Origin of the sequence: Kitasatospora sp. NPDC057692 (genome assembly GCF_042799475.1) — a bacterium.
In the GTDB taxonomy this organism is placed as follows: domain Bacteria; phylum Actinomycetota; class Actinomycetes; order Streptomycetales; family Streptomycetaceae; genus Kitasatospora.
In genome coordinates, this window is the sequence record NZ_JBHVIV010000059.1 from 1 (window position 1) to 57,273 (window position 57,273).

The following is a 57,273-nucleotide window of genomic DNA, read 5'->3' on the forward strand; positions in this document are numbered from 1 at the left end:
CCATCAGAGCCCGCCCCATCGCCGTGGGCGTGCGGATCACCCTCGGGGGCCCCGGCCGGCCGACGCCGTCCCGGTTCCGGGCTCAGGCGGACAGCGCCTCGCCCTCGTCCTCGCCCGGCGCCGCACAGGCGGTGGCCAGCTCGTCCAGGGAGAGCCCCAGCGCGTATGCCAGTGCCGCGACGGTGAAGAAGGACGGCGTCGGCGCCCGCCCGGTCTCGATCTTGCGCAGCGTCTCGGCCGACACCCCGGCTGCCGCCGCCACCTCGACCATGCTGCGTCCGCCCCGCGCCTCGCGCAGCAGCACACCGAAGCGCTCGCCGCGCTCGCGTTCCCCTGGGGTCAGCGGAGTCCTCACCATGCCCCCGATGGTAGGCCACGCCGCCCGCCGCCGACACCACTTCGACCGTGATACAAATACCGGTATAAGAATTGGATCGGTCGGTCGGAGGACCTCATGGTGGAGCTCAAGTCGGAGGCGGCACTGGCCGCGATGCGGGAGGCCGGGCGGGTCGTCGCCACGGCGCTGGCCGCGGTGGAACGGGCGGCCGGCGTCGGCGTGAGCCTGCTGGAACTCGACGAGGCGGCCCACGAGGTGCTGCGCGAGGCGGGCGCGACCTCCCCCTTCCTCGGCTACCGTCCGTCCTTCGCCCCGGTGCCCTTCCCGGCCGTCATCTGCGCCTCCGTCAACGACGCCGTGGTGCACGGCATCCCCACCCGCTACCGGCTGCGCGACGGCGACCTGGTGAGCATCGACTGCGGCGCCGTCCTCGACGGCTGGGCGGGCGACGCCGCCGTGAGCTTCACCGTCGGCGCCGCCCGCCCCGAGGACGTCCGCCTCATCGACACCACCCGCCGCGCCCTGGAGGCGGGTATCGCCGCCGCCGTGGCCGGCCACCGCACCGGCGACATCGCCCACGCCGTCGGCACCGTCGCCCGCACCGCCCGCTACGGCCTCCTGGGCGGCTACGGCGGCCACGGCATCGGCCGCCGCATGCACGAGGACCCTCATCTCCCCAACGAGGGCCGCCCCGGCCGCGGCTACCCCCTCAAGCCCGGCCTGGTCCTCGCCATCGAACCCATGCTCATCGCCGGCGGCACCGACACCCACACCACCGACCCCGACGGCTGGACCCTCCGCACCACCGACGGCACGCGAGCCGCCCACATCGAACACACCGTCGCCATCACTCCCGACGGCCCCCGCATCCTCACCCTGCCGTGAGGTGGCTGGCTCGTTCCTGATCGTGCACGTTTGATCGACTTTGATGCGTGATCTTGATCGCAAGATGATGACAGTCAGATATACCTGCGCACGCTCTGTTTGCGTTCCCTTGACTGTCTGGTGGGTTCCGCGTGCTGTACCGATCGCCGCGTACACCACCACGTACGATTACGACGTCCTCGCGCGCGCCACCACCGTCACCTCGCCGCCGGTGTCGGCGGAGAGCGGTGGCGGTGCCGCGGCGAACGTCCGGCCGATCACCACGACCGGCTACAACGCCTTCGGCGAGGCGGTCTCCGCGAAGGACCCGCTGGGCCGCGTCGCCCGCACCACCGTCGACCGGCTCGGCCGTGCCGTCGCGGCCACCCTGCCCGCCTACACACCGCCCGGAGCCGGTACCCCGCTCACCGCCACCAGCACGGTCGAGTACGACAAGCTGTCCCGTGTCGTGGCCGCCAGTGATCCGGCCGGGCGACGGACCACCTTCGCGTACGACCGCCTGGACCACGAGACCAAGCGCGTGGAGCCCAACTCGCTCGGCGGGCTGCAGCCCCCGGTCGACGACAACCCGCCCACCTGGACCTCGACCTGGACCCCCACCGGCCTCCAGCTCTCCGCCACGGATCCGGTGGGGGCCCGCTCCGAGGCGACCTACGACCAGCTCGGCCGCGTGCTCACCGCCACCGTCGTCGAACGCAAGCCCACCCTGCAGAACCTCACCAGCAGGTTCACCTGGGACGACGCCGGGAACCAGACCGCTGCGACCAGCCCCACCGGCAGCGTCGGGAAGGCCACCTACAACGTGGCCGGCCAGATCCTCACCGCGACCGACCCGCTCGGCCGCACCAGCCGCCGCGACTGCGACGGCGCCGGCCGCCTCGTCAAGAGCACCACCCCGATGGGCGAGGCCGTCCGCACCCGCTTCGACGGCCTCGGCAACCCGGTCGTCGCCGAGGACCTCGACTCCGCCGGTACGGTCCTGCGCACGGTCACCACGGCGTTCGACCTCGAAGGCCGGGCGGTGAGCACGACGAGTCCGACGTCCGGCGCCGTCACCACCACCCGCTATGACGTGCTCGGCCGCCCGGTCGCGCTCACCGAGCCCGTCTCGGCCGGTCAGTCGATCACCACGACCTTCGGCTACGACGCCGCGGGCAACCGCACCCGTCTCACCGACGGACGCGGCAACACCACCGTCTACACGTTCAATGCCTGGGGCCTTCCCGAGAGCACGGTCGAACCGTCCACCACCGCCCACCCCGCCGCGGCGGACCGCACCTGGACCACCGCGTACGACGTGGCCGGGCAGGCCGTGAAGCTCACCGAGCCCGGCGGCGTGGTGAACACCCGCACCTTCGACCCGGCCGGGCGCGTGGTCCGCGAGAACGGCACCGGCGCGGAGACGGCCACCACCGACCGCGAGTTCGTCTACGACAAGGTCGGAAACCTGGTCCAGCACAACGCGACCGCCCTGGCGAGCCAGGCGTACACCTACAACGACCGGGGCCTGCTGCTCAAGGCGGGCACCGACCTGAACGCCCAGGCCCAGACCTGGGAGTACGACGCGGAGGGCCGGCAGACCAAGCGCTGGGACAAGTCCACCGGCACCACCTACTTCGGCTACAAGGCCGACGGCCAGCTGGACTGGGCGCACAACCTCCAGGCGAACTCGGACACTCGGAACTTTGTGACAATGTATCAAGTGGCAAATCAGTGGATGTATGACAATGCGGAAGATGAGGTTGTGAAATCCATTAAGAGTGGTGGGAGTGTTTTCGTTGAGGTGACTCCCGTCTATGGGAACAAGTCGTCGCCGATCCCTACCTCGGTGAATTTCTTCGCCTTCGGCTCTGTGGAGGTTAATTGCGAGATCATCAACAGTGCGGATTCGGCGGGAAGTAGCTGCAAATGAACCCCAGTCGCAGCAGTCCTCCGCCAGGGTTCGCGGCGCGCATGGTCAGCAACTGGCACTTGATGGGGTGGTGGTATTGAACTACGATGGCCTGCACCTGTCCTCGTTCAGTGGAGTGCTTAGACTTGTCACATCTTGACGGGATTTCTCGGATCTTTGGCGCGCCGTCGGCTCACGACTATCAGGCTGGCGCCTGGGGAGAGATTGAGGCGTATCTTGGATCGCACCTTCCTGGTGATTTCAAGGAATTTGTCGATGTCTATGGTCCGGGATTGATCTGTGGGGAGTTGGTAATTTTCCACCCTGAGGGCCCTGAGCCCCTCCTGTCGCGGATGACGAGAATTAATGATTCGTTCGGCCGGTCATGGAGAGCCGAGCCGGGCAGGTATCCGTTCAGTTTCTTCCCGAGTCCGGGTGGGCTTATCTCGTGGGGCTATGACCAGTCTGGGGATGAGCATTTCTTCTGGCCGTGTGACGAGAATCCGGATCAATGGAAGATCGTCACCAATTCGAACGGCATTGACCCTGTGGTTTTCGATGGCTCGTTCAGTGAATTCATCGTTAAGTTTGCACGGGATTTGCGGTATCTGGATCCCGATCCGGAAGTGATTGATTTCGATGAACTGGTTGAGTTCAGCGAGAGGCCGCGATTTTTTGAGCCGATAGGTGATTAGCTTGGCTGGTGCGCTGGTGCGAATTCGATATTTTCGGTGATGGCTTGCGAGGAGACGGGATATCTTCTCCTGTGATGGTCGGTCGATTGCTCGGCGTTCCAGAAGGCCGCGGGGATGTTGTCGACTGGGCTGCGCTGGAGAGGGAGACGGGCCTGCGCCTTCCCGCTGATTACCGGGACTTCGTCGCGGTGTTCGGCGGCGGTGAGCTGAACGAATACCTCGCGGTCCGCATCCCGCCGGCGGAAGGCCGCCCCGAGAGTCGGCTGCTGGACGGGCTCGGGTTCGATCCGCGGGAGGAACCGCAGACGGATGGCGGAGCAGGCGTCGTGGAGCTGTCGGAGGAAGACAGGCTTCTTCCCTTCGCGACGACCGTCAACGGTGACGTGGCGTTCTGGATCTGCGATTCGCTCGATCCCGAGAGCTGGGACGTCGTCGTCTTCAGGCGCCAGGTGCCGTACGGAACGGCCCCGTGGCGCCGGTACGGGATGGGCTTCGGCGAGTTTCTCGCCGGTGCTCTGGACGGGACGCTGCCCAATCCCTTCAGCGACGGTTCCTGGAACATTCCCCCGCACGGGTACCGGAACTGGCGGGAGGGCTGACGGCCTCGGGTTCGAGGGGCGGGACCGTCGGCCGGGTGGCGGGGACCTTGGACTCTGGGTGGACTGGGAGGGGGCGGGAAGGGTGGTGGTTGCGGCCGGGCTTCCACCCCGCCCGGCCGCATCCTGTTCGAGAACTGCCGGAGGTCGTCATGCCAAGGTCCGTCGTCGTCGGTGTCGATGGTTCGCCCGAGAGCCTTGCCGCGCTGGACTGGGCGGCGGAGGAGGCGGCGCGGCGGGGGTTGCCGTTGAAGGTGGTGCTCGCGTGGCCGACGGTGGTGACGCCGCTGTCGGTGCTGGGGACGGTGGATCTGGCGCGGCGACAGGCGGACGTGACCCTGCGTGATGCCGAGCTGAGGGTGCAGGAGCGGTGGCCGGAGCTGACGGTCCAGGCCGTCCAGGTGCCGACCGAGCCGGTGCGGGCGCTGGTCGACGAGGTGACCGGGGCGCAGGAGCCGGACGGGGCGCCGGCGGAGCTGCTGGTGCTGGGCTCGCGGGGGTTCGGCGCGGTGGCCGGGTTCCTGGTCGGGTCGGTGAGTCAGCGGGTGCTGGCCCGGACGGACTGCCCGGTGGTGCTGGTGCGCCGGGGCGAGGACGAGGAGGAGGCGGCCGGTCCGCGCGAGGTCGTGGTCGGCGTCGACCCGTTCGAGGGCGCCGAGGCGGTGCTCGCCCACGCCTTCGAGGTGGCGGAGCGGCGCGGGCTGCCGGTGCGGGCCGTGTACTCCTGGACGCTGCCGGCGACGTACCAGTACGCGGGCATCGCGGCCAGCGTCGACGTGACCGGCGAGATGCTGGTGTACGCGAAGGGCGAGCTGGCCCGGGTGGTCAAGCCGTGGAAGAGCAAGTACCCGCAGGTGGAAGTGGTCGAGGAGGCCGTGAACGCCCGCCCGGCCAAGGTGCTCGCCGACCGCGCCGCGAACGCGGAGCTGGTGGTGATCGGGCGGCGGGTCCGCCGGTCGCCGCTGGGCGCGCACATCGGCGCCGTCGCGCACGCCGTCCTGCACCACGTGCCCTGCCCGGTCGCCGTCGTCCCCTACGAGCGGGACGAGAAGCAGCAGGAGGCCGGCGATGAGTGACCAGGTGCTGGTGGGCGTCGACGGTTCGGAGGCGAGCCTGGCCGCCGTGGACGTCGCCGTCCACGAGGCCCGGCTGCGCGGCGCCGGGCTGCGGATCGTGCACGCGTTCATCTGGCCGCTGATGCGCGTCCCGCTCGGGCCGGCGCAGGACGGTCCGCCCGAGGGCGGGCTGCGGCACCAGGCGGAGGGCATCCTGGCGGACGCCCGGGCCCGCGCCGAGGCGCTGGACCCGCGGCTGGAGATCGCCACCGAGCTGGTCACCGGCGAGCCGCTGACCGTGCTCTCCCGCTGGTCGCGGGAGGCCGGCCTGGTGGTGGTCGGCAGCCGGGGGCTCGGCCGGTTCGGCGCCCTGCTGATCGGCTCGGTGGCCGTCCACCTGGCCGCGCACGCCGACTGCCCGGTGCTGATCGTGCGCGGCCGGCCGGACCCGGCCGGTCCGGTGCTGGCGGCGGTGGACGGCAGCGGGGTGGGCGCCGAGGCGCTCGGCTTCGCCTTCGCCGAGGCCTCCGCCCGGCGCGCCCCGCTGACCGCCCTGCACATCGCCCACCCGAGCACCAGCTGGCCCGACCAGGAGGAGCGGGTGCTCTCCGAGGCGCTGGCCGGCTGGCGGGAGAAGTACCCGGACGTCGAGCTGCGCTCCGAGGTCGTCGAGGCGCACACCCGGCCGGCGCTGATCGAGGCGAGCCGGGAGGCGCAGCTGCTGGTGGTCGGCGCCCGCGGCCGGGGCGGCTTCGCGGGCCTGCTGCTGGGCTCCACCAGCCAGGCGATGGTCCAGCACGCGCACTGCCCGGTGGTCGTGGTCCGCCACCCGTCGGAGCGGACCGCGGAAGGCTGATCCGCCGGACCTCCCGGGGGCCGCCGGCCCCGGGAGGTTTGGGCCGTTCCGCGCCGCGCAGAACAGGAGGCATGCGGGAGCGGCGGCACGGGCGGCTGATGGTCATCGTGGCGTGCCTGGGCGCCCTGACGGCGGCGCCGGCCGTGGTGCTCGCCCTCGGGATCACCGGCCCGTGGACGGTGGCGGCGGTGAGCGCGGCGGCCGCCGGCGCGGTGGCCCTGCTGGGGCTGTGGCAGGAGCGGTACCGGCAGGCGTTCAAGGCGGCCGACGACGACCGCGCCCGGGTCCTGAACGGCGCCCTGGTCCGCGCGGACGGCTCACTGCTCCGGGTCCGCGACGCGGCAGACCCGGTGCTGCTCGGCGTCCATCCGGCGCTCGCCCTCCAGCCCGAGGAGGGCGCGATCGACCGGGTCCCGGCCTACGTGCCCCGCGACGCCGACGCGGAGCTGCGCGAGTCGCTGGCCCGGGGCGGGTTCGTCCTGCTGGTGGGGGACTCGACGGCAGGAAAGTCGCGGTCGGCGTGGGAGGCGATGCGGGCCACGCTCGGTGACCACCTGCTGCTCGCGCCGAAGGACCGCGAGGCCCTGCCGGCGATCGTCGCGCTGGCCGCCCGGGAGCGCCGCTGCGTGCTCTGGCTCAACGACCTCGAAGGCTACCTGGGGCCCGGCGGGCTGCGGCGCGAGGACCTCGGGCGGCTCTTCGGCGCGGGAGGCCACCACCGCGTCGTCCTCGCCACCCTGCGGACGGCCGAGGAGGCCCTGCTGACCGGTGAGGACGACGACCGGGGCGCGCCCAAGCAGGCCGCGGAGGTGGTCCGCCAGGCCCACCGGGTCTACCTGCCCCGGCTGTTCAGCGCCGCCGAGACCGAACGGGCCCGGCTGCGCGCCTGGGACCGCCGGATCGAGAGCGCCCTCACCCTGGGCGGCGGGTACGGTCTCGCCGAGTACCTCGCGGCCGGCCCCGAACTGCTGCGGCTCTGGCAGGACGCGTGGAGCCCGAACACCAGCGCGCACGCTCCCGGGCACCCCCGGGCCGCGGCGCTGGTGACGGCGGCCGTGGACGTCCGACGGGCGGGGCACTCGGCCTCGATGCCCCGCGCACTCGTCGAGGCGGCGCACACGTACTACCTGGAGCGGTCCGGCGGCGACCGGCTGCGGCCGGAACCCCTGGACGAGGCCTGGGAGTGGGCGACCAGGCCGCGCCGGGCGACCACGGCGCTGCTCCAGCCGTCCGGGGACCACGTCCGGGTGTTCGACTACCTGCTGGACGTCACCCAGCGCGCCGCCGGACCGGCCGATCCCGTGCCCGAGCCCGTGGTGCGGCTGATCGTGACCGGCGCCGACCCCGCCGAGGCCGAACGGGCCGCCGCCACCGCCTACGCCCAGGGGCGGTACGAACTGGCGGTCGTGGGCTGGCGGCGGGCCGCCGCCGTGCCGGGGCCGGAGGCCTTGAACAGCCGCAACAACGCCGCGCGCGCCCTGCGGCGGCTGGGCCGGCTGCCCCAGGCGCTGGCCGAGCACCGGGCGGTGGCCGCCGCCCGCACCGACACACTCGGACCCACTCACCCCGACACCCTCATCGTCCGCGACAACCTGGCCAACGTGCTGCGCGACCTGGGCCGGGTCGAGGAGGCGGAGGCCGAGCACCGGGCGGTGCTGGGGCTGCTGACCGAGGTGCGCGGCCCGGACGACGCGTTCACGCTGTTCAGCAGGGACAACCACGCGGTCGCGCTGCGGGAGATGGGACGGGCGGCCGAGGCGGAGGCCGAGCACCGGGCGGTCCTGGAGATCCGCGAGCGCGCCCTGGAGGCCGATCACCCCGACACCCTGCGCACCCGTCACCACCTGGCGCTGGCGCTCCGCTCCCAGGGGCGGTCGGCCGAGGCCGGCGCGCTCCTGGCGTCCGTCGTGGCGGCCCGCACCAGGGTGCTCGGCCCCGGCCACCCGGACACCGCCGCCGCGGCGACCGATCTGGCCGCGAGTACCTGAACGGCGCCCGGGGCGACACACCCGGCCCGGGACACATCCGGCCCGGGCTCAGCCCAGCAGCCGCAGCCGGGTGGCCGCCACGCCCAGCCGGACGGTCTGGCCCCGGGCCAGGTCCAGCGCGTCGCCCTCCACGCCGTCGCCGAAGGCGACCAGCCGGTCCGACTCCACCGTCAGGACCAGCCGCCGGCCGGCGTCGAGCAGGCCGTGCACCCGGCCGGTGCCGGTGGCGGGGGAGGGCCAGGCCTCGCGGACGAACCAGGCGAGCGCCGGGGCGGTCGGCTCGGGCAGGGCGAGCGGGCCGCCGCGCTCCAGCCAGACGGAGCGGCACCAGCCGGTGCCGCCCGTCCCGGTGCCGACCAGGACGCCGGACGAGGCCTGCGGCTCGCCCTCGTCGGCCCCGCCCGGCCGGTCCTCGACCGCCAGCCGGTAGCGGGCCGTCTGGTGGCCGGGCTGGCCGACGTACACCTCGTTGAGGGCGAGCAGCCGCTGGGTGTCGTCGGCGACCGCCTCGACCATGGTCCGCTCCTCCGCGCGCCGGTCGGCGCCCGGGCCGACGGCGGCCGGCAGCAGCCGCGCCAGGTGCTCGGCGCGGTGCCGGACCAGCACGCCCGGATTGCGGCCGGGCTCCGCGTCCACGCCGATCACCGGCTGGCCGGCCAGGTACTTGGCGACGTTGGCGACCAGGCCGTCCTGGCCGACCACGACCACCACGTCCTCCGGTTCGAACAGGAACCGCGACAGGTCGGCGCGCTCCACCCGGGTGCGCCGCCAGTCGAGCGGCACCGCGCCGGCCGCCTCGGCGAGCGCCAGTTCCTGCCGCCGGTGGCGCAGCTCGATCTCCTCGACCGACCGGCCCCGGCTGCTCAGGAAGTACGCGGCCTGGCCGGGCGTGCCGTGGTGGGCGAGCAGCTCCTGGTACTCGGTGCGGCGGTGGACCAGGACCACCCGGGGTGCGAGCGTCACCGCCCGGCCCCCTCGCCGGTGGTCGCGCCGAGCTTGGCGAGCAGGCCGGTGAGCACGTCCGGGGTGAGGGTCAGGCTGTCGATCCGCGGCAGGTGCTCGGCGAGGCGCATCAGCGCGAGCGCCCGCAGCACCGCCGGGTCGGCCTGCTGGTGGGCGGCCAGCCAGGCCGCCTCGGCGGCGGCCCTGGCCTCGCCGAGGGCGCGGGCGGCGTCGGCCTCGGCACCGGCCAGCCGGGTGCGGCGCTGCGCCTCGGCGTCGGTGCGGATCCGGTCGGCGACCGCCTCGTCCTCGGCCTTCAGCCGGCTGTTGGCGCCCTGCTGGGTGATCAGCTGCTCCTCGCGCCGGGCGAGCTCGATCCGGTTGGCGAGCTCGTTCTCGGCGATGCCGCGCTCGTGCTCGACGGCGACGGCGCGCCGTTCGAAGGTGGCCCGGTCGGCCTCCTGCTGGACCAGTTCGCGGGCGGGGGTGCGCAGCGCGCGCTCCACCTCCGGTTCGGGGCGCAGCGCGACCACCCGGACGGCGATCACGGCGAGCCCGGTCTCGGCGAGCCGCGGCTCGGCGGCGAGTCCGGCGGCCATCCGTTCGCGGACGGCGGTGACGCCGTCGGCCAGGGCGGCGGCGAGCGGGGTGCGGGCGAGCAGGCCGAGCGCGTGCTGCTGGGCGGTCTCGGTGAGCAGGGTGGCGAGCTGGTCGAGCGGGGCGGAGCGCCAGCTGCCGGTGTCGGGGTCGATGCCGAAGTCGACGCGGGCGGCGGCGGTGGCCGGGTCGGTGATCCGGTAGGTGAGGGTGCCCTGGACGGTGACGTCCTGGAAGTCGGCGGTGCGGGCGTGGAAGAGCATGGCCAGCTCGCGGTCGTCGACCGGGACTTCGGAGAGCACGGCGCTGAGCGGGCGGAACCAGAAGGCGAGGCCGGTGCCGTCGTGGGCGAGGCGGCCGCGCCGGACGTGGCGGATGTGGGCGGTGGGCAGGGCGCGCAGGTGGCGCAGCCCGAAGCGCTTGGTGATGTCGGCCATGATCAGCTCCTTGTCGTCATGGTGACGATATTGGGAAGCCCCATTTCTCGTCAAGATGACGAAAAAGGGTCGGCCGGTTCCGCCGCCGCGGTCGTGGGAGGATCGGGCGATGCTGAGGACGCGAACGACGAGGCTCCCCGCCGCGCTGGCCGCGGCCTGTGTGACCGCCGTGGTCGCCGCCACCGCCGTGGTCGGCGCCGTGCCGGCCCGCGCCGCGGACCGGGACGGCCAGGTGTTCACCATCGGGGACCCGCGGATCACCGAGTCCAGCGGCCTCGCGGCCAGTCAGCGGCACCCCGGCGTCTACTGGACGCACAACGACAGCGACGACGGCCCCTACGTCTACGCCGTCGACTCCCAGGGCCGGACCGTCGCCACCGTCACCCTGCGCGGCGTGGAGCCGCGCGACGTCGAGGCGATCTCGCTCGGCCCGGACGGCCGGCTCTACGTCGGCGACCTCGGCGACAACCTCGGCGGGAAGTGGCCCGAGGTCTGGATCTACGCCTTCGCCGAGCCCGCCGAACTCCACGACCAGACCGTGCAGGTGACCCGTTACAAGGTCCGCTACGAGGACGGCCCGCGCGACGCCGAGGCCCTGATGGTCCACCCGGTGACCGGCCGCGCCTACATCGCCAGCAAGAAGCAGGGCGGCGGCGGCCTCTACCAGGGCCCGGAGCAGCTCTCCCCGAGCGGCGTCAACACCTTCCGCCGGATCGCCGACGCCCCGTGGACCACCGACGGCGCCTTCTCGCCGGACGGCACCCGGCTGGTGCTGCGCGGCTACTTCTCGGCCACCCTCTACCGCTGGAAGGACGGCGCGCCGAGCGGCGGGGAATCGCTCTCCGTGCCCTTCCAGCGCCAGGGCGAGTCGGTGACCTTCACCGCCGACGGCCGGGCGCTGCTCTACGGCACCGAGGGCAAGGACAGCCCGGTCTCGCGGTCGACGCTGGACGGCGACCGGCTCCCCGACTCGGTCAAGCCGCTGCCGAGCCCCACGCCGACCCCGGCCCCGGGGACGGACGGGGCCGCCCCGGCGCCCTCCGGCGCGGGGGCCGCGCCCTCGAAGAAGGCCGAGGGCGACTCGTCCTCGGCCGGCGCGGGGGACCAGACGCTCGGGGTGCTGTTCCTGCTCGCGGTGGCGGGCGCGATGTTCGGACTGCGGCGCAAGAAGCGCGACGGCTGACACCCGGGCTGCCCGAGAGGGCCGAGAGGGCCGAAAGGGCAGGACGGGACGGTCGGACGGGACGGCTGGGCGGGGCGGACGGGCGCGGCCACCGGACCGCTCGGACCGCCCGCGCCGACCGGAACACGCCTGGTCGCGGCCGCACCGACCGGAGTCGGAGGTCGGCGAACGACCCCCCTCCTATCCGGCCGCACCCCCGGCCGTTGGTCATGCCACGCCCAACAGCGCCGATCTGTCGCCGATTTGTGACACGGCTTGGCCAACACCGGCCCCACAGGCGGTTTTCGTGGACGTAGTGTTCCGACTATGTCACGGAGAAGCCGCCGCACGCCCTCCCCGGAGCCCCTCGACACCTGGGTGCCGCGCCCCCGGCGCCGGGAGACCCCGCTCGGCCTGCTCGGCCACGGCGTGAAGTTCCTCGGCTACAGCACCCTCGCCGGGGTGCTGCTGGCGGGCCTCGTGCTGCCGGCCGCGGGCGCGCTCGGGCTCGGGATGAAGGGCGGTGTGGAGGAGTTCGACACCATCCCCGACGACCTGAAGACCCCGCCGCTGACCCAGGCCAGCTGGATATTCGACGCCAAGGGCCAGCAGATAGCCAAGGTGTACGAGCGCGACCGCCGGGTGATCACCGCCGAGGAGATGGGCCCGCTGATACGCCAGGCCCAGGTGGACATCGAGGACGCGCGCTTCTACGAGCACGGCGCCGTCGACCTCAAGGGCGTCCTGCGGGCGATCACCAAGAACGCGGAGAGCGGCACCGCCATGCAGGGCGCCTCGACCCTGACGCAGCAGTACGTGAAGAACGTGAACGTCGAGAAGGCCGGCGACGACGCGGCGGCCGTCCGCGAGGCCCAGCGCAAGACCCTGGGCCGCAAGGTGCAGGAGCTCAAGTACGCCATCAAGCTGGAGGAGGAGCTGACCAAGGACCAGATCCTCACCAACTACCTGAACATCACCTACTACGGCCAGCAGGCGTACGGCATCCAGGCGGCGGCCCAGCGCTACTTCAGCAAGAACACCAAGGACCTCACGGTCGCCGAGGCGGCCACCCTGGCGGGGCTGGTGCAGAACCCCTCGCAGTTCGACCCCAAGGCCCACCCCGAGGCCTCGCGCAAGCGCCGCGACGTCGTGATCGACAAGATGGTGGAGAACAGGCACCTCACCCCCGAGCAGGCCAAGGAGGCCAAGACCGGGCCGGTCGTGCTGCACTACCAGGCGCCGCAGAACGGCTGCATCACCGCCGACGCGGGCATGGGCTTCTTCTGCGACTACGTCAAGCACGTGATCAAGCAGGACCCGGTCTTCGGCAAGACCGCCGCCGAGCGCAAGAAGCTGTGGGACATGGGCGGACTGTCGATCCACACCACCCTGGACCCGGTCAAGCAGGCGGCCGCGCTGAAGGCGGTGACCACGAAGGTCAAGGTCACCGACGACGTGTCGGCGGCGATCACCATGGTGGAGCCGGGCACCGGCAGGATCCTGGCGATGGCCCAGACCCGCCCGTACGGGATCGACCCGAACAAGAGGCAGACCGTCGTCAACTACAACGTGGACGCGGCGATGGGCGGCGGCAACGGCTTCCAGCCGGGCTCCAACTTCAAGCCGATCGTGGCCGCCGCGGGCCTGGAGACGGGGCTCACCTCCACCCAGTCCTACTCGTCGCCGAACAAGATGGACTGGCCGACGATGAGCACCTGCGACGGCACCTGGAAGAACCTGGAGAAGGGCAAGAAGGGCGGCACCATCCCCAACGAGTCGGCGGGCGAGGTCGGCCCGTACGAGCTCAAGGAGGCGATGGCGCTCTCGGTCAACACCTACTTCGTGCAGATGGAGCAGGAGATCGGCCTCTGCGCGGTCAAGCAGATGGCCAACAAGCTCGGCGTGCTGACCAAGGCGAGCGGCAAGCCGCTGGAGGAGCTGCCCGCCCTGGGCCTGGGCACCCAGGAGGTGAGCCCGCTGGTGATGGCCAACGTCTACGCGACCTTCGCCAACCGCGGCACCTACTGCACCCCGGTCGCGATCAGCGGCATCACCACGGTCGACGGCAAGGACGTCCCGGTCAGCCCCGCCAAGTGCGAGCGGGTGTTCTCCGAGGGCACCGCCGACGTCATCAACACCGTGCTGCTCGGCGTCACCGAGAAGGGCGGCACCGGGCGCGACCTCGGCCTGGACGACGACCGCCAGATCGCGGGCAAGACCGGCACCTCCGACGAGAAGAAGTCCGCCTGGTTCAGCGGCTACACCGGCAACCTCGCCGCCTCGGTCTGGCTGGGCGGTCCGGCCGGCGGCGTGAAGATGAAGAACATCCGGATCGGCGGCAAGTGGTTCGACGAGGTCTTCGGCGCCACCGGCCCGGGGCCGATCTGGCAGATGGCGATGAACGACGCCGTCCGGGGCATGCCGGAGAAGGAGTTCGAGACCGTCTACATCCCCAACCCGGCGCCGAAGCGCGACCCTTCCGCCAGCCCGGGCTCGGGCAGCGGCTCGCCGGGCGGCTCCGCGACCGACGCCCCGACCTGGCCGGGGCGCCCGCAGAACCCGGGCCGGCCGACGCGCAACCCCAACCCGAGTCCCCGGACCACGCAGCAGCCGCAGCAGCCGCAGCAGGACCAGCAGCCGCAGGGCGAGGAGCAGCACCAGGACGGCTGAACCGGCCCGCCCCCGTACGCGGCACCGAGCCCGCACGGCACCGAGCCCTGGAACGTCCGTCGACGTTCCAGGGCGCGGTCGCGCTCACCGGGCGCAGGGTGCGGCGGGCCCGTCGGGCCCCGGCGTCAGTTCACGCCCTTGGCCGCCCAGAAGTCCTGGCGGGCCAGCACGCTGCTGTCCGTCTGGTCGGTGAAGAAGCCGTCCACGCCGAGCTCGTACAGGTACTTCGCCCACCCGATCGCGTCGCCGTACGCGTTCGGGTCGGTGCCCCGGCGGTAGTCCAGCGGCAGGAAGGCGTTCTCGTTGCGCACCGTGTACGGGTGCAGCAGCAGGCCGGCCGCGTGCGCGTCCTTGACCAGGGTGGTCGGCGGCAGCAGCCTGCCGGTCGCGTCGACGGGCGCGATCAGCGTGGTGGTCGGGCCCAGGCCGTGCGCGAAGGAGGCGATCCAGCGCAGGTTCTCGGGCTTCACCAGGTCGGCCACGGTGCGCTTGTCGCCGGACAGCACGAAGTCGTACGGCTGGCTGGTCGGGCCGCTGAGCAGGAAGACCTTCGGGTTGTCGACCAGCTTGGCGAGCCGCTGCAGGCTGCTCGGCTCGAAGGACTGCAGGATCGCCCGGCCGTTGCGCCCGGCCAGGCCGGTGCGGCGCAGCTCGTCGGCGAGGCGCTCCTCCAGCGGCAGGCCGATCGAGCGGAAGTAGCTCGGGTGCTTGGTCTCGGGGTAGACCCAGACGTCCCGGCCCAGCTCGCGGCCGCGCTTGCGGGCGAAGTCGGCCACCTCGCGGAAGGTCGGCACGGCCCAGCGGCCGTCGTAGAGCGTGTTGCGCTGGCGCTGCTGCGGCAGCCGCTCCTTGGCGCGCAGGGTGCGCAGCTCGGCGAGCGTGAAGTCCTCGGTGAACCAGCCGGTCTGGGCGGCGCCGTCGATCGTCTTGGTGGTGCGGCGGGCCGCGAACTCCTTGTGGTCCGCGACGTCCGTGGTCTCCGCGATGTTGTTCTCGTGGCGGACCACCAGGTGGCCGTCCTTGGTGGGGACCAGGTCCGGCTCGATGACGTCCGCGCCCAGCTGCAGCGCCAGGTCGTAGGAGCCCAGGGTGTGCTCCGGGCGGTAGCCGGGGGCGCCGCGGTGGCCGACGATCAGCGGGTGCGGCAGGCGGTCCAGGCCGGTGCCGGTGCGCACCGGCGGGCGGGTGCCGGTCGCGCGGCTGGCGGCGACGCCGCGCTCGTCGGCGGCACCGTACTGCTCGTCGCCCGGCTGGTCCCCGGCGGGGGCGGCGAAGGCCTCGCCGGCGCCGGCCGCGAGGGCCGCCGCGCCGAGCCCGGCCGCCCCGGTGGCCCGCAGGAAGGTCCGGCGGGAGGAGGCGGTGGCGTCGGCGGACTCCGCCGGGGTGCTGCCGTCGGACGGACGGTACGTCATGGATGCTCCTAGCTCGCGCTGATGGCGTCGCGGTGTGAGTGCCGCCCGCAGACTAGGAGCAGCGGCGCCCGGCCGGGTGGCCGTCGGGCGAACTGCGGGAGAAGTTCCTGCACCCACCGCCCTTCGCGCGCAGGGGGGGGCGCGCACCGGGGAGGCCGCCCGCGCGCACAGGGAAGGCCGGCCGCGGTCACGCACCGCGGCCGGCCTCCGGTCCGGGGTGACGGACCTGTGCGGGGCCTCCCGGCCGCCGGGCCCGGCCAGGGACGAGGCGGGGTCGGCGGTCCTCCGGGAGGTGGTCCCCAGGGGTGGTGGATCGCCTCGATTCTGCTCGGATGCCCGGGCGCCCCGCCATCCCCGGATTCTGGGATGGCGGGATCCCCGGATCCCGGGACGGCGAGGCGCCCGCGGACCCCGGCGGCGGATCGTCCGCTCAGAGCGCGGCCAGCAGCTCCCGCCCCAGCGGCCAGTCGCCCAGTCCCGAGTCGGAGTTGAGGTGCCCGAAGGCGCCCGGCTCGACGTACCGCGCGCCCCAGGCCTCGGCGAACCGCCGGGCGCGCGCCGCGCTGACCCACGGGTCGTCGGTGCTGGAGACCACGGTGGCGGGGAACGGCAGCCGGGACAGTGCCACCGGGCGGAAGCCCAGCAGCTCGGGGACGTCCGCGTGGTCGACGTCGGCGGGTGCGACCAGCAGCGCGCCGCGCACGGCCGCCGTCCGCCCGGCCGGCGCCGCGGCCGCCCAGCGGGCCACCGTCACGCAGCCGAGGCTGTGCGCCACCAGTACCACCGGCCCGCCGGCCGCCGCCGCGGCGACCGCCGCGTCCACCCGCTCCACCCAGGCCTCGGGCTCGGGGCGGTCCCAGTCGTCCTGCTGCACCCGGACGAACGCCGCCGGGTCGGCGGCCTCCCAGCGGCTCTGCCAGTGGGCCGGTCCGGAGTTCTGGTAGCCGGGCAGGACGAGGTAGGTGGTGCGGTCCGACATCGGGGCGGGATCCCTCCGGGGCGGTCACGGGGACGGACACGACGACGCCGGGGCGCGGAAGGCGCGCCCCGGCGTCGGGTCGAGGGCGAGGAAAGCGGAAGGACTAGTTCAATGGTGGGAGAAGGAAGCCCCTCCATGGCCTCGCCGGGTCCCACGCTACCAGTCAGGCGGGGACCAGGTCGCGCAGGTTTCCGGGGGTGACGACCCGGGAGCCGGGGTGCAGTCCCTCCGGCCGCTCCAGGCCGATGTACGTCACCGGGCCGGCCGGGACCGCACCGCCGTCCCACAGCGTGACGGCGGCGGCCCGCTCCCGCATCAGCCCGGTGAGGTGGCGGACCGTGAGGTAGTCGCGCTCGACGACGCCGCGCAGCAGCACCGCGACCGACACCCGGTTCCCCTCGACCCGGTTGGCGCTGGGCTTGCCCGCGAGGTGGAGGTGCAGCCACTTGGCGCGCCAGCCGCCGTCGGCCCCGCGCAGGAACGCCAGCGGCAGGGCCACCCGGCCGGGGCCGCGCAGGTCCGACTTCATCCGCACGGTGCGGGCCTCGAAGGGCCGCCCCGCCTGCTCGCCGTCCCGCAGCATGAAGCCGAAGAACGACTCCTCCACCTCCTCGAAGCCCTCGCCGGAGAAGATGTTCACCTGCGGGACGATGTACGCGCCGCGCACCGCGTCGAGCCGGAGGTTGATGAACTCCGAGGCGCCCTCGGGTGCTTCGGTGATGTCCCCCGAGTGCTCGCCCCCGACGTCGGTGAGGGCCGTGTACGAGAGCCAGGAGACCGTCTCGTAGGACTCGTCCAGCATCAGCGCCGACAGGTCGAAGTCGGTGTCGCGCCCGGTCTGCCGCCAGTGGACGAAGAAGCGCAGCAGCTCGCCGTCGACCGGGGAGAGCGAGCCGCGGGGCAGCACGCCCAGGCCGGCGGACGTCGCCTTGCCGCTCAGCGGGAGGGCGACGTCGAGGACGGCCGGGTCGATCAGCAGGTGCCCCGGATTCGGGAGGCGGCGGATCGTTTCGGCGTCCAGGGCGGCGATCAGGCGCCCGCACTCGGCGGCCGGCAGCGGCGCCCGGGTGTCGGCGGTGACCCAGGCGCGGCCGAGGCGGTTGACGAAGACCCGCCGGGCCTGCGCTCCGTCGGGGCGGCGGTTCTGGAGGTGCTCGCGGACCGACAGCAGCACCCGGCCGGCCGCCTGCCCGGCCGCCGCCTCGGCGGCGGCCACGACGGCCTCGCGCTGCTCCCGCGTGGCGCAGGCCCGCAGCAGGCGGTCGAGCGCGCGGAACAGCTTCCCCGGGGCGGCGGACAGCAGCCGTACCGCCGCGGTGACGTCCTGTGCGCCGAGCGCCTCCTCGACCCGGCTGTCCAGGGAGCGCGCCTCCCGCTCGCCCCGGGCGACGGCGAACACCTCGGCGGCGTGCGGCCAGCGGGGGTACTCGTGCGGGTGGAGCCGCTCGCCGAGGCGCTTGAACGGCTCGCGGTGCGCGCCGACGTCGGCCAGCTTGGCCGGGGCGGCGGCGACGACCGCGTCCAGGCCCGCGAGCAGCGCGCGGCGGACCGGCCGGGGGAACGCCCGGAACCGGGTCGGCTCCGCGAGCGTGACGTCCCCGTCCGACAGGGCGCAGGCGAGGCGGAGCACGTCGGTGACGGTGTCCAGCAGCAGGTCCGCGCCGGCGTCGAGGCGGGCGCGGTTGACGACGGCGCGGTTCTCCCGGACCGGGATCGCCTCGGGCTGCGGACCGTGCACGCGGTGCCCGGCGAGTTCGCCGAGGTCCCGCAGGGCCTGCTCGCCCAGCGGGGTGGCGCTGCCCGCCAGCGCCAGGTACAGGGCGCTGGCCTCGTCCTCCAGCGCGCCGCCGGGGTGCAGGACGGTCAGCCGGTCGCCGGCGGCGGCGATCAGCTCGTCGTGGGCGGCGAGCATCTCGGCGTAGGCGTGCCGGTAGCGGCCGTAGCCGGGCAGCGTCAGCAGGTCGAGCACACCGGCGCCGAGCTGGGCGAGGGTGCGGTCGCGCGCGCCGTCGTCGGCGAGCGCCTCGGCGATGCGTTCCATCCAGAAGTCGACGGTGTCCGGCACGTTGGCGGGGAAGTCGATGAAGTAGACGTTGTGCCCGACGTGGTCGCCGACCAGTTCGCGCACGGTGGCCAGGGTGCGGGCGGCGGTCGCGCGGACGGTCTCCCCGCTCAGCCCCGACAGCCGCTCCAGGGCCCCGCCGGAGAGCTTGAAGCCCACGGACATCAGCGCGGCGTCGAACTGGCGCGCCGCGGCCTCGCCGTTCCCGGCCGGACCGTCGGGGACGGGCAGGCGGAAGGTGTGCCGGACGACCATGGATTCGAGGCGGTGAGGCATTCCGCCATGATCCCAGAGCCGCGCGGACCGCCGCACCCGGGTTTCGCGGTGCCGGGCCGCGACCGGCCGCGACGGGGAGGCGACCAGGCCGGGGGCGCGCGCCCGGGGTGAATGCGCCGTGTCCGGACGGTGCGCGCCGTTGCGTGGCGGCACCGGGTGCGGGAGGTTGGTGCGGCCCCGGGCCGAAGGCCTCCGGCCCGGGGCCGTAAAGCCTTTTGACGGTCGCTCAGATTAGGAGGGATGTCGGCGATGGCATCGAAGATCCTGCTCGTCACCGGGGACGCCGCGGAGTCGCTGGAGGTGTTCTACCCGTACCAGCGGCTGCGCGAGGAGGGCTACCAGGTCGACATCGCGGCACCGGCGAAGAAGCGGCTCCAGTTCGTGGTGCACGACTTCGTCGAGGGCTTCGACACCTACACCGAAAAGCCGGGCTACACCTGGCCCGCCGACCTGGCGTTCGCCGAGGTCGACCCGGCCGACTACGCGGCGCTGGTGGTCCCGGGCGGGCGCGCCCCCGAGTACCTGCGCAACGACCCCGAGGTGCAGCGGATCGTCCGGCACTTCTTCGAGGCCGAGAAGCCCGTCGCCCAGATCTGCCACGGCCCGCTGGTGGCGGCCGCCGCCGGGGTGCTCGGCGGGCGGACCAGTGCCGCCTACCCGGCCCTGGAGCCGGACGTGAAGGCGGCGGGCGCGACCTACGTGGACGGCGAGGCGGTGGTGGACGGGGTGGTGGTCTCGGCCCGGGCCTGGCCCGACCACCCGGCGTGGCTGCGGGCGTTCATCGAGGTCCTGCGGGTCAAGGCCCCGTTGGCCTGAGGGTCAGGGCCCCGCTGGCCTGAGGGTCAGGGCCCCGCCGGCCTGAGCCCGGCGGGGGAGCGGGCGCCCCCGAGAACGTCTCGGGGGTGGCCCCGGGCAGGCCTCGGGGGCGGGCCCCTCCCTGAGGGGGAGCGGCGCGCCGCGGGAAGCTCGGTCAGAGGTCTGACGACCCGCGCGGCACCGCCTGTCAGAGTGTCAAATGCCGAGATCGGCACGGGTGTTGTGGGCACCCGGTGGCACCGGAGCAGGAGGACGCATGAGCATGGCGCAGCACACGGGCGAAACGGGTCCGGGCGGTCGCGGGGGCGCGGGACGACGGCGGCGCGGTACGGCCGTACGGGTCGTGGCGCTGGCGCTGGCGGGCGCGGGCCTGGTGGGCGTGACGGCCCCGGCGGCCGGCGCCCTCGGCACGGCGGGACCGAGCGGGGTGGTGACGGTGACCAGCACACAGGACACGGCGCGGGACGCCGCCGACCGGGGGCCGCGCAGGGGCGTCGACACCAAGGCCCTGAACGCGGCGCTGAACGACCTCGTCGACTCCGGCGGCGTCTCCGCCGCGCTGGCCCGGGTCGGCGACCACGGCCGCACCCTGTGGAAGGGCGCCGCCGGTGTCGCCGACCGCACCACCGGCGCCCCGGCCACCGCGGACGGCCGGTTCCGGATCGGCAGCGTGACCAAGACCTTCGTCTCCACCGTCGCCCTCCAACTGGTCGCCGAGGGCCGGATCGGCCTGGACGACCCGGTGGAGCGCCTGCTGCCGGGCGCGGTGCCGAACGGCGCGGACATCACCCTGCGCCAGCTGCTCGGCCACACCAGCGGGGTGTTCAACTACACCGAGGACGACGCCTTCGACACCGCGCGGCCCGACGTGATCGAGCAGTGGCTGGAGTCCGGCCGCTACACCCGCTGGACGCCGCAGCAGCTCGTCGCGCTGGCCAACGCCCACCCGGCGTACTTCGCGCCGGGCCAGGGCTTCCACTACTCCAACACCAACTACGTCCTGGTCGGACAGATCATCGAGCGGGCCACCGGCCGCAGCTGGCAGCAGGAGGTGGAACGCCGCGTCATCCGCCCGCTGGGCCTGACCGGTACCTTCATGCCCGACCACGCGACGGGCATCCCCGGCCCGCACGCGCACGGCTACTTCGACCTGCCCACCGGTCCGGCCGACGTCACCGAGCTGGACCCGAGCATGGCGGGCGCCTCCGGCGCCGGCATCTCGACCACCGCCGACCTCAACACCTTCATCACGGCCCTGATCGGCGGCCGGCTGCTGCCCCGCCCGCAGCTCGCGGCGATGATGGCGGCCACCCCGCAGAGCGAGGGCCGGTACGGCCTCGGCCTGGAGCGGGCGACCACGGACTGCGGCGTGCTCTGGGGCCACACCGGCGGCATCCCCGGGTACAGCACCGTCCTGTACACCAGCGGCGACCTGCGCCGGCAGCTCGCGGTCTCGATGAACGGCAAGGGGCTGTCGACCCCGCCGGCCACCCGGGAGGCCTACGAGAGGCTGGAGGCCGCCGGGACCTGCACCGGCTGACCCCGGCCGATCCCGGCGGGCCACCCGGCCACCGGACCGGCCGGGCGGGGATGCCATCATGGCCCGCACCCGAGGGCCCGTCGTCGCGAGGAGGACGAGAGAGATGGCAGAACCGCTGATCGCCGAGGTCGGGGGCCGGGTGCCCGCCGTCGACCCGGGCGCCTTCGTCGCACCGAACGCCGTCGTGGTGGGCAGTGTGACGGTCGGCGCCGGGGCCAGCGTCTGGTACGGCGCGGTGCTGCGCGGGGACGCCGAGACGATCACGGTCGGGGCGGGCAGCAACGTCCAGGACAACTGCACCCTGCACGCCGACCTGGGCTTCCCGCTGGTGATGGGGGAGCGGGTCTCGGTCGGCCACAACGCCGTGCTGCACGGCTGCGTGATCGAGGACGACGTCCTGGTCGGGATGAACGCCACCGTGCTCAACGGCGCCCGGATCGGCGCGGGCTCGCTGGTCGCGGCGGGCGCCGTGGTGCCGCAGGGCATGCGGGTCCCGCCCGGCTCGCTGGTCGCCGGGGTGCCCGCCAAGGTCCGCCGCGAGCTGACCGGGGAGGAACGGGCCGGCATCGTCTTCAACGCGGAGGGCTACCTGCTGCTGGCCGACGGCCACCGGGAGCTCCGCCCGCTGCCGCCGGCCCCGTCCGCCTGAGGCGTCTCAGCTGCCCGCGCGGACCCGGTCCTCCGGGGCCGGCGCGGGCCCGGGCACCCGGGCCGCGGCGCCGCCCCCGGCGACCACGACCGTCGCCGGCCGCCCGCGCCGCCGGTCGGCGGCCCAGGCGGCCACCGCGATCGCCGCTCCCGAGGCCGCCAGGCCCGAGCCGACCAGCGGCGGCGAGGTCCAGCCCAGGCCGGCGTCCAGCGCCAGCCCGCCGAAGAACGCGCCCTGGGCGTTGGCCAGGTTGAACGCGCCCTGCACCGTCGCCGAGGCCAGCGTCGGCGCGCTGCGCGCCTCGCGCATCACCAGCGTCTGCACGGCCGGGACGATCGCGAACCCGAACAGCCCGACCAGCACCACCGTCACCGCCGCCGACCACTCGCTGCGCGCGGTCACCGCGAACAGCGCCAGCACGGCGGCGAGCAGGACGAACGCGGCGCACACGGTCGGTCGCAGCGCGCGGTCCGCCGCGTACCCGCCGAGCAGGTTGCCGATCGTCATCCCCACCCCGAACAGCGCCAGCACCAGGGTCACCGAGCCGGTGGCGAAGCCGGAGACCTCGGTGAGCAGCGGGGTGATGTACGAGTAGCAGGCGAAGAAGCCGCCGCAGCCGAAGACCACCGTGGCCAGCGCCAGCCAGAGCTGACCGCTGCGGAACGCGCCCAGCTCGTGCCGCAGGCCCGCCTGGGCGGGGGAGGGCAGCACCGGGACGAGCCGGGCGATCGCCGCCGCCCCGGCCGCGCCGATCGCGACCACCACCAGCATGGTCGCCCGCCACCCCAGGTGCTGGCCGAGCAGCGTCGCGGCCGGGACACCGACGACATTGGCGAGGGTCAGGCCGGAGAACATCACCGCGACCGCCCGGGCCCGCTTGTCCGGGGCCACCAGCTCGGCGGCCGCGACCGCCCCGGCGCCGAAGAACGCCCCGTGCGGCAGCCCGGTGACCAGCCGGGCGGCGGCCAGCGTCCAGAAGTCGGGGGCGAGCGCGCAGAGCAGGTTCCCGAAGGCGAAGAAGGCGGCCAGGGCGACCAGCACCGCCTTCCGGGGCCGCCCGGCGGCGAGCGCGGTGAGCAGCGGCGCCCCGATCACCACGCCGATCGCGTAGGCCGAGATCAGCCAGCCGGCCTGCGGGATCGAGACGTCCAGGCTGTCCGCCACCTGGGGGAGCAGCCCCATGGCGGCGAACTCGGTGGTTCCGATGGCGAACGCGGTGACGGCCAGGGCGACCAGCGCGAGAGGCAAGGGGGTACTCCGGGTGGGGGCGGGGAGGGGAGGAATCGGGTTTGTCCGGCCGAAATCCTAATCCGAATCCCCGTGCGACCGGATGACGCGCCCGTGTGGTGCGCACGGCGGTCCGGTGACGGACGGGGGTCGCCTCCCGGACGCCCGCGCGGGAGACTGGGGTCATGTGCCGCAGTATCAAGACGCTCAGACCGCCCGTGACGCCCGACGCCACGGAGGAGGACTACCGCGCGGCCGCGCTCCAGTACGTGCGCAAGGTGTCCGGGTTCCGGGTGCCGGCGGCGCACAACCGCGAGGCCTTCGACCGGGCCGTGGAGGCCGTCGCCGAGGCCACCGCCCGGCTGCTCGACGAGCTGGAGGTCCGCGGTGCCCCCGCCCGTCCGTCCCGGGCCGCCGCCTAGGCACGGACCGGGTCGAACAGGGACCAGGAGGTCGGTGATGAGCCCCGTCACCCGTTACGCACTCACCTTCCCGGGGACTCCCGGCACCCAGGCCCCGCAGGACGTGGTCGTGGTCGCGCGCACCAGCGCCACCGGGCCGGGCGGACACCCGGTCTACGAGGACGCCAGCGGCATCGTCCGGGCCGAGATCAGCGACGCCGGGGAGGTCCGGATGCTCGCCACCGGCGGCCACCAGACGCCGCACTGCCCGGTGCACGCCCAGCCGCTGCCCTGAGTCCTGCCTCTCAGTCCCGCCCCTGAGTCCCGCCTCTCAGCCCCGCCTCTCAGTCCCGCCCCGGGTACCCGCACCGGTGACAGCGGCGCGCCCCGTCGGGCACACTCGCGGCATGACCACAGCACGCTGGCAGGGCGCCGTCGTCGCCGAGAGCGAGGACACCGTCGTCGTCGAGGGCAACCACTACTTTCCGGCCGACTCCGTGCGCACCGAGTACCTGCGCCCGTCCGACACCACCACCGTCTGCGGCTGGAAGGGCACCGCGGAGTACTACTCCCTGCACGTCGACGGCGCGACCAACCCGGACGCGGCCTGGTACTACGCCGACCCCGACCCCGCGGCCGAGCACGTCCGCGGCCGGGTGGCCTTCTGGCGGGGCGTGGAGATCACCGACTGAACCGGCGGCCCGGCGCCGGCCGGCGGGGCCGGTGGGCGGGGCCGGTCGGCGCCCCGGTACACGACCGTCGTCGTCCTGTCGCAGGACCGCGACACCCCCGGGGCGTATCGCGCCGCGCCGCCGGGTACGGCCACACCATGGCAATCTTCAGGAAGCCGGGACGCCCCGGGCAGCCCGAGCCCACCCCGGACCGCCTCGCCGACGAGCTGGCCGGCCTGGTCGAGGAACTCGAACCCGGCGAGTCCGCAGAGGGCGGCCCCGGCGGGCTCGCCGAGTACCGGGCGGAGACCGAGCGCGGCCGGCGGCGCGGCGCCCGGCTGGTCGGCGCGATCGCCCGCCGGCTCGGCACCGGCGGCCGGGTCGCCGCCAAGGGCGCCGCGGTCGGCGGCCGCGCCCTCACCGAGCAGCTGCTCCAGACCGCCCCGCGCATCCCGATCCGCAGCCTCGCCACGCTGCGTGCCCAGCACCCCGGCGCCGCCGACCCGGAGAAGCTGGCCGATCTGCTGATCACCGGCGCGAGCCGGGCCTCCAGCGCGCTCGGCGCCGGTGTGGGCGCTGCCGCGATGCTGCCGGTGCCGCCCGCGATGCCGGTGGAGATCGCCGCCGAGACGATCGCCGTCGCCGCCGTCGAGATCAAGCTGATCGCCGAGCTGCACGAGGTCTACGGCTTCCCCGTCCAGGGCACCGCCACCCAGAAGGCCGGCGCGTACGTCGGCGCCTGGGCCAACCGGCGCGGCATCGACCCCACCCTGCTCGCCAAGCCGGCCGGCCTGGCCGCGATGGCGCTCGGCAGCGAGGTGCGCCAGCAGGTGCGCCGCCGGCTCACTCGCAGCTCGCTGCGGCGCCTGCCGTCGCTGACCCCGCTGCTGGTCGGCGCGGGCATCGGCGCCACGATCAACCTGCGCGACACCCGCAAGGTGGCCCGCGAGGTCCGCGAGTCGCTGCGCGGACTCCCCCCGGTGGACCCGGGGTACTGGGCGGCCGCCGCCCCCGGCCCGCGGCGCGCCGGCGACTGACCGCCGGGCCCGACCGCCCCGCGCGGCACCCGGCCGCCACGGGAACCGGCCGGCCCCGGACGGGACCGGCCGGTGCGGCCCGCGGCGCTGCCGGGCCGGCTCACCCGCCCGGCGTCCGCGGCGCCCCGGCGCCCCGCCCCGCCTTGACGGCGTTCACCATCGCCTGGTGGACGGCCCGCGCGGTGGTCTCGTCGGCCGCGGGGACGGGACTGCCCGCCACCGAGTACCAGTCCAGCGCCCCGGTGTACTGCACGGTGAGCTTCGCCTCACCGTCCGCCCAGGTGGTGTGCACGGTGAGGTCGCCCGAGATCGGGCCGACCTCCACGGTGGTCACCCCGCCGGGCCCGCTGATGATCGACTGGGTGGTCCAGGTGGCCCACGAGGCCCTGGGATCGAGCGGCGGCTCCACCCGCCCCGCCGGGCCCGGGTCCTGTCCTGCCGTGCCCTGCTGCTGTTCGGTCATGCGCCCATCCTCCCCCGCCGGTCCGCCGCCGCTGGGGCAGCGACACCGGCGGTCGCGAAGGCCGCCCGAGAGCCGGGCGGCCTGTGGCAACTCGTCGGTGCGAGCGGGTCAGCCGTCCGCCCGAGGCTCCTCCAGGGGCTCGCCCTCCGCCTGCGAGGTGTCCTGTGCGTGCTGGTTCTGCATCGAGGTGATGCCCTCCTCGGGGTCGGCCGCGCGGACGTCCTCGTCCCGGTCGGTGCTCACCTCGGAGCGTGCGCTCATGTCGGTCATCGCGGGCTCCGTCTCCTCGGCCGGCCGGAGCGACCGGACCCGCCGCGGTACGCCGTGGTGCCGGGCGGCCGCCGGGCCGGTGCGCTGTTTCGCACCTCAAGCCTGCCTCCGCACCCCGGCGAGGGCCAACCGGGGGCCGACCGGGGGCCGGTCGGGGGCCGACGCGCCGTCCCGCCCGGCCCGGCCGTCACCAGGCGACCGGCAGCGACCTCAGCCCGTAGACCAGCGCCTCGGTGCGGAACTCCAGCTCCTGCTCCGGCGCCGCCGGCCGCAGCCCCGGGAGCCGCCGGAACAGCGTGCCCAGCGCGATCTGCAGCTCGGCGCGGGCCAGCGGCTGCCCCAGGCACTGGTGCACCCCGAAGCCGAAGGCGACGTGCCGGCGGGAGTCCCGGTCGAGGTCGACCTCGCCCACGCCCAGGCGGCCCTCGGCGCCGAACAGCGCGTCGTCCCGGTTGGCCGTCGACAGCATCGCCATCACCCCGTCCCCGGCGCGGATCAGGGTGCCGCCCAGCTCGACGTCCTCCAGCGCCAGCCGCGGCACGCCCATGTGCAGGATGGTGAGCACCCGCAGCAGCTCCTCCACCGCCCCGGGCAGCGCGGCCGGGTCGGCGAGCCGGGCGGCCTGCTCGGGGTGGCGCAGCAGCAGCGCGGTGGAGAGCGCGATCATGTTGGCGGTGGTCTCGTGTCCGGCCACCAGGAGCAGCAGCCCGGTCCTGGCGATCTCGTCCAGGGTGAGGTCGTCGCGCACCGCCAGCCGGCTCAGGGTGTCCTCGCCGGGCCGGGCCCGCTTCTGCTCGGCGAGCCGGGTCAGGTAGACGAGGAGCTCCTCCTGGGCCCGGGCCACCTCCTGGTCGTCGCCGTCGGTGGCGAGCAGCAGCCGACTGTTGGTCTGGAACACCTCCCGGTCCTCGTACGGGACGCCGAGCAGCAGGCAGATCACCAGCGAGGGGACGGGCAGCGCGAACTCGGCGACCAGGTCGGCCGGACCGCCCCCGGCCGTCATCCGGTCGAGCGCGTCGTCCACGATCTGCTGGATCTCGGGGCGCATCGCCTCCACCCGCTTGACCAGGAAGTCCCCGGTGACCATGCGGCGCAGCCGGGCGTGCTCGGGGTCGTCGAGGCGCACGAAGGAGGGGTTGGCGGCGACCAGCTCGCGCCGCCCCTCGGTCAGGAACGGGAACGCGGGCCGGCGGGCGTCGGCGCTGAACCGGCGGTCCGACAGCACCGTGCGGACCTCCTGGTAGCCGGTGACCAGCCAGCAGGGGCTGCCGTCGGGGAGCTCCGCGCGGCTGACCGGGCCGGTGCTCGCGGCCTCGGTGTACGCGGGCGGGGGCGCGAACGGACAGGTGGTGTCGTGCCGGGACGGGATCGGGGTGGCGGGAACGGTGGACATGGTCAAGGTGGTCTCCTCGCGTGACAGGTGGGCCCGTGGCAGGCGGTGGGAGACGGCGGGAGGGCCGCGGGCCCCCGGACGGTCGTCAGACGGCGGTGCCGGGTCCGTCGTCCTCGGCGACGGCGATCGCGCCGCCGGGGCAGAGGTCGGCGGCGAGGCGCACGTCGGCGAGCAGCGCGGCGGGGACGGTCGCCCGGCGGAGGTTCACCAGGCCGTCCCGCTCGTCCTGTTCGAAGACCTCGGGCGCCGTCATGACGCACTGGCCGGAGCTGCAGCAGCGGTCCCGTTCGACGTTCACCTGCATGTCGGACACCTCTCCGTGGTGTGGCACCGGTCGAGCCCGGGGCCGGGCCGCCCTCCGCTGTCAGGGCCAAGCTATCCCCGCCTCCTGAGGCACACGAAGCGTGGACGGCCACCTTCCGAAGAATGGCCGATTCTCCTCTGGTCGTGAACTGTAGTGAAAAAGACAGAGTTTGATTGTCCGTCAGTCGGATCTTCCGGGACCGCCGACGGTCCCCGGCGCCCGGCCGAGCCCTTCCGCCGCGGCGATCTCCCGGACGGCCGCGACGGTGTCCGCCTCCGCGGCGCTCTTGTCGGGCCGGTAGCGGACCACCCGGGCGAACCGCAGTGCCAGCCCCGCCGGGTAGCGCGGGCTGCGCTGGACGCCGTCGAAGGCGATCTCCACGACCAGCTCGGGCCGCACCCGGACGGTCCAGGCGTCCCGCTCCACCTCGCGCTCCAGCAGCGCCCCGGTCTGCCAGGCGAGCGTCTCGTCGGTGAGCCCCTTGAAGGTCTTGCCGAGCATCACCCACGGGCCGAGCCCCGGCTCGCCGCCCGCCCGCGCGCCCAGGTGCAGATTGCTGAGGAAGCCGCGGCGCCGCCCGCTGCCCCACTCGGCGGCCAGCACCACCAGGTCCAGGGTGTGCCGGGGCTTGACCTTGATCCATCCTGCGCCGCGCCGCCCGGCCCGGTAGCCCGCCGCCGGGTCCTTCACCAGCACCCCCTCGTGGCCGTGCGCGAGGGCGTCCTCGAAGAAGGCGAGCGCCTCGGCGACGTCCCCGGTCTCGGTGCGCGCCACCCGCAGCCCCGGCGGGACCGTCCCGGCGAGGGCGGACCAGCGCTCCCGTCCGGGCAGGTCCACGAGGTCCCCGCCGTCCCGGTGCAGCAGGTCGAAGAACCGCACGCTGAGCGGCACCTCGGCGCGCAGCCGCTCCGGGTCCCGGCGGGCCGCGGCGCGGGCGGCGGTCTCCTGGAACGGCCGCGGCCGGCCGTCCGGCCCGAGCGCGATCGCCTCGCCGTCCAGTACCGCCGCATCCACCGGCAGGGCCAGCGCCGCCTCGACCACCTCGGGCACCCGGGCGGTGAGGTCGTCCAGCGAGCGGCTGAAGACGCCGACGTCCCGTCCGTCCCGGTGCACCTGCACCCGGATGCCGTCCAGCTTCCACTCCAGCGCCGCCGGGGCGGCGAGGCGGTCCAGCGCGGTGCCGACGTCCGGGGCCGCGGCGGCCAGCATCGGCCGCACCGGCCGGCCCACCTCCAGCCGGAACGCGGCCAGTCCCGCCTCCCCGCCGGTCAGGGCGGCCGCGGCGACCGCCCGGGCCGAGCCGCGGAACATCAGCGCCCGGCGGACCGCCGCCGCCGGCACCCCGGCGGCCCGCGCGACCGCGTCCGCGACCACCGCGTCCAGCGCCCCCTGGCGCAGGTCGCCGACCAGGACGGCGCGCAGGAACGCCTGCTCCGCGTCGGTGGCCCGTTCGAAGAGGCCGGTCAGCAGCCGGTGCCGCTCGGCCCGGGCGCCCGCCCCGTGCACGGCGGCGATCGCCTCCAGCGTCCGTTCGGTCTCCCGCACCCCGAGCCGCGGTGCGGCGGCGGGCGGCGGCAGGTCGCGCAGGGCGGTCGGGCCGAGGCCGGTGCGCAGCCGCTGCGACTCGCCGGACAGCAGGGCGACCGCGGCCGGCGCCTCGTCGGGGCCGAGCTCGCGCAGGCAGTCGGCGAGCAGCCCGGTCTTGGCCCGGCGGCCGGGCTCGGCCGCCACGGCGCGCGAGGTCAGGGCCAGGCGGTGGAGCAGCATCGCGGGCCTCCTACGGCGTGTCGGACCGTTCCCGCCGGGCGGGCGGCGCCCGGACGACGGACGTCCCGGCCGTCGTCCGGGACGAACCCCTCGTGTGGCGTTCCCGCAGGCCGCCGTCGGCCCCGGCCGCCGGACCGGGGGAGCCGCCCGCTGATCCGGCGCGCACGGTCGGACACGTTCCCGGGGGGCGTCGGGCCGGGTGTCCAGGATCGGTGATCGGGGCCCCCGGCGCGCGCCGGATACCGCGCGGCCGGGGGGCTGTGCGGGCTGCCGGAACGGAGTGGCCGGTGCGGACTTCTTGGCCGCACCGTCGATCGGTTCGCCGCCGACGGGACGTCATGCTGGCGCTCATCCGGCCACACCGTCCACCGCCACCCTGGGGGAGCCCCGCCATGACCTCGGACACCGCCGCCTCGGACACCACCGAGCCGACCGACCCGACCACTCCGTCCGCCCCGTCCGCCCCGGCCCCTGCGGGCTGGACCGTCCGGGCGCCCGCCGAGGCCGACTTCGAGGCCTGGCGCGAGCTGTTCCGGGGCTACTGCGCCTTCTACCGGGTGCCGGCACCCGACGAGAAGGCCGGCCTGGTCTGGTCCTGGCTCACCGACCCGGCCCATGAACTGGACGGCCTGCTGGTCCGCGACGCCGACGGCACGCCGGTCGGGCTCGCCCACTACCGGCCCTTCGTCCGTCCGCTGCACGGCGCGGTCGCCGGGTTCCTGGACGACCTGTTCGTCGCCCCGGCCGCCCGGGGCAGCGGCGCGGTCGACCTCCTCCTCGCCCGGTTGCGCGAGATCGCCGCCGAGCGCGGCTGGAACGCCGTCCGCTGGATCACCGCGGAGGACAACTACCGGGCCCGCGGCCTGTACGACCGGGTCGCCACCCGCATCCCGTTCGTCACCTACGACATGCCCCCGGCCGAGGCCTGAGCGGACCGCGCGGCAGCCCGCGCCGCCCGTTCGGAAATCCGTTCGCACTTTTCTGTTATCCGGTCACCGCCCGCCGGTCTCCCAGGTGTCGGCACCCGTCCGCCGGACCCTCCGGCGGACCCGACGGCCCGAACACAGAAGGCGTGCGCGCAGGTGAACAGCGAAGACCGGACGACCATCCTCCCCGCGACCGGGCACCCCGGCCCCGGCGGGCGCGCCGCGCGCCGCGCCGCGGAACGCCGCCGCGGCCACGGCCGACGGCGCCGCCGCGGGGTCGGGCCGGTGGTGGCCGTGGTCGCAGCCGTCGCCGGAACGGGCGTGATCGCCGCGCTGACCGGCGCCGGGTACGCGGTCTACCGGGGCGAGGAGGGCGCCGACGCCGCCGCGCGGGCGGCCTCCTACGAGCCGTTGATCGGCGCGGAGGCCGGTGACCTGAACGGCATCCAGGTGCCCGGCGCGGGCGCCGTCGCCCCGGGGCCGGCCGTGACCGACCAGGCCCGCGCCGCCACGGCCGACCCCGCGCCCGGCACCGCCCCGGCGACCCCGGCGACGCCCTCGGCACCGACCGCCGCCCCGGGCCGGAGCGCCTCCGCCGCGCCCGGCACCGCCTCCGCCGCGCCGCGCGACCCGGCCGCGGGCACGGCGCCCGCCGGCGCCGCCACCGGCGGGGCGGGGGATCCGCAGAAGCCGACCGCCCCGGCCCCCGCCACGACCACCCCCGCCGCCAAGCCCTCCGCGACGGCCCCGCGGGCGACCGCCACCGCCAACCCGGGCGGCTCGGCCAACGGCTCCTTCGCCCAGCAGGTGGTGGGGCTGGTCAACGTCCAGCGCTCGCAGGCCGGCTGCGGACCGCTCAGCGCCGACTCCCGGCTGGCCACCGCCGCCCAGGTCCACAGCGACGACATGGCCGACCGCAACTTCTTCGACCACGCCAGCCCCGAGGGAACCCACGCCGACCAGCGCATCGAGGCGGCCGGCTACCGCTGGAGCACCTGGGGAGAGAACATCGCGCGCGGCCAGAAGGACCCGGCGGCGGTGATGGAGTCCTGGATGAACAGCCCCGGCCACCGGGCCAACATCCTCAACTGCTCCTTCAAGCAGATCGGCGTCGGCGTCCGGACCGGCTCGGGCGGGCCCTGGTGGACGCAGGTCTTCGCCGCGCCGTCATGACGGGCGTCGTGACAGCCGCTGCGACGGGCGCCGTGACGGGCGCCGTGACGGCCGCGGCGACGATCGCCCCGCGAGGCCGGCCCGAGTCCGATTTTCCGAATCAGCGCGAATTGTTGTTATCTGAGCACTCCCCAGAGGTCTCCGAGGAGGCAACGGCGGACGGACGACAGCAAGACGGAGTGCGGACCCATGAACGTTGACGTGCAGAGCAGGACCGGGACGACCCTGGTGCTCGCGGCCCAGGCGGGTGACCCGCAGGCGCGCGAGGCGCTGGTCGCCGCCTGGTTCCCGCTGGTCTACAACGTCGCCGGCCGGGCGTTGAACGGCCACGCCGACGTGGACGACATCGCCCAGGAGACCATGATCCGGGCCCTGGACGGGCTGGAGGGCCTGCGGGACCCGGAGGCGTTCCGCTCCTGGCTGGTCGCGATCACCATGAACCAGGTCCGCAGCCGGTCGACCGGCCAGCAGCAGGCGGCCGTCGGCGGCCTGGACGAGAGCTGGGAGCTCGCCGACCCGCGCGCGGACTTCACCGATCTGACGATCCTCCGGCTCGGCCTCTCCGGACAGCGCCGGGAGGTCGCCGAGGCCACCCGCTGGCTGGACCCGGACGACCGGGAACTGCTCGCCCTCTGGTGGCTGGAGGCCGGCGGTGAGCTGACCCGGGCCGAACTCGCCGAGGCGCTCGACCTGACGCCGCAGCACGCCGCGGTCCGCGTCCAGCGGATGAAGAAGCAGCTGGAGGCAGGCCGGGTGGTGGTCCGCGCGCTCACCGCCTACCCGCGCTGCCCCGACCTCACCGAGCTGACGGCCGGCTGGGACGGCACGCCGAACTCGGTCTGGCGCAAGCGCATAGCCCGGCACATCCGCGACTGCGCGGCCTGCGACGGGCTGGGGCGCGACCTCTTCCCGGCCGAGGGGCTGCTGGCCGGGCTGGCGCTGGTCCCGGTGCCGATGGACGCCCCGAGCGGGCTCGCCCTCCAGGCCGCGGGTGCGACGGCGGGCGGGGCCCCGGGCTCCGCCGACGCGACCGGAGCGGCGGGGGGAACGCCGCCCGCCGGACCGCCCGCCGCACCTGCCGCCGACCCGGCCGGAGGCTCGGGCGGCTGGGCCGGGTACGCCCGCCGGAAGACCGTGCTGGCGGGCGGGACGGCGGCGGTGCTCGCCGCGGCGACGCTCGCGATGGTCTGGCCGCAGCACTCCGGCCCGGAGGACCCCGCCCCCGACGCGACCGCCCCGGCCACCGCCCTCGACACCCCGGCGGCGACGGCCCCGGCGCCCGCCGTGCCGACGGACCGACCGGTCCCGCCGAGCCCGAGTGCGTCCCCGTCGGCCGCCGCCTCACCCGCCCCGGCGGAGACCCAGGCCGCGGCGCCCGGCCCGACGCCCACCTCGACCGGGGGGCCGAGCAGCACCCGGCCGAGCACGGCCCCGGCCGGCTCCGCCAACCCGGAGCGCCAGCTGGTCGACCTGGTCAACGCCGAGCGGGCCCGGCGGGGCTGCGCCGCGCTGCGGATCGACCCGAGGCTGCACGCCGCCGCCCAGAAGCACTCCGAGGACATGGTCGCCCGCAACTACTTCGACCACGCCGCCCCCGGCGGCGGCCGGGCGGACACCCGGCTGACCGCGGCCGGCTACCGCTGGTCGCAGTGGGGCGAGAACCTCGACCGGGGGCCGAGCGCCCCGGCCGTGGTCTTCTCCCGCTGGATGGACGGCGGCATCCACCAGTCGAACATGCTGGACTGCGCCTTCAAGGACGTCGGCATCGGTGTGGCCGCCGGCCCCGGGGGCCTCTACTGGACCCAGGACCTCGGCACCCCGCTGGGCTGACCGGGCCGGACCGGCCTCCCCGTCGGCCCGCCGTCAGACCGGCAGGCCGACCAGCCCGGGCGCCTCGCCCGTGACATGGCCGGTGGCCTGGCCGACCACGGCGCCGGCGTCCGCGACCTGCCCCGGCAGGGCGTCCGGCACCGAGGCGAGCGGCCCGCTCCGGAGCGGCCCGGTCAGGTCGGCCTGACCGTCGGCGGCGTGGGCACTGGGGGCGGTCAGGGAGGCCACGACGCCCACGGCGAGCGAGGCGACGGCGAGCATGCTGCGCTTCTTCATGCCCCCTCCAACGACGCTCCGCCACCCGGGTTACGGCCCGCCGGCCCCCAGGGGGCGCGCCGGGCCTGCGACGCGCCCCCAGAGACCGACGGCCGGTCCGTCACGCCGGCCGGTCCGTCACTTCGCCCCGACCGCCGGTACGGAACGGATGGCCCAGGGGGACGGGAGCGCCGGGGCCGCCGCGCGGTCCGGCGCGGTCCCGGCCGGGCGCAGCGAGGTGAGCGTCCAGGCCACGGCCTTGAGGGTCTCGCTCGAAGGGCGCCGCATGCAGGCGGTCAGCTGGACCAGCTCCAGTCGGCCGTCCAGCACGAGCGGCCGGTGCCGGGTCAGCTGTTCGACACCGCCCCGCAGACTGCACTCCTTGGTGGCCTGCGGGGTCGCCGTCGGTTCCGCCTCGCCCTGGAACTTGGTGACCGCCGCCTGGTCGCGGATCAGCCGGAGCGTGATGAGCACGCCGTCGTCCAGGAGCATCCCGGAGGAGATGCACACCGGGTCCTGCCGGCCGTCGCGGATCGGGCAGCCGGCCGCGCCGGAGATCTGCTGGGAGGCGAGGTAGACGGTGGGATCCGGCTGTTCGGCACCGGGTTGCGCGGTGAGGCTGTACCAGCTGTCCGGAACGTCGACGGCCAGGTCGTCCAGCAGGGGGAAGGTGACCGTCGTGGTGTCGGCGGACCCGTCGTCCGGCACGGCGCTCGGCGAGGCGCTGGGCGACGCGGTGACGGCCGGGCCGGAGGCGGCCGGGCCGAGTGCGGTGCCCGGCGGCCCGGGTGCCAGCGCGGGGGCCGCGGCCAGCACGGCGGCGGTCAGACCGATGCCCAGTCCGCCCGCCAGGGCGGCCCGGCGGCGGCGACGGCGGGTCCGGATCACCCGGGCCAGCACGCGCTCCATCCGGTCCTCGGGCGTCGGCAGGTGGGGGGCGGCCAGCTGGAGCAGGACCCGGAGCTCGTTCGCGACCTCGCGGTCCTCGACCGTCTCCTGGTCCCGGGCGTCCGGGGCCGTGGACTCAGGCTCCGTCACGACGGCCTCCGTCCAGGAGCAGTTCCCGGGCGGGCAGCCGGCCGCGCAGCGACTGCAGGGCGCGGTGCGTCTGGCTCTTGACGGTGCCCGTGGTGCAGCCCAGTGCCTCGGCCGTGTCCTCCACGCTGAGGTCCTCGAAGAAGCGCAGCACCACCACCGCCCGTTGCCGGGCGGGCAGCGCCCGGACGGCGGCCGCCACCACCTGGCCCAGCACCACACCGTCGAACGGGTCCGCGACCGTCGGCGGCTCGGGCAACTGGTCGTGCGGCAGCTCCCCGTGCCAGCGGCGGCGCCACCACGAGACGTGCGAGTTCACCAGCACCCTGCGGACATAGGCCTCGGGCCGGTCGATCGAGATCTGCTCCCAGCGCGGCCACACCTTGGCGAGGGCCGTCTGCAACAGGTCCTCGGCCAGGTGCGGGTCGCCGGTCAGCAGCCAGGCCATCCGGAGCAGCCGGGGGCTGCGGGCGGCGACGAACTCCTCGAAGTCCGGTGTCGCGTTCCTCATCCCGCCGCCCCTGCCATACCGATCCCGCCACCGTCTCCGTCACCCGCGCCGCCACCTCGGTGGCGGCGGTCCTGCCGGTCGGCCGTGGCCGCCGGGTCCTCGCTGTCGTTCTCACGGCTGCTGAACGCGCTGGGCGCCGCTCCGGGTTGTCGGGGTGACGGGCCCATTTTCCCCGGGCCGGTCCGGCCGGGGCCCCGCGGGGGTGGGGCGGCGGCGGGAGGGGCGGCGGGAGCGGCCGGGCGTGGACGCTGGACGGCCCGCGAGCCGGCCGGGACTCGGCCGGGCGGCGGGCGGGCCGTGGTCACCACGATCCGCCGCCCGCCACCGCCCGCCAAGGGCGCGCGGAGGGCGTTCGGGGGCACCGGCAGGGCGCGCCGGGCCGGGCGGGCCGCCCGCGGCCCGCCGCCGCGCCCTCCCGCCCCTCCGGCCCCTCCGGCCCCTCCCGCCCCTCCCGCCCCTCCGGCCCCTCCGGCCCCTCCGGCCCCTCCGGCCCCTCCGGCCCCTCCGGCTCAGAGCGTCCCCGACCCGTGCGGCACCCCTCCCGTCCGCCGGGCGGCGCCGGGATCCACCGGATCCACCGTCCAGTCGGGGTGACCGGGCATCGGCGGGGTCCGCTCGCCGTAGAGCCACTCGCGCAGGAAGGCGCTCAGCGGCCGGCCGGACACCTCGTCGGCCGTGCGCAGGTAGTCGGCGGTGGTGGCGGTGCCGTCGCGGTGGCGCCGCAGGAAGGCCCGCTCGATCCGGTCGAACACCTCCGGCCCGACCCGCTCCCGCAGGGCGAACAGCACCAGCGCGCCGCCGGTGTACCGCTGGGCGTCGAACAGCGTCGCGGCGGTCGGCGCGGCCACCGGGCCGGAGTCGTGGCGCCACTGGTCGCCCCTGGCGTAGACGTCGCGCATCCGGTCGGTGAGCGTGGTGAAGCCGCCCGAGTCCGGCCAGCCGCGCTCGTAGCGGTACATCAGGCCGTAGAGGTCGGCATGGCCCTCGTTGAGCCAGAGGTCGGCCCAGGTGCCCGGGGTGACGCTGTCGCCGAACCAGGAGTGCACCAGCTCGTGCATCATGTGCGAGCCGATCTGCGGCTCCGCCTGGCGCAGGAAGCCCGGCTTGTAGAGCGTCAGCGTCTGCGTCTCCAGCCCGGTGAAGCCGAACGCCGCCGGGTCGTCGGTGTCGGCCGGCAGCAGCCCGTAGGTCTCGAACGGGAACCGTCCGAGGTGCTGCTCCGCCCAGGCCAGCTGGCCTGGGGTCAGGGCGAGGGCCGGCCCCAGGTCGGCGGCGCGCGCGGTGGGCACGACGTCGCGCAGCGGCAGCCCGGCCGGGCCGGTGCGCGCGCGGACCGTGTAGCGGCCCACCGAGGCCTGGAGCAGCTCGGTCGCCATCGGCTCGCGGGAGGCGTACCGCCGGGTGGTCGTGCCGTCGGGATGCGGCTCGGTGGCGTCGAGCAGGCCGTTGGCCACGCCGAGCAGGTCGTCCGGCGCGGTGACGGAGACGGTGAAGCGGGCCTTGTCGCCCGGCCGGTCGTTGCAGGGGAAGACGGTGTGCGCGCCGTCCGGCTGCCCGGCCACCGCGAAGCCGTCGGGGGTCACCACCCATCCCGTGTGCGGCAGCGGGGCGCGCGGGTCGGCGGTGTACTCGACCTCCACCCGCAGCACGGTGCCCGCCCGCACCGGACGGGTCGGCCGCACCGTCAGCTTCTCGTCGTGCGCCCGGAACCCGGCCGGGCGGCCGTCGACCCGTACGGCGTGCACGTCCAGGCCCAGCGCGTCCAGCTCCAGGTCCGCGAGCCGGGTCAGCGCGCGGGCGGTCAGCACGGTGGTGCCGTCGACCGTCCGGGTGGCGGGCCGGTAGGCGAAGGAGAGGTCGTAGGCGAGCGCGTCGTAGGCGGTGGTGCCGAGCGAGGGGAACACGGGGTCCCCGGTGCCTGCGGCCCGGGTGGCGGGGACGGGCGCGGCCGGGGCCGGGGCCGCGCAGAGCGGGAGCGCCGCCAGCGCGAGCACACCGGCGAGGACGGAACGGTGCCAGGACAGGACGACCACCTCTCTCGTGTCGTGCGGACCCGCGCCCCGCCTCGGGAAACGGGCCCTGTTCCGGGGAGCGACCCACCGGACACGGACCGTAGCAGAGAGCTCCGACAATCCGGGCGACACGCGGCGTCGCCCGGACGGCCCACTGTGGTGGCCGCGCGGCTGCGCAGTGTCATACCGTCGAAGAGCCCCGCCCCCTGACGGACGGGGCCACGGCCGCCGGAGCGCCTGGCCAGGACCGGCGGCCGTACTCATGCCCCCGCGCGCCGGGCGGCCGCTCCCGCCACCTCGTAGGCTGGACAGCCGCGCCGGCAGCCCCGCAGCCCCGCAGTCCCGCAGTCCCGCAGCCCCGCCGGCCCACCGGACCGGCCGGAGCGAGCCCGTGACCAGCCCCCATTTCGTGGTGATCGGCGAGTGCGTCGCCGACGTCGTCCGCACCGACGGCGCGCCCGCCGCACCGGCGCCGACCTCGCCACCGCCCTCACCCGTGCCACCGCCGCCACGCTGACCGTCGCCCGCCCCGGTGCCACCCCGCCCGACACCGCCGAACCGGCGGCGGCCCTGCACGGATGACGCGGTCGGCCCGGGCCCGGCGGGCCGCCCGTGCGCTCCCTGCCAAGGAACCCTGCGCCGTCGGCCAATGACCCCGCCGCCCCCGTGGCCGCACCATCGAAGTGCGTCCGGGACCCGGGGGGGACACGGGGCCCGCGGCGCACGCCACACACATCCACAGGGAGGAACACCATGTCTCGTCAGCCTCGGATCGCCGCGGTGGCGGCCACCCTCGCCCTCGCGGGCGCGAGCCTGGTCGGCGTCGCCTCGCAGGCCTCGGCCACCCCGGCCCCGGCCCTCTACGGGTGCACGTACAAGAACGTGCAGGGCAGCCTGGGGCACCTGGGCGCGGCCGTCACCTGCAAGGGCGGGTCGAACGACTGGTTCTACGGCAGCATCGACTGTAAGCGCTTCGACAACGGCTACGTGTACCACCACGTGGGTCCGACGGTCCGGGCGGGACAGACCTCGACGGTGTGGTGCGACCTGAACGCCAAGGTCATCGGCGTGTTCCACACCGAGGCCTGACGGAGGCCCTCGGGGGTCCGCCGCCGGGGCGGAGGGGGCCGGCGCTCCGCCCCGGGGGTTTCCCGCGGTCCGACACGCCTCAGGGGCTGCCGAGGGGGCGGGCCCGCTGGGTCGCGGAGTCGAAGCCGCGGGCGGCGTCGAAGGCCCCGGTGAGGTCGGGGTGGCGGCCGAGCAGGGCGTGGGCGAGGGTGACGTCCTCCGGGGCGAGGCGGCGGGTGAGGCCGACGTGGGGGGACCAGCGGCCGGGGACGTAGTGCGGGTCGGGCTCCTCGGCGTGCTCCAGGACCTCCCAGACGCCCTGGTGCAGCCGCATCAGCTCGACCGTCGGGACGACCGACCAGCTGAGCACCCGGCGCCGGCTGCGGGCCGAGAAGGAGAGCAGGCCGGTCAGCCGGACGGTCAGCGGCAGGGCGTCGGTGAGGAGCCGGTCCAGCCGCTCGACGGCCCCGTCGGGCATCCGGGCGCAGGCGGCCAGGGTGAGGTGGGGGCGGTGCCCGGGGTGCGGGTTGTCGGCGAGGCTGTCCACGCCGCCGTCGGCGAGCCGCTGCCAGACCGCGCGCACGGCGCGGTCGAGCGGTGCGTCGCAGAGCAGCTCAACGGTCTGCACGGACCAGGTCCTTGGCGTACCAGATCTCGGCGTACGGTCGCTCGCTGTAGGCGGGGATCTCCCGGTAGCCGCAGCGGGCGTACAGCGCGCGGGCCTCGACCAGGTCGAGCCGGGTGTCCAGGACGATCCGCTCGGCGCCGAGGGCCCGCGCCGCCCCGTCGATGGCGGTCATCAGCCGGGGGCCGCCGCCGGTCCCGCGCCGCTCGGGGCGGACGTAGACCCGGGTCAGCTCGACGGTCGCGGCGTCGACGACCCGCAGTCCGGCGCAGGCGGCGGGCTCCCCGGCGTACCGGCCGAGCAGGAAGACGCCGGTCGGCGGCGCGAGGTCGTCGCTGGGCGAGTCGGCGAGCCCGGTCTCGATCTCCTCCGGGGTCCCCTCCCGCCCGAGGTGCAGCCGGTAGTAGCTGTTGGCGACGTCGACGTAGTAGTCCCGCAGCAGCGCGAGGGCCTCCGCGGACCCGACGTCGGCGGGCCCGATCACCCAGGGTTCGGTGCTGCCGCGCTGCGTGCTGATCGTCATGCGCGCATTATCGGGCGCCCGCCGCTCCCCTCGCGAGCCCTTTTCGATCATCCCCGCCGCGCCGGACGGAGAGGGTGAGCAGGGAGGATGCGCCGGCGGGTGGGGCCGGGTGGGTGACGGGGGGATTGGCCGGTCGGCGTGGCGGGGGAGCAGATGATCCATGAACAGACCATCAGATAGTCGTACTGGTGGGGGATCGGCGGGACGGCGGCGTTCGCGGGGGCGGGGCGGACTGGTCGCGGCGGTGTGCCTGGCGGCCGCGGTCGCGGGGTGCGGCGGGACGGACGGGGGCGCCGCGGCGCCGTCGGCGGAGCGGACCGGGGCGAGTGCGGCGGCGGACCGGGGCGGCCCTCGGCCGCCCGCGGCGCCGCTGGTGCTGCCGGGCCCGGCCAGGGCGGAGGAGGAGGCCGGCGGCGAGGCCGTGGCCCGCAAGGCGCGGGCCGCCCGGGCGGTGCTGGAGACGGCGGCGCGGTGGGGGCTGGCGCGCCCGCCGCTGCCCGCCCCGCCGCCCCCGGCGAGCCGCCCCGAACTGGTCGCCGCCCAGGGGGTGAAGCTCGCGAACGGCCTGCCGCCGGTGGTCTACCGGGTGCCCACCGAGGAGCGGATCGTCTTCCTGACCGTGGACGACGGAGCCGAGAAGGACCCGGAGTTCAGCAGGATGGCCGCCGAACTGGGGATCCCGCTGTCCGCGTTCGTCGCGGACTACCTGGCCCGCTCGGACTACGGCTACTTCCGCGCGCTCGCCGCCCGGGGCGACGCGGTGAACAACCACACCGTCAACCACCGCAACCTCAAGGTGCTCGGCTACGGCACCCAGCGCGAGGAGATCTGCCGCCAGCAGGACCAGTTGGAGGAGCAGATCGGCGTCCGCCCGCGGCTGTTCCGCCCGCCGTACGGCGAGTACAACGAGGACACCCTGCGGGCCGCCGCCTCCTGCGGCGTCGAGGCGGTGCCGCTGTGGAACGAGGAGGCGTTCCCGGACCGCATGGAGTACCGCTACGAGGACCAGCGGCTCCACCCGGGCGACGTCATCCTCACCCACTTCCGCGGTACCGACCTGTGGAACGGCAGCATGCCCGACCTGCTGCGCAAGGTGGTCGACGAGGTGACCGCGCAGGGCTTCGCGCTGGCCCGGCTCGACGACTACCTGTAGCGGCGGCCGGCCGTAGCGGGGGCGGTCCGCCGCGCGGGCGGGGCCCGGAGGCGGGAGGCGGGAGGCGGCGTCAGCCGAGCGAGAGGGCGTCCAGGTACACCCAGGCGCCCTCGTACCGGACGAACCGGCTGTGCTCGGTGAGGACGCCCTCCTCCCGCCCCTCCGTGTAGTGGGCGCGGAAGGCCACCGTGCCCTCGGCGTGGAACGGCCCGCCCTCGGTGCCGGAGAGCACCTCCAGCCGCAGCCAGCGCAGCCCCGGGTCGAAGTCCACGGAGTCCGGCCGGGTGTCCGGGTGCCAGGTGCGCAGCAGGTAGGCCTCGTCGCGGGCGGCGAAGGCGCTGTAGCGCGAGCGCATCAGCGCCTCCGCCGTGGTCGCGGCGGCCTGGCCGCGGTGCAGTCGGCCGCAGCACTCGGCGTAGCTGGCGGGCAGGCCGCAGGGGCAGGGCGAGGAGGGCAGCAGGCGCGGCGCGGGGGCGGTGGCGCGGGCGGCGGAACGGCGTCGGGACATGGGTCCATTCTGGTGCCTCGCCGGGCTCTTCCGCAGACCCGGTCGAATGGCCTAAAGTTGACGGTCCTCCGACAATACGGAAGGCGGAAATCCGGTTGCACCCTCGTCAGGGCATGCCGGGGCCTAGCTGACGGAGTGTCGAAAGAGAACGTAGCGGCCCGCGCTGTCCCTGCCAAGACGACTGACAATGTGTACGAAATCGCCAACGAACCGTCACACATGAGCACCGCTGATCGGCGTGGCGGAGGGGATCTTTCCGGCATATCGAACGAGTGACGGAAATGTGCTGGTGATTCGTAGATCTTTACCCCACCATCTCCCAGGGCACACCGCCCATTTCTCGCCGACCACAAGTCGATGCAGCAGCACCCTCGGGAGAGATTGATGAGTTCGACGGGACTTCCCCCGCTGGATCCGGCCGCCCCGCTGGCCGCCCTGGTAGCCGCGCAGGTCAGACGAACTCCGGACGCCACCGCCGTGATCGACGGCACGCGCCGGCTGACCTACCGTGAGCTGGACGCCGCCGCCGGCGCGATGGCGGGCCGACTGGCCGCCGCCGGCGTGCGCGCCGAGACACTGGTCGGCGTCTGCCTACCGCGCACGGCGGACCTGGTGGTCAGCCTGCTCGCGGTGCTGCGGGCCGGCGGCGCGTACGTGCCGCTCGATCCGGCGTATCCGCGCGACCGCCTCGAACTGGTGGTCGGCGACGCGCAGGCCCCCGTCGTGGTCACCGACCGTGCTCACGAGCACCTGCTGAACGGCGCCGGCGCCACCCTGCTGTACGTCGACGGCGAGAGCCCCGCCGCTCCGCTCGACCCGGCCGCCGAGCGCCCCACCACCGGCGACGCCGCCACCGACGCGCTCGCCTACGTGCTCTACACCTCCGGCTCCACCGGCCGCCCCAAGGGCGTCTCGGTCACCCAGCGCGGCGTCAACGCCATGCTCCGCTGGGCCGCGGACACCTACACGGCCACCGACCTGGCCGGGGTGCTGTTCAGCACCTCCGTCTGCTTCGACATCTCGGTGTACGAGCTGTTCCTGCCGCTCTCCGTCGGCGGCACCCTGATCGTCGCCCAGAACGTCCTCGCCCTGCCCGAGCTGCCCGCCCGGGACGAGGTCACCCTGGTCAACACCGTGCCCAGCGCCATGGCGGCGCTGCTGCGCGGCGACGGCCTTCCCGGCGGCGGGGGTCTGCCGGGCACCGTGCGCGTGGTCAACCTGGCCGGCGAGGCGCTGCCCCGCCACCTCGCCGACAAGGTCTACGCCCAGCCCCGGGTCGAGCGGCTCTACAACCTCTACGGGCCCACCGAGGACACCGTCTACTCCACCTGGTCGCTGGTCTCCCGCGACGGGGCCGGCGAGCCGGTCATCGGCCGCCCGCTCGACGGCACCCTCGGCCACGTCCTCGACGAGCACCGGACACCCGTGCCCGACGGCGGCATCGGCGAGCTCTACCTCTCCGGCGAGGGCGTGGCCCGCGGCTACCACGGCCGCCCCGACCTCACGGAGGAGCGCTTCGTCGACGTCGACGGCCTGCGCTGCTACCGCACCGGCGACCTGGTCCGCCGGCTGCCCGACGGCGACCTGGAGTACCACGGCCGGGTCGACCACCAGGTGAAGGTCCGCGGCTTTCGCGTCGAACTCGGCGAGATCGAGGCCGTGCTCGCCACCCACCCCGCCGTCGAGTCCGCCGCCGCCGTCGTCCAGCGCGACGAGGCCGGCGACTACCTGGCCGCCTTCGTCCAGAGCGCCCCCGGCGCGGCCGAGCCGACGCCCGCCGAGCTGCGCGCCCACTGCGCCGCCGCCCTGCCCGGCTACATGGTGCCGCTGGCCGTCGCCGTCCTGGAGCGGATGCCGCTCACCCCCAACGGCAAGACCGACCGCAAGGCGCTGCCCCCGGTCGCCCGCAGCCGCGCCGGGCACGAGCTGTTCGTCGCCCCCCGCACGCCCGTCGAGACCCGGATCGCCGAGCTCTGGCAGGGCCTGCTCGGCGTCCCCGAGGTCGGCGTCCACGACGTCTTCCTCGACCTCGGCGGCCACTCCCTGCTCGCCGCCGGCCTGCTCGCCCGGATCGAGCGCGAGTTCGGCACCCGGGTGCCGCTCGCCGAGTTCTTCGCCGCCCCGACCGTCGCCGCCCTCGCCGTCCGGGTCGCCAACGGCGGTGGCGGCCGGGCCTCCGTGGAGCCTCCCACGCGCGAGGCCCACCTGCCCGCCCGCGCCACCGAGTTCCAGCGCGAGCTGTGGCTGCACGAAGCCGTGCAGCCCGGCAGCCCGCTCTACAACGTGCCGGTGCGGATCCGCGCCGAGGGCGCCCTCGACCGCGAGGCCCTCGGCCGCGCGCTCGCCGAGGTCGTCCGCCGCCACGAGTCACTGCGCACCGCCCTGTACGGCGACCCGAACCCGAGCGAGAACGACGACGCCGTCGCCGACGTCCGCCCGCCGTACCCGGTCGAGGTGCCGCTGCTCGACCTCACCGGCCCCGACGGGCAGGCGCCCGACGAGGTGACCCTCGACGCCGCGCTGCGCGCCGAGGCCGCCCGCCCGCTCGACCTCGCCGGCGGCCGGCTGCTGCGGGCCCTCGCCGTGCGGGTCGGCGCGGACCGGCACGAACTGCTGCTCACCGTGCACCACGCCGCGGCGGACGGCTGGGCCGCCGGCCTGCTGCTCGCCGAGGCCGCCCGGGCCCTGCGGGAGGGCGAGCTGCCCGAGCCCGCGATCCAGCTGTCGGACGTCGCCCGCTGGGAACTGCGCGACGTCGAGGCCGGCCGTGACGGCGCCGAGCGCTGGGCCGAGCGGCTGCGCGGCGTCGAGGGCGACCAGTACCTGCCCGGCGACCGCCCGCGCCCCAACCCGCAGGACGTCGCCGGCCGCCGGATCGCCCGCCGACTGGACAGCGGGTTCGTCGACGGCGTCGGGAACTGGGCCGCCCAGGAGGGCGCCAGCCTCTACATGGTGGTGCTCGCCGCGCTCGGCGGGGTGCTGCACCGCTACACGGGCCGCACCGACGTCGCCGTGCTCAGCCCCTTCGCCGTCCGCCCGGTGCCCGAGCTGGAGACCGTGATCGGCTCGCTGATCAACACCGTCGCGCTGCGCTTCGACGTGTCCGGCGCCGACACCTTCCGCGAGCTGGTCGCCCGGGTCCGCCCGACCGTCCTGGAGGCCGCCGACCACAGCGGCCACCCCTTCGTCGACCACGCCCGGCGCTACGGCGGCTCGCCCGGCCTCACCTCCTCGCCGATCTCGCAGGTGCTGCTCGCCGTCCAGAACCACCCGGTGGCCGGCGTCGAACTGCCCGGACTGAACCTGACGTTCGTCGAGGAGGTGTGCAACAGCACCGCCAAGACCGACCTCTCGCTGTTCCTGGAGTTCCCGGCCGACGGCCCGCTGCTGTCCGCCGAGTACCGCACCTCCCGCTACGAGGAGCGCTCCGTGCGCGCCGCGCTCGACCACCTGGTCGCGCTGCTCGCCGCCGCCGTCGCCGAACCCGACCGCCCGCTCGCCGAGCTGGTCATGCTCTCCACCGCCGACGGCGTGTACGGGCAGGGGGCCGCCGACGATCCGGCCAACCGCACCGAGGCGCCGATCCCCGACGCCCGGCTGCACGAGCTGGTCGCCGCCCAGGCCGCCCGCACCCCGGACGCGACCGCGGTGTCCGCCGCCGACGGCACCCTCGGCTACGCCGAACTCGACGCCGCCGCCAACCGGTTGGCGCACCTGCTGGCCGCCCGCGGCGCGGGCCCCGGCAGCCTGGTCGCCGTCGCCGTCCGGCGCGGCCGGCTGCTGCCCGCCGCCCTGCTCGGCGTGCTGCGCAGCGGCGCCGCCTACCTGCCGGTCGACATCGACCAGCCGCTCGCCCGCAACCGGGGCGTGCTCGACGACGCCGGCGTCACCCTGCTGGTCGCCGAGACCGCCACCGCCGGTGACGAGCTGCTGCGGGGCCGCGAGAGCGTCCTGGTGGACGGCCCCGAGCACGCCGCCGCCCCCGCCGGGGCGCCCGCCGTCACCGTCGGCCCGGAGGACCCGGCCTACCTGCTGTACACCTCCGGCTCCACCGGCCGCCCCAAGGGCGTCGCCGTCCCGCACCGCGCGATCGTCAACTTCCTGACCTCGATGGGCCGCGAACCCGGCCTCACCGAGCGGGACGTGATGGCCGCCGTCACCACCGTCACCTTCGACATCGCCGGCCTGGAGCTGTGGCTGCCGCTGATCACCGGCGCCCGGGTGGAGATCGCCGACCGCGCCACCGCCACCGACGGGGCCGCGCTCGGCGCCTGGCTCGACAAGCAGGGCGTCACCCACTGCCAGGCCACCCCCGCCACCTGGCGGATGCTGCTGGAGGCCGACTGGGCCGGCCGCCCCGGGCTGACCGCGCTGTGCGGCGGCGAGGCGCTCACCGCCGACCTCGCCCGCGCCCTGCTCGGCCGGGTCGGCACGCTGTGGAACCTGTACGGCCCGACCGAGACCACCGTCTGGTCCACCGTCCAGCAGGTCACCCCGGAACTCGCCGCCCACGGCGGCGTGGTGGCCCTCGGCGCGCCCATCGCCAACACCCGGCTGCACCTGCTCGGCCCCTCCGGGCAGAGCGTCCCGGTCAACGGCATCGGCGAGCTCTGCATAGCCGGCGCCGGCGTCGCGCTCGGCTACCACGGCCGGCCCGACCTGACCGCCGAACGGTTCACCGCCGAACCCGGCCGCACCGACGGCGCGCAGATGTACCGCACCGGCGACCTCGCCTGCCGCCGCGCCGACGGCCGCCTGGAGTACCACGGCCGGGTCGACGCCCAGGTCAAGCTCCGCGGCTTCCGCATCGAGCTGGGCGAGATCGAGGCCGCGATCACCGCCGTCCCCGGCGTCACCGCCGGCGCCGCCCGGCTCGTCGAGACCCCGGCCGGCCCGGCCCTGGCCGGCTACGCCGTCGCCCCCGACCTCACCGAGGACGCGCTGCGCACCGCCCTGACCGAGCGGCTGCCCGACTACATGGTGCCCGCCGGCCTCGTGCTGCTCGACGCGCTGCCGCTGACCCCGGCCGGCAAGGTCGACCGGGCCGCGCTGCCCGTGCCGCAGCTCGGCGGCGCCGGCGCCCCGCCCGAGGGCGACTGCGAGGAACTGCTCGCCGACCTGTGGACCGAGGTCCTCAAGGTCGAACGGGTCTCCCGGCACGACGACTTCTTCGCGCTGGGCGGCCACTCGCTGCTCGCCACCCGACTGCTCGCCCGGATCCGGGACACCTTCGAAACCGAACTGCCGCTGCGCGTCGTCTTCGAGGACCGGACGCTGGCCGCACTGGCCCGCCGCGTCGAGGAGCGCCTGCTGGAGGAGATCGACGACCTCGACGACCTCGGCGACCTCGGAGACGAGCTCGACGGCCTCGACGAGACCGCCGGGAGCACGCTGTGACCCACCGCACCGAATCCGGGGCCGCCGGCAACACCGGCGGCTCCGGAACCACCGACGCACGCCCGGCCGCCGGCGACACCGGCGCCCGAACGGGGGAGACCGCATGACCGACCAGCCCACCGCCGGGACCGTCCCGGAACCGGATCCGGCCGCCAGGCGGCAGGAACTGCTGCGCCGTCGCCTCGCCAAGGCCAAGGCCGCCAAGGCGGCGGCCGCGGCCGGCGGCACCGACCGCCGCACCATCGCCGCACGCCCCGAGGGCACCCCGGCGCCGCTCTCCTCGGCCCAGCGCCGGATGTGGTTCCTGGCCCAGTACGAGCCGGACAGCGCCGCCTACCACATCCCGCTCGCCCTGCACCTCGACGGCGAGCCCGACGAGGCCGCCCTCGGCGCCGCCCTCACCGACGTCCTCGCCCGGCACGAGGTGCTCCGCACCGTCTACCCGGAGGCCGAGGGCGAGGTGCGCCCCGAGGTGCTGCCCGCCGACCGGTTCGCCCTCACCACCGCCGAGGTCCCCGCCGAGGAGGTGGACGCCTGGCTGGAGGCCGAGGCCCGCCGCCCCTTCGACCTCGCCGCCGACCTGCCGCTGCGCGCCGCCCTGCTGCGCACCGGCGACGGCGCCGTGCTCAGCCTGGTGCTGCACCACATCGCGGCCGACGGCTGGTCGATCGGCGTGCTCTTCGGCGACCTCGCCACCGCCTACGGCGCCCGCTGCGGTGGCGCCGCCCCGGTGTTCGAGCCGCTGCCCGTCCAGTACGCGGACGTCGCGCACTGGCAGCAGACCGAGCTCGCCGCCGAGCTCGACCGCCAGCAGGCCTGGTGGCAGGAGCGGCTGCGCGGCGCCACCGCCACCGTCACGGTGCCCGCCGACCGCCCGCGGCCCGCCGTGGCCGGCACCGCGGGCGCCCGGTTCACCGCCGAGCTCGGCGCCGAGCGCAGCCGCCGGATCCGCACCCTCGCCGAACAGACCGGCACCACCGTCTACATGGTGCTGCTGGCCGCCCTGCAGACCGTTCTCGGCCGCTACACCGGCAGCGAGGACGTCACCGTCGGCACCCCGATCGCCGGGCGCACCCGCAGCGAGACCGAGCCGATGGTCGGCTGCTTCGTCAACACCCTGGCGATGCGCACCGACCTCTCCGGCGACCCGACGGTCCGCGAGCTCCTGGAGCGCGTCAAGGACGCCACCCTCGGCGCCTACGGCCACCAGGACCTGCCGTTCGAGCGGCTGATCGACGCGCTCGGCCTGGAGCGCGAACTCGCCCACACCCCGCTGTTCCAGGTCCTGCTGAACGTCCACAACCAGGCCGAGGCCCGCCCCGAGCTGCCCGGACACGCCGTCCACTGGCGGCCGATCGGCACCGACACCGCCAAGTTCGACCTGTCGGTGGCCGTCGTCGACACCGGCGGCGACCTCGCCGCCGACCTCGTCTGGCGCACCGAGCTGTACGACGAGGCCACCATGCGGCGCGTCTTCGGCCACCTCGCCACGGTGCTCGACGCGATGGCCGCCGGCCCCGACCGCCCGCTCGCCGACCTCCCCCTGCTCACCCCGTCCGAGCAGCGGCAGCTCGCCGGCTGGGACGACGAGACCCTGCGCGGCTGGGACCTCGGCGGCACCCTGCACGGCCTGGTCGAGGAACAGGCCCGCCGCACCCCCGACGCGCCCGCCGTGCGCGGCGCCGACGGCGTGCTCAGCTACGCCGAACTCGACCGGCGCGCCAACGCGCTGGCCCACCGGCTGCGCGCGCACGGCGTCGGCCCGGACCGCCCGGTCGGCCTGCTGGTCGAGCGCTCCGCCGCCCTGGTGGTCGGCATGCTCGGCATCCTCAAGGCCGGCGGCGCCTACCTGCCGCTCGACCCGGTCTACCCGGACGGGCGCATCCACGGCCTGCTCGACGCCTCCGGGGCCGCCGCCGTCGTCACCACCGACGACCTGCGCGACCGGCTCACCGGCGAGCTGCCGGTGGTCGTCGCGGACGGCGAGGAGCGCGCCGACGCGCCCGGGGCGGACGTCCGCCCCGAGCACCTCTGCTACGTCGTCTTCACCTCCGGCTCCACCGGCGCGCCCAAGGGCGTCGCCGTCGAGCACCGCAACTACCGCAACTACCTGCACGGCCTGCGCGAGCGGATCGGCGGCGACCAGCAGGGCTGGAACTGGGCGCTGGTCTCCACCTTCGCCGCCGACCTGGGCACCACCAACGTGTTCGGCGCGCTCACCGGCGGCGGCTGCCTGCACCTGCTGACCCGCGACCAGGCCACCGACCCGGACGCCTTCGCCGCCTACGCGGCCGAGCACCGGATCGACGCCATGAAGCTGGTCCCCAGCCACCTGGAGGGCCTGGCCGCGCACGGCACCGGCCTCGGCTCGATCCTCCCCGCCCGGCTGCTGATCTGCGCCGGCGAGGCGCTGCGGCCCGACCTGGTGGCCCGGATCCGGGACGCCCGGCCCGACCTGCCGCTGCACAACCACTACGGCCCCACCGAGACCACCGTCTCGATGCTCGGCACGCCGGTGCCCGAGGACCTCGGCGACGCGGCCACCGCGCCGCTCGGCCGGCCCTTCGGCAACGTCCGCGCCCACCTCCTGGACGCCCGCCGGCGCCCCGTCCCGCTCGGCGTCCCCGGCGAGCTGTACGTCTCCGGCGGCGGTGTCGCCCGCGGCTACCTCGGCCGCGACGACCTCACCGCCGAGCGCTTCCTGGAGATCGACGGCCGCCGCGCCTACCGCACCGGCGACCTGGTCCGCCGCCGCCCCGACGGCGCCGTCGAGTTCCTCGGCCGGATCGACCACCAGGTCAAGATCCGCGGCTTCCGGGTCGAGATCGGCGAGGTCGAGGCCGAGCTGACCGCCCGCCCCGAGGTGCGCGAGGCCGTCGTGGTCGCCCGCGGCGAGGGCGCCGCCCGCTCGCTGGTCGGCTACCTGGTGCCCGCCGACCCGGCCGCCGCGCCCGAGCCGGGCGAGCTGCGCGCCGCGCTGCGCACCCGGCTGCCCGACTACATGGTCCCGGCCGCCCTGGTCGTCCTGGACGCCCTGCCGCTGAACGCCAACGGCAAGGTCGACCGGGCCGCCCTGCCCGAGCCGGTCGCCGCCCAGCCGGTCTCCGGCGGCGGCGAGCTGACCACCGACACCGAGCACACGGTGGCCGGGGTCTACCGCCAGGTGCTGGAGGCCGAGGAGATCGGCGCGGCCGACGACTTCTTCGCACTCGGCGGCGACTCCTTCTCCGCCGTGCGGGCCGTGCGCCTGATCGGTGACGGGCTGTCGGTCATCGACCTCTTCCAGCACCCCACCGTCCGCGAACTCGCCGCGCTGATCGACGCCCGGGCCGGCGGCACCGCCGACGAGGGCCCGCGCACCCTGGTGCACAAGCTCACCCGCGGCAACGCCCCGGCCGCGGTCAACGTGGTCTGCGTCCCCTACGGCGGCGGCAGCCCGATCACCTTCCAGCCGCTCGCCGACGCGCTGCCGGAGGGCCACCGGCTCTACGCCGTCGAGCTGCCCGGCCACGACCCGAGCCGCCCCGACGACGAGCTCGCCGAACTCGACGGCCTCGCCGACACCCTGGTCGCCCAGGTGCTGGAGAAGGTCGACGGCCCGGTGCTGCTCTACGGCCACTGCCTGGGCGGCGCCCTCGCCACCGCGCTGGGCTCCAGGCTGGAGGCAGCCGGCGTCGACCTGCGCGGCCTCGCCCTCGGCGGCACCTTCCCCGCCGCCCGGCTCCCCGGCCGCTTCGCCGAGTGGATGGCGCGCCGGATGCCGGGCGACCGGGTGCTGTCCAACCGCGGCTACCTCGAATACCTGCGCGCCATGGGCGGCTTCACCGACGTCTACGACCAGGCCGAGCAGGACTTCCTGGTCCGGGCGCTGCGCCACGACGTGCGGCAGGCCGAGGACTTCTACACCCGTGCCTACGGGGACGAGCGGCCGGAGAAGATCGACGCCCCGATCCTCTGCGTGGTCGGCGAGAAGGACCGCGCCACCCAGCTCTACGAGGAGCGGTACGCCGAGTGGCAGCACTTCGGCGACACCGTCGAGCTCGCGGTGGTGCCGCGCGCCGGGCACTACTTCCTCAAGCACCAGGCCGACGAACTCGCCCGGGTGCTGGCGGAGTTCGCCGACACCGGCAAGATATCCGACCCGGCCGCGGTCAAGCGCCCGGCCGCCCGGGCCGAGCTGGGCATCTTCGCCAAGGTGGCGATCGGCCAGTTCGTCTCGATGATCGGCACCAGCCTGTCGACCTTCGCGCTCGGCGTCTGGGTCTACCAGCAGACCAACTCGGCCTTCGACTTCGCGATGATCTCCTTCATCGCGGTGCTGCCGGCCGTCCTGCTGCTGCCGGTCGCGGGCGCGCTCGCCGACCGGGTCGACCGGCGAAAAATCATGATCGTCACGGACACCGTGGCCGCCGCCGGCATGCTCGGCCTCGGCCTGCTGCTCTGGGCCGACCTGCTGCAGATCTGGCACATCTACGTGGTGGCCTGCATCGGTTCCACCTGTGGAGCCTTCCAACGGCCCGCCTACCTGGCCTCGATCACCCAGCTGGTGCCCAAGCGCTACCTGGGCCAGGCCAACGGCCTCGCCCAGCTCGGCACCGGCGCCGGCGACATGATGGCCATCCTGGCCGGCGGTGTGCTGGTCACCCTGATCGGCCTGCACGGCGTCGTGCTGTTCGACATGGCCACCTTCCTCATCGGCGTCACCTGCCTGCTGCTGGTCCGCTTCCCGGACGCCATGTTCGACAAGCAGGAGGAGCCGCTCTGGCGCGAGGTCGTCACCGGCTGGCGGTACATCGCGCGCCGGCACAGCCTGGTCGCCATGGTGGTCTTCTTCGTGGTGTTCAACTACCTGTTCGCCGTCGCGACCGTGCTGATCACCCCGATGGTGCTGGCCTCCGGCACGCCCATGCAGCTCAGCGTCATCACCGCCCTCGGCGGCCTCGGCGCGATGATCGGCGCCCTGGTCATGGGGCTCTGGGGCGGCACCCGCCGCCGCACCGTCGGCATGATCGGCTTCACCTCGGTGGTCGGCCTCGCCGCCGTCCTGGCCGGCAGCCGCCCCGAGACCGCGCTCACCGCCTGCGGACTCTTCGTCCTCTGGGCGGCCATGATGATCCTCAACTCGCACTGGATGGCGCTGATCCAGACCAAGGTCGGGATGGAGCTCCAGGGGCGCGTCCTGGCCACCAACCAGATGCTCGCCATGTCGATGATGCCGCTCGGCTTCCTCACCGCGGGCCCGCTCTCCGACCACGTCTTCGAGCCGCTGATGCGGCCCGGCGGCGCGCTCGCCGACTCGGTGGGCCTGGTGCTCGGCACCGGACCGGGCCGCGGCGCCGGACTGCTGCTGGTGGTGGTCGGCCTGGTGCTCTTCGTCTGGGGCCTGCTCGGCCTCGCCTACCGGCCGCTGCGCCTGCTGGAGGACATCCTCCCCGACGCGCTGCCGGACGCCGAGATCGGCGACAAGGACGCCATCCAGGCCGAGGCGGACCGGCAGCTCGCCCTCGCCCAGGCCGCCCGCAAGGGCCGCCGCGCCCCGGGCGCCGTCCGGGTGCCACACCCGTCCGGCAAGCCCGAGCCGGTCGAGGACGACGACCCGGCCGACCGGGTGCACGCCTCCACCGGCCGGTAGCGGCATCGCGCCACCCGCACGGACGCGCCCCCGTCCCCTCTCCGGAGAGGGCGGGGGCGCCGTCGTGCGCGGACCTTCCCTGGCACGCTACCGGGCGCGCTTGAACGCGTAGTTGAACTCCGTCGTGCCGAAGGCCCCCATCAGCCGGATCCAGAACGGCATCATCATCTCCATCGCCCGGGCGCCCGTGATGTCGCCGAGGTCGATCACCCACTCCGCCGGCCAGCCGAAGGTGCCCAGCAGCGCCACCGTGCGCGCCTTGGCGTCCGCGTCGTTCCCGGCCACGAACAGGTTGTGCTCGCCCTCCAGCCGGGACGGGTCCACCATCAGCGGCGCGGTCAGCGTGTTGAGCGTCTTCACCACCAGCGCCTCGGGGAACTCCCGCTGGATCCGCTCACCGACACTGTCGTCGTTCACCGGATCCAGCGTCAGCTCGCCCTCCGGGGAGAAGACCAGCGGATTGGAGAGGTCGATCAGCAGCTTGCCGGCCAGCTGCCCGGCCCCCGCCGCCCGCAGCGCCTCCACCGCCACCGTGCCCGGGGTGGCGTTCAGCACCACCTCGCCGAACTCCGCCGCGTCCGCGAAGGTGCCGTGGTGCCCGCCGGGCCCGGCCTGCTCCGCCCACGCCGCGCCGGCCTCGTTCCCCCTGCTCCGCGACCCGAGCGTCACCTCCTGGCCCAGCCCGACCAGCCGGTCCGCGATCGTCCGCGCGACCCCGCCCGTCCCGATGATTCCGTACCGCACCTTCCGTACCCCCTGTCACTCGGACCTCTGCCGCACCGAACGATAGGGCAGCCCGGCCCGCGCGTCCGGCGAACGGCGCGAACGGGCGCCCGCCGACTGGACCACGTCCGCTGGTGGCCGTGCCCGGCGCGCCGAACCATGGCGCCATGAACCGCACCGCCCGCCCGTTCCGGCCCCGTCCGGCCCGCGCCGCCGCGCTCCTCACCGGCCTCGTCCTGCTCGGTCCGCTCGCCGCCGGCACCGCCCGCGCCGACGTCGGCACCATCTCCTTCTCCGCCGACCGCACCGCCTGGGACCGCGCCGAACCGCTGCTGAGCCCCGCCGAGGTCGACCGGTCCGACTTCGGCGTCCGCTTCTCCACCCAGCTCAACGGCCAGGTCTTCGCCCAGCCGCTGGTGATCGGCGACCTCGTCGTCACCGCCACCGAGACCAACCACGTGTACGGCGTCGCCGCCGAGACCGGGCAGGTCGTCTGGCACCGCGCGATGGGACCGGCCTGGGCCTCGGCCGCGATCGGCTGCTCCGACCCCGGTCCCAACGTCGGCACCACCTCCACCCCGGTCCACGACCCCGCCACCGGCACCGTCTACCTCACCAGCAAGGTCGACGACGGCCCCGACGACCACCACCCGCACTACTACGTGCACGCCCTCGACGCCCGCACCGGCGCCGAGCGCAGCGGCTGGCCGGTCACCGTCGAGGGCGACCCGGTCAACGCCCCCGGCAAGCCCTTCAACGCCTACCGCTCGCTCCAGCGCACGGGGCTGCTGCTCCTCGACGGCCGGCTCTACTTCGGCTTCGGCTCGCTGTGCGGCATCGGCGACTACATCGGCACGGTGGCCGGCCTCGACACCCGCAGCCGCGAGCTCACCCTGTTCTCCACCGTCGCGGGCTCCGACACCCAGCGGGCCTCGGTCTGGATGTCCGGCAGCGGTCTCGTCTCCGACGGCCCCGGCCGCTTCTTCCTCACCACCGCCAACGGCCAGGGCGCCGGCGCCTCGCCCGCCCCGGGGCCCGGCAACCGCCCGCCCGGCGGCCTCGGCGAGTCGGTGATCCGCTTCGCCGTGGGGGCCGACGGGGGCTTCGCCCCGGTGGACTTCTTCAGCCCGGTCAACAACGCCACCCTGGACCGGAGGGACACCGACCTCGGCTCCGGCGGCCCGGTCGCCCTGCCGTCCGCCTTCGGCACCCCCGCCCACCCGCGGCTGCTCGTCCAGGTCGGCAAGGACGGCCGGATCTTCCTGCTCGACCGCGACGACCTCGGCGGCACCGGCCAGGGCCCGAACGGCACCGACAAGGTGGTCGGCCTCACCGGCCCCTACGGCGGCGTCTGGGGCCACCCGGCGGTCTGGGGAGGCGACGGCGGCTACGTCTACACCGTCGAGAACTACGGCAGACTGCGCGCCCTCAAGTACTCGGTGAGCGCTGCCGGCCTGCCGCAGCTGACCAGCGCCGGCACCAGCGCCGGGGAGTTCCTCAAGATGTCCGGCTCACCCGTGGTCACCTCCGACGGCACCCGCGGCGGCTCCGCCCTGGTCTGGGTGATCTGGTCCGGCACCGGCCAGTACGGCGAGGGCGGCGAACTGCGCGCCTACGACCCCGTCCCGGTCGACGGCACCCTCAGGCTCCGCCGGTCCTTCCCGATCGGCACCGTCAGCAAGTTCTCCGTCCCCGCCACCGACCGGGGCCGCATCTACATCGGCACCAAGGACCACCACCTGGTCGCCCTCGGCCGCCCCTCGGCCTTCGCCTGATCCCCTGCACGGCCGGCCGCGGTCCGGGTGGAAGACCGTCTCCCGGCGCCGGGACCCGCGCACGGCGACCTGAGCCGGACCGCTGCGAGCGGACGGCCCGGGTCGCCGCGCGCCGGGCGTGCGGAGCAGGGCGTGCGGAGCAGGGCGTTCAGAGCCGGGCGGTCACCGTCTTCGGGCGCTGGTACTCGTGCAGGGCGAGGACGGACAGGTCGGTGCCCTGCCCGGAGGCGCCGCGGCCGCCGTGCGGGAGTTCGGCGGTCTGGACGAGGTGGCAGTTGATCCAGGTCTCGCCGGCGTCCAGGCGGGCGGTGAGGTCGAGGGCGGCGGACAGGTCGCCGGTCCACACGCTGGCGGCGAGCGCCTGCGGCACGGCGTTGGCGAGGGCCAGCGCGGCCTCGGCGGTCGGGGCGTGCTGGACGGTCAGCATCGGGCCGAACACCTCCTCGACCACCGCCGGGTCGTCGTCCGGGAGGTCGGCGAGCAGCCGGGCGGGGCGCCAGAGGCCGTCGCCGCGGCCGGGGGCGGGCAGCGAGCGCCCGGCGCCCGAGGCGGCGAGGATCCGGTCGTAGCGGGCGGCCTGGTCCGGGTTGTTGAGCGGGCCGAAGTCGCGGCCGGCCTCGCGGGCGCCGAGCGCGGCGGCGAGGGCCTCGACGGTCCGCTCGTAGTGCTCGGTGAGGGTGATCACCCGGGCGGGCGCGGCGCAGCTCTGCCCGGCGTTGTAGGTGCAGGCGGCGGCGAGCGCGGACCAGGTGTGCTCGGGGGCGTCCGGCAGGACCAGCACGGGGCTGTTGCCGCCGAGCTCCAGGCTGACCCGGCGGTGGCCGGCCCGGGCGGCGATGTCGGCCCCGGCGGCGGCGCTGCCGGTGAAGGCGATCAGGTCGACGTCGGCGGCGACCAGCAGCCGGCCGGTTTCGCGGTCGCCGGGCAGGGCGGTGAGCACGCCCTCGCCGAGCGCCTCGGCGGCGTGGGCGGCCAGCAGCGTCGCGGAGTCGGGGGTGGTCTCGGCGGGCTTGACGACCACCGCGTTCCCGGCGGCGAGCGCCGGGGCGGCGCGCCAGGCGGCCATCAGCAGCGGGTAGTTCCACGGCACGACGGCGGCGACCACGCCGACCGGCTCCCAGCGCACCCAGCTCTCGTGGCCCGGCAGGTAGCGGCCGGCGGCGGGCGCGGTACCGGTGCGCGCGGCGCCCGCGTAGAACCGGAAGAGGTCGGCGACCTCGCCTATCTCGGCGGCGGCCTCCGCCTCGGGCTTCCCGGTGCCGGCCTGTTCCAGCACGGTGTACTCGGTGAGGTGGCGCTCGATCAGGTCGGCGAGCGCGTCCAGACGGCGCTCGCGCTCGCGCGGGGTGAGCGCGCGCCAGCGCGGGGCGGCGGCCCGGGCGCGGGCGGCGGTCCCGGCGACCAGCCCGGCGCGCGCCGGGACGAGGGTGCCCCGGGTGTGGCCGGTGCGCGGGTCGGTCAGGTGGAGCTCGGGTGCTTCGGGTGCTTCGGGGGATGCGGTGGACGGTGCCATGACGGGGCCTCCCGGGCCGGGGCAGCAGGGGACGAGGGGGAGCGGGTCACAGGTCGTAGGCGCGCAGCCAGAGTTCGAGGGTGAGCACCAGCCAGAGCTTGCCGCCCTGGCGCGGCAGCAGCGTGCCCTCGCGGCGCATCCAGGTGCGGACGGTGTCCGGGCGGACCAGCCCGCGCTCGCGGGCGGTGCGCCCGAGCAGCAGCTCGCCGGAGAGCTCGCGCAGCGGCCCGTTCAGCCACTGCTGGACCGGCACCCGCATACCGCTCTTCGGCCGGTCGACGACCGCCGCGGGGAGCAGGTCCCGGACGGCCTCCTTGAGCACCCACTTCTCCACCGTCCCGCGCAGCTTGAGGGTCGGCGGGGTGGCGAAGGCGTGGTCGACGACGTGCCGGTCGAACAGCGGCGAGCGGCCCTGCACCCCGCGCGAGGCGGTGAGCCGCTCGACCTTGGTGAGGATGTGGTGCGCGCCCTTGGTCCGCAGGTTGCAGTGCAGCAGCTGGTTGAGCAGCGCGTGCATCGGCCCGGGGGCCAGGTACGGGGCGACGAAGCGCCGCGGATGCGGCTCGTCGGCCAGGGCGCGCAGCACGTCGGCGGTGAGCAGCCGGGGCAGGTCCTCGTAGCACTTGCGGTAGGACCGCAGATAGGCCTCGGCCCGCGCCTCGGGGGCCGGGTCGTCCCGGTGCATCTCGTGCACCAGCATCGGCAGGTTCTTCGGACCGCCGTACACCGGGTCGCCGCCCTCGCCGTTGAGCGCGACGGCGATCCCGTCGGCGGCGACGGCCTCGGCGAGCATCAGGTTGGGGACGGTCAGCGGGTCGCCGACCGGGCTGTCGAGCAGGGCGACGGTGTCGGCGAGCCGGGCGGCGACCTCCTCGCCGGAGACGCTGAGGATCCGGTGCCGGGTGCCGCAGTGGTCGGCGACCAGCCCGGAGTACCCCAGTTCGTTGGGCAGCCGGTCGCCGAAGCTGATCGAGTAGGTGTGCACGGGGTGGTCGTGCAGCTTGGCGGCGAGCGCGGTGACCAGTGAGCTGTCGACGCCCCCGGACAGCAGCACCCCGACCGGCCCGCCCTCCGGCAGCCGGCGGGCGGTGGCCCGTTCGAGCAGCCCGCGCAGCTCCCGCGCGTACGCCTCGGCCGGCGGCGCCGCGCCGTCGGGCAGGTGCTCGGCGGGCTCCCAGAACGGCTCCTGCCGGGCGCCGCCGTCGGCGGCGAGCCGCAGCACCCGGCCGGGCAGCG

The 57,273-nt window shown here is 75.2% G+C and carries 47 protein-coding genes (1 of these 47 only partly in view); 25 read left to right on the top strand and 22 right to left on the bottom strand.

What is annotated here, in order from left to right; translation table 11 throughout:
• Positions 1-82: 82 nt before the first annotated feature.
• Entirely contained in the window at positions 83-358 is a 276-nt protein-coding gene (locus ACFVFS_RS28010) for a helix-turn-helix domain-containing protein (protein WP_380627482.1), read from the bottom strand.
• Between the two features lie 96 nt (positions 359-454).
• Between ACFVFS_RS28010 and map the strand changes: the two genes are divergently transcribed.
• From map to ACFVFS_RS28045, 7 genes are all read left to right on the top strand, one after another.
• On the top strand, positions 455-1,222 hold the full coding sequence (gene map / locus ACFVFS_RS28015; RefSeq protein WP_380627483.1) for a type I methionyl aminopeptidase: 768 nt from the start codon (positions 455-457) through the stop codon (positions 1,220-1,222).
• A 109-nt stretch (positions 1,223-1,331) separates the two neighbouring features.
• Positions 1,332-3,134: a hypothetical protein gene (locus ACFVFS_RS28020; RefSeq protein WP_380627484.1), complete on the top strand. Its 1,803-nt coding sequence runs from the start codon at positions 1,332-1,334 to the stop codon at positions 3,132-3,134.
• Between the two features lie 125 nt (positions 3,135-3,259).
• Positions 3,260-3,808 carry an SMI1/KNR4 family protein gene (locus tag ACFVFS_RS28025; protein ID WP_380627485.1) on the top strand — a complete coding sequence of 183 codons (549 nt, stop codon included), beginning with the start codon at positions 3,260-3,262 and terminating at the stop codon, positions 3,806-3,808.
• 8 nt (positions 3,809-3,816) lie between these two features.
• Complete coding sequence (locus ACFVFS_RS28030; protein ID WP_380627486.1) at positions 3,817-4,407, top strand: SMI1/KNR4 family protein; 591 nt, start codon at positions 3,817-3,819, stop codon at positions 4,405-4,407.
• Positions 4,408-4,556: 149 nt separating this feature from the next.
• Complete coding sequence (locus ACFVFS_RS28035; protein ID WP_380627487.1) at positions 4,557-5,480, top strand: universal stress protein; 924 nt, start codon at positions 4,557-4,559, stop codon at positions 5,478-5,480.
• Complete coding sequence (locus tag ACFVFS_RS28040) at positions 5,473-6,315, top strand: universal stress protein (RefSeq protein ID WP_380627488.1); 843 nt, start codon at positions 5,473-5,475, stop codon at positions 6,313-6,315. Before ACFVFS_RS28035 ends, ACFVFS_RS28040 begins: the two co-directional genes overlap by 8 nt.
• Before the next feature lie 71 nt (positions 6,316-6,386).
• Complete coding sequence (locus tag ACFVFS_RS28045) at positions 6,387-8,303, top strand: tetratricopeptide repeat protein (protein ID WP_380627489.1); 1,917 nt, start codon at positions 6,387-6,389, stop codon at positions 8,301-8,303.
• Between the two features lie 48 nt (positions 8,304-8,351).
• Here the strand turns inward: ACFVFS_RS28045 and ACFVFS_RS28050 are convergent, their stop codons facing one another.
• Both ACFVFS_RS28050 and ACFVFS_RS28055 read right to left on the bottom strand, forming a co-directional pair.
• On the bottom strand, positions 8,352-9,266 hold the full coding sequence (locus ACFVFS_RS28050) for a hypothetical protein (protein WP_380627490.1): 915 nt from the start codon (positions 9,264-9,266) through the stop codon (positions 8,352-8,354).
• A complete protein-coding gene (locus ACFVFS_RS28055; RefSeq protein ID WP_380627491.1) occupies positions 9,263-10,279 on the bottom strand; it encodes an SPFH domain-containing protein in 1,017 nt (338 codons plus the stop codon). The genes ACFVFS_RS28050 and ACFVFS_RS28055 overlap by 4 nt, the downstream gene beginning before the upstream one ends.
• Positions 10,280-10,388: 109 nt before the next feature.
• Here ACFVFS_RS28055 and ACFVFS_RS28060 point away from each other — a divergent pair, with 109 nt between their 5' ends.
• On the top strand, positions 10,389-11,462 hold the full coding sequence (locus tag ACFVFS_RS28060) for a hypothetical protein (RefSeq protein WP_380627493.1): 1,074 nt from the start codon (positions 10,389-10,391) through the stop codon (positions 11,460-11,462).
• Between the two features lie 306 nt (positions 11,463-11,768).
• Complete coding sequence (locus tag ACFVFS_RS28065; RefSeq protein WP_380627494.1) at positions 11,769-14,111, top strand: transglycosylase domain-containing protein; 2,343 nt, start codon at positions 11,769-11,771, stop codon at positions 14,109-14,111.
• 125 nt (positions 14,112-14,236) lie between these two features.
• On the opposite strand, the gene ACFVFS_RS28070 is transcribed toward ACFVFS_RS28065, so the two are convergent.
• From ACFVFS_RS28070 to ACFVFS_RS28080, 3 genes are all read right to left on the bottom strand, one after another.
• Positions 14,237-15,523: a glycerophosphodiester phosphodiesterase gene (locus tag ACFVFS_RS28070; protein WP_380627495.1), complete on the bottom strand. Its 1,287-nt coding sequence runs from the start codon at positions 15,521-15,523 to the stop codon at positions 14,237-14,239.
• A gap of 430 nt (positions 15,524-15,953) precedes the next feature.
• Positions 15,954-16,502 carry an RBBP9/YdeN family alpha/beta hydrolase gene (locus tag ACFVFS_RS28075; RefSeq protein ID WP_380627496.1) on the bottom strand — a complete coding sequence of 183 codons (549 nt, stop codon included), beginning with the start codon at positions 16,500-16,502 and terminating at the stop codon, positions 15,954-15,956.
• A 163-nt stretch (positions 16,503-16,665) separates the two neighbouring features.
• Positions 16,666-18,840, bottom strand: coding sequence for a TerD family protein (locus ACFVFS_RS28080; protein ID WP_380627497.1), 2,175 nt, complete (start codon positions 18,838-18,840; stop codon positions 16,666-16,668).
• A 249-nt stretch (positions 18,841-19,089) separates the two neighbouring features.
• Here ACFVFS_RS28080 and ACFVFS_RS28085 point away from each other — a divergent pair, with 249 nt between their 5' ends.
• The 3 genes from ACFVFS_RS28085 (at position 19,090) to ACFVFS_RS28095 (ending at position 21,845) form a co-directional block, all read left to right on the top strand.
• Positions 19,090-19,656 (top strand): DJ-1/PfpI family protein, encoded by a 567-nt coding sequence (locus ACFVFS_RS28085; RefSeq protein WP_380627498.1) that lies wholly within the window; start codon positions 19,090-19,092, stop codon positions 19,654-19,656.
• A gap of 256 nt (positions 19,657-19,912) precedes the next feature.
• Positions 19,913-21,196 carry a serine hydrolase domain-containing protein gene (locus tag ACFVFS_RS28090; protein WP_380627499.1) on the top strand — a complete coding sequence of 428 codons (1,284 nt, stop codon included), beginning with the start codon at positions 19,913-19,915 and terminating at the stop codon, positions 21,194-21,196.
• Between the two features lie 103 nt (positions 21,197-21,299).
• Entirely contained in the window at positions 21,300-21,845 is a 546-nt protein-coding gene (locus ACFVFS_RS28095; RefSeq protein WP_380627500.1) for a gamma carbonic anhydrase family protein, read from the top strand.
• 6 nt (positions 21,846-21,851) lie between these two features.
• On the opposite strand, the gene ACFVFS_RS28100 is transcribed toward ACFVFS_RS28095, so the two are convergent.
• Positions 21,852-23,093, bottom strand: coding sequence for an MFS transporter (locus ACFVFS_RS28100; protein WP_380627501.1), 1,242 nt, complete (start codon positions 23,091-23,093; stop codon positions 21,852-21,854).
• A 164-nt stretch (positions 23,094-23,257) separates the two neighbouring features.
• On the opposite strand from ACFVFS_RS28100, the gene ACFVFS_RS28105 reads away from it, so the two are divergent.
• From ACFVFS_RS28105 to ACFVFS_RS28120, 4 genes are all read left to right on the top strand, one after another.
• Entirely contained in the window at positions 23,258-23,494 is a 237-nt protein-coding gene (locus ACFVFS_RS28105; protein WP_380627502.1) for a DUF2277 domain-containing protein, read from the top strand.
• Between the two features lie 37 nt (positions 23,495-23,531).
• Positions 23,532-23,768, top strand: a complete 237-nt coding sequence (locus ACFVFS_RS28110; RefSeq protein WP_380627503.1) for a DUF6296 family protein — start codon at positions 23,532-23,534, stop codon at positions 23,766-23,768.
• Positions 23,769-23,880: 112 nt separating this feature from the next.
• Entirely contained in the window at positions 23,881-24,165 is a 285-nt protein-coding gene (locus tag ACFVFS_RS28115) for a DUF427 domain-containing protein (RefSeq protein ID WP_380627504.1), read from the top strand.
• A gap of 137 nt (positions 24,166-24,302) precedes the next feature.
• Positions 24,303-25,181 carry a hypothetical protein gene (locus tag ACFVFS_RS28120; RefSeq protein WP_380627505.1) on the top strand — a complete coding sequence of 293 codons (879 nt, stop codon included), beginning with the start codon at positions 24,303-24,305 and terminating at the stop codon, positions 25,179-25,181.
• A gap of 100 nt (positions 25,182-25,281) precedes the next feature.
• Here ACFVFS_RS28120 and ACFVFS_RS28125 read toward each other — a convergent pair whose 3' ends face one another.
• The 5 genes from ACFVFS_RS28125 to ACFVFS_RS28145 form a co-directional block, all read right to left on the bottom strand.
• Entirely contained in the window at positions 25,282-25,590 is a 309-nt protein-coding gene (locus tag ACFVFS_RS28125) for a hypothetical protein (protein WP_380627529.1), read from the bottom strand.
• Positions 25,591-25,752: 162 nt separating this feature from the next.
• Positions 25,753-25,914, bottom strand: a complete 162-nt coding sequence (locus ACFVFS_RS28130; protein WP_380627506.1) for a hypothetical protein — start codon at positions 25,912-25,914, stop codon at positions 25,753-25,755.
• Positions 25,915-26,101: 187 nt separating this feature from the next.
• Positions 26,102-27,307, bottom strand: coding sequence for a cytochrome P450 (locus ACFVFS_RS28135; protein ID WP_380627530.1), 1,206 nt, complete (start codon positions 27,305-27,307; stop codon positions 26,102-26,104).
• A gap of 85 nt (positions 27,308-27,392) precedes the next feature.
• The gene (locus ACFVFS_RS28140; protein WP_380627531.1) at positions 27,393-27,611 is read right to left on the bottom strand and encodes a ferredoxin; all 219 of its coding nucleotides are present in this window, start codon (positions 27,609-27,611) and stop codon (positions 27,393-27,395) included.
• Between the two features lie 180 nt (positions 27,612-27,791).
• Positions 27,792-29,378: an ATP-dependent DNA ligase gene (locus ACFVFS_RS28145; RefSeq protein WP_380627507.1), complete on the bottom strand. Its 1,587-nt coding sequence runs from the start codon at positions 29,376-29,378 to the stop codon at positions 27,792-27,794.
• 392 nt (positions 29,379-29,770) lie between these two features.
• On the opposite strand from ACFVFS_RS28145, the gene ACFVFS_RS28150 reads away from it, so the two are divergent.
• The 3 genes from ACFVFS_RS28150 (at position 29,771) to ACFVFS_RS28160 (ending at position 33,307) form a co-directional block, all read left to right on the top strand.
• On the top strand, positions 29,771-30,307 hold the full coding sequence (locus ACFVFS_RS28150; protein WP_380627508.1) for a GNAT family N-acetyltransferase: 537 nt from the start codon (positions 29,771-29,773) through the stop codon (positions 30,305-30,307).
• Positions 30,308-30,460: 153 nt separating this feature from the next.
• Entirely contained in the window at positions 30,461-31,477 is a 1,017-nt protein-coding gene (locus ACFVFS_RS28155; protein ID WP_380627509.1) for a CAP domain-containing protein, read from the top strand.
• Positions 31,478-31,666: 189 nt separating this feature from the next.
• Positions 31,667-33,307 carry a sigma-70 family RNA polymerase sigma factor gene (locus ACFVFS_RS28160; protein WP_380627510.1) on the top strand — a complete coding sequence of 547 codons (1,641 nt, stop codon included), beginning with the start codon at positions 31,667-31,669 and terminating at the stop codon, positions 33,305-33,307.
• A 33-nt stretch (positions 33,308-33,340) separates the two neighbouring features.
• Here ACFVFS_RS28160 and ACFVFS_RS28165 read toward each other — a convergent pair whose 3' ends face one another.
• The 4 genes from ACFVFS_RS28165 to ACFVFS_RS28180 all read right to left on the bottom strand — a co-directional run bounded on the left by ACFVFS_RS28165 (position 33,341) and on the right by ACFVFS_RS28180 (position 37,141).
• The gene (locus ACFVFS_RS28165; protein WP_380627511.1) at positions 33,341-33,583 is read right to left on the bottom strand and encodes a hypothetical protein; all 243 of its coding nucleotides are present in this window, start codon (positions 33,581-33,583) and stop codon (positions 33,341-33,343) included.
• A 117-nt stretch (positions 33,584-33,700) separates the two neighbouring features.
• A complete protein-coding gene (locus ACFVFS_RS28170) occupies positions 33,701-34,600 on the bottom strand; it encodes a hypothetical protein (RefSeq protein WP_380627512.1) in 900 nt (299 codons plus the stop codon).
• A complete protein-coding gene (locus tag ACFVFS_RS28175) occupies positions 34,587-35,108 on the bottom strand; it encodes a SigE family RNA polymerase sigma factor (protein WP_380627513.1) in 522 nt (173 codons plus the stop codon). Before ACFVFS_RS28175 ends, ACFVFS_RS28170 begins: the two co-directional genes overlap by 14 nt.
• Positions 35,109-35,617: 509 nt before the next feature.
• Positions 35,618-37,141, bottom strand: coding sequence for a M1 family metallopeptidase (locus tag ACFVFS_RS28180; protein ID WP_380627514.1), 1,524 nt, complete (start codon positions 37,139-37,141; stop codon positions 35,618-35,620).
• A 402-nt stretch (positions 37,142-37,543) separates the two neighbouring features.
• Here ACFVFS_RS28180 and ACFVFS_RS28185 point away from each other — a divergent pair, with 402 nt between their 5' ends.
• Both ACFVFS_RS28185 and ACFVFS_RS28190 read left to right on the top strand, forming a co-directional pair.
• Positions 37,544-37,702 (top strand): hypothetical protein, encoded by a 159-nt coding sequence (locus tag ACFVFS_RS28185; RefSeq protein ID WP_380627515.1) that lies wholly within the window; start codon positions 37,544-37,546, stop codon positions 37,700-37,702.
• A gap of 171 nt (positions 37,703-37,873) precedes the next feature.
• Entirely contained in the window at positions 37,874-38,209 is a 336-nt protein-coding gene (locus tag ACFVFS_RS28190) for a hypothetical protein (protein WP_380627516.1), read from the top strand.
• A 79-nt stretch (positions 38,210-38,288) separates the two neighbouring features.
• Here the strand turns inward: ACFVFS_RS28190 and ACFVFS_RS28195 are convergent, their stop codons facing one another.
• Positions 38,289-38,816 (bottom strand): 2'-5' RNA ligase family protein, encoded by a 528-nt coding sequence (locus tag ACFVFS_RS28195; RefSeq protein WP_380627517.1) that lies wholly within the window; start codon positions 38,814-38,816, stop codon positions 38,289-38,291.
• Positions 38,803-39,336 (bottom strand): GNAT family N-acetyltransferase, encoded by a 534-nt coding sequence (locus tag ACFVFS_RS28200; RefSeq protein WP_380627518.1) that lies wholly within the window; start codon positions 39,334-39,336, stop codon positions 38,803-38,805. Before ACFVFS_RS28200 ends, ACFVFS_RS28195 begins: the two co-directional genes overlap by 14 nt.
• 373 nt (positions 39,337-39,709) lie before the next feature.
• On the opposite strand from ACFVFS_RS28200, the gene ACFVFS_RS28205 reads away from it, so the two are divergent.
• Positions 39,710-40,489 carry a polysaccharide deacetylase family protein gene (locus ACFVFS_RS28205; protein ID WP_380627519.1) on the top strand — a complete coding sequence of 260 codons (780 nt, stop codon included), beginning with the start codon at positions 39,710-39,712 and terminating at the stop codon, positions 40,487-40,489.
• A 70-nt stretch (positions 40,490-40,559) separates the two neighbouring features.
• Here the strand turns inward: ACFVFS_RS28205 and ACFVFS_RS28210 are convergent, their stop codons facing one another.
• Positions 40,560-40,997: a YchJ family protein gene (locus ACFVFS_RS28210; RefSeq protein WP_380627520.1), complete on the bottom strand. Its 438-nt coding sequence runs from the start codon at positions 40,995-40,997 to the stop codon at positions 40,560-40,562.
• Between the two features lie 384 nt (positions 40,998-41,381).
• Between ACFVFS_RS28210 and ACFVFS_RS28215 the strand changes: the two genes are divergently transcribed.
• The gene (locus ACFVFS_RS28215; RefSeq protein WP_380627522.1) at positions 41,382-46,394 is read left to right on the top strand and encodes an amino acid adenylation domain-containing protein; all 5,013 of its coding nucleotides are present in this window, start codon (positions 41,382-41,384) and stop codon (positions 46,392-46,394) included.
• A 103-nt stretch (positions 46,395-46,497) separates the two neighbouring features.
• The gene (locus ACFVFS_RS28220) at positions 46,498-52,026 is read left to right on the top strand and encodes an amino acid adenylation domain-containing protein (protein ID WP_380627523.1); all 5,529 of its coding nucleotides are present in this window, start codon (positions 46,498-46,500) and stop codon (positions 52,024-52,026) included.
• 87 nt (positions 52,027-52,113) lie between these two features.
• Here the strand turns inward: ACFVFS_RS28220 and ACFVFS_RS28225 are convergent, their stop codons facing one another.
• Entirely contained in the window at positions 52,114-52,770 is a 657-nt protein-coding gene (locus tag ACFVFS_RS28225; RefSeq protein ID WP_380627524.1) for an NADPH-dependent F420 reductase, read from the bottom strand.
• A 146-nt stretch (positions 52,771-52,916) separates the two neighbouring features.
• Between ACFVFS_RS28225 and ACFVFS_RS28230 the strand changes: the two genes are divergently transcribed.
• Positions 52,917-54,524, top strand: coding sequence for a PQQ-binding-like beta-propeller repeat protein (locus ACFVFS_RS28230; protein ID WP_380627525.1), 1,608 nt, complete (start codon positions 52,917-52,919; stop codon positions 54,522-54,524).
• 148 nt (positions 54,525-54,672) lie between these two features.
• Here ACFVFS_RS28230 and ACFVFS_RS28235 read toward each other — a convergent pair whose 3' ends face one another.
• On the bottom strand, positions 54,673-56,037 hold the full coding sequence (locus ACFVFS_RS28235) for an aldehyde dehydrogenase family protein (RefSeq protein WP_380627526.1): 1,365 nt from the start codon (positions 56,035-56,037) through the stop codon (positions 54,673-54,675).
• Between the two features lie 46 nt (positions 56,038-56,083).
• On the bottom strand, positions 56,084-57,273 hold the 3' portion of the coding sequence (locus tag ACFVFS_RS28240) for an asparagine synthetase B family protein (protein ID WP_380627527.1). It continues 547 nt past the right edge of the window; the window shows 1,190 of its 1,737 coding nt (coding positions 548-1,737); the start codon falls outside the window, past its right edge; it ends in the stop codon at positions 56,084-56,086.

Bases quoted from the DNA above. Each gene is read 5' to 3' on its own strand.
- ACFVFS_RS28175 (WP_380627513.1), bottom strand. From the start codon at position 35,108: ATGAGGAACGCGACACCGGACTTCGAGGAGTTCGTCGCCGCCCGCAGC.
- ACFVFS_RS28035 (WP_380627487.1), top strand. From the start codon at position 4,557: ATGCCAAGGTCCGTCGTCGTCGGTGTCGATGGTTCGCCCGAGAGCCTT.
- ACFVFS_RS28085 (WP_380627498.1), top strand. From the start codon at position 19,090: ATGGCATCGAAGATCCTGCTCGTCACCGGGGACGCCGCGGAGTCGCTG.
- ACFVFS_RS28095 (WP_380627500.1), top strand. From the start codon at position 21,300: ATGGCAGAACCGCTGATCGCCGAGGTCGGGGGCCGGGTGCCCGCCGTC.
- ACFVFS_RS28230 (WP_380627525.1), top strand. From the start codon at position 52,917: ATGAACCGCACCGCCCGCCCGTTCCGGCCCCGTCCGGCCCGCGCCGCC.
- ACFVFS_RS28105 (WP_380627502.1), top strand. From the start codon at position 23,258: ATGTGCCGCAGTATCAAGACGCTCAGACCGCCCGTGACGCCCGACGCC.
- ACFVFS_RS28045 (WP_380627489.1), top strand. From the start codon at position 6,387: ATGCGGGAGCGGCGGCACGGGCGGCTGATGGTCATCGTGGCGTGCCTG.
- ACFVFS_RS28055 (WP_380627491.1), bottom strand. From the start codon at position 10,279: ATGGCCGACATCACCAAGCGCTTCGGGCTGCGCCACCTGCGCGCCCTG.
- ACFVFS_RS28140 (WP_380627531.1), bottom strand. From the start codon at position 27,611: ATGCAGGTGAACGTCGAACGGGACCGCTGCTGCAGCTCCGGCCAGTGC.
- ACFVFS_RS28220 (WP_380627523.1), top strand. From the start codon at position 46,498: ATGACCGACCAGCCCACCGCCGGGACCGTCCCGGAACCGGATCCGGCC.
- ACFVFS_RS28190 (WP_380627516.1), top strand. From the start codon at position 37,874: ATGTCTCGTCAGCCTCGGATCGCCGCGGTGGCGGCCACCCTCGCCCTC.
- ACFVFS_RS28090 (WP_380627499.1), top strand. From the start codon at position 19,913: ATGAGCATGGCGCAGCACACGGGCGAAACGGGTCCGGGCGGTCGCGGG.
- ACFVFS_RS28065 (WP_380627494.1), top strand. From the start codon at position 11,769: ATGTCACGGAGAAGCCGCCGCACGCCCTCCCCGGAGCCCCTCGACACC.
- ACFVFS_RS28080 (WP_380627497.1), bottom strand. From the start codon at position 18,840: ATGCCTCACCGCCTCGAATCCATGGTCGTCCGGCACACCTTCCGCCTG.
- ACFVFS_RS28110 (WP_380627503.1), top strand. From the start codon at position 23,532: ATGAGCCCCGTCACCCGTTACGCACTCACCTTCCCGGGGACTCCCGGC.
- ACFVFS_RS28145 (WP_380627507.1), bottom strand. From the start codon at position 29,378: ATGCTGCTCCACCGCCTGGCCCTGACCTCGCGCGCCGTGGCGGCCGAG.
- ACFVFS_RS28235 (WP_380627526.1), bottom strand. From the start codon at position 56,037: ATGGCACCGTCCACCGCATCCCCCGAAGCACCCGAAGCACCCGAGCTC.
- ACFVFS_RS28165 (WP_380627511.1), bottom strand. From the start codon at position 33,583: ATGAAGAAGCGCAGCATGCTCGCCGTCGCCTCGCTCGCCGTGGGCGTC.
- ACFVFS_RS28075 (WP_380627496.1), bottom strand. From the start codon at position 16,502: ATGTCGGACCGCACCACCTACCTCGTCCTGCCCGGCTACCAGAACTCC.
- ACFVFS_RS28120 (WP_380627505.1), top strand. From the start codon at position 24,303: ATGGCAATCTTCAGGAAGCCGGGACGCCCCGGGCAGCCCGAGCCCACC.
- ACFVFS_RS28160 (WP_380627510.1), top strand. From the start codon at position 31,667: ATGAACGTTGACGTGCAGAGCAGGACCGGGACGACCCTGGTGCTCGCG.
- ACFVFS_RS28130 (WP_380627506.1), bottom strand. From the start codon at position 25,914: ATGACCGACATGAGCGCACGCTCCGAGGTGAGCACCGACCGGGACGAG.
- ACFVFS_RS28215 (WP_380627522.1), top strand. From the start codon at position 41,382: ATGAGTTCGACGGGACTTCCCCCGCTGGATCCGGCCGCCCCGCTGGCC.
- ACFVFS_RS28040 (WP_380627488.1), top strand. From the start codon at position 5,473: ATGAGTGACCAGGTGCTGGTGGGCGTCGACGGTTCGGAGGCGAGCCTG.
- ACFVFS_RS28115 (WP_380627504.1), top strand. From the start codon at position 23,881: ATGACCACAGCACGCTGGCAGGGCGCCGTCGTCGCCGAGAGCGAGGAC.
- ACFVFS_RS28060 (WP_380627493.1), top strand. From the start codon at position 10,389: ATGCTGAGGACGCGAACGACGAGGCTCCCCGCCGCGCTGGCCGCGGCC.
- ACFVFS_RS28070 (WP_380627495.1), bottom strand. From the start codon at position 15,523: ATGACGTACCGTCCGTCCGACGGCAGCACCCCGGCGGAGTCCGCCGAC.
- ACFVFS_RS28200 (WP_380627518.1), bottom strand. From the start codon at position 39,336: ATGACGATCAGCACGCAGCGCGGCAGCACCGAACCCTGGGTGATCGGG.
- ACFVFS_RS28150 (WP_380627508.1), top strand. From the start codon at position 29,771: ATGACCTCGGACACCGCCGCCTCGGACACCACCGAGCCGACCGACCCG.
- ACFVFS_RS28135 (WP_380627530.1), bottom strand. From the start codon at position 27,307: ATGTCCACCGTTCCCGCCACCCCGATCCCGTCCCGGCACGACACCACC.
- ACFVFS_RS28210 (WP_380627520.1), bottom strand. From the start codon at position 40,997: ATGTCCCGACGCCGTTCCGCCGCCCGCGCCACCGCCCCCGCGCCGCGC.
- map (WP_380627483.1), top strand. From the start codon at position 455: ATGGTGGAGCTCAAGTCGGAGGCGGCACTGGCCGCGATGCGGGAGGCC.
- ACFVFS_RS28010 (WP_380627482.1), bottom strand. From the start codon at position 358: ATGGTGAGGACTCCGCTGACCCCAGGGGAACGCGAGCGCGGCGAGCGC.